Genomic DNA, 44,731 nt, shown 5'->3' on the forward strand with positions numbered 1-44,731 from the left:
GTAAGACTTTTAGACTTTTTGTCAATCAAAAAGTACCAGTTGTGGGAGAGATAGGGGGAAAATTCAGGGACTTTTTCTCTGAAAATTAGGTAATTGACCAGATGAGAATCGGTAAAACCCTACACCCCACACCCCACACCCTACACCCTGTCCCCACGAAAAACTTTTTGCCGCAGACCCTAACTAAGTCAGCAGATTAGGTATCGGCTGCCCCTTCATTTTCCGAAGATTGTCTTTGATCGCTGGAATAACCGCCTCTACCTCCTCTAGTGGTGGTACGATTAGAGGCAGCCCGGAATTGACGCGCGTAGGCGCGGTTGCGTTCAGCTTTTTCTTTTTTCAAATTACGACGTTTAGCCACAAGAATCTCCTTGGGATATTAGATAGACAAGCGGGGAAACGAGCGCTCGCTCCCCCTATTGACATTGACACTCTCCGCCCTAAAAGTGCGGAGATTCTTGGGCTGAATCCTGCCTCCACTAGCAACGCTAATTTTGGTCTTACGGTTTCATGTCTAGTCCGACTACACCGATAAGGCAAGCACTCTTATGGACTACTCCCCAAGCGTAAATTTCTGTGTGTCCCACAGTATTTAATTGTTTTGCGTTCTTACAGTTTGGACTTAATTGAACACCATGGACTGTTAGAAATTTTGAGATCACGGAGTAGGACGTTTAACCTGTTTCCTCACGTTCTCACGCTCGGAACCACCGACAAACATTCTCGCACAAAGCCGTCCTAAAAGGACGGGGTTTTCAACCCAAATTTCCGATCACCTAGAATGGTTACGGTCGGGGATTAGTAGCGACGCTCCCGATTGCGATCGCCGCCAGCACCGAAGGAAGATCTGGGTTCTTTTTCGCGAGCTTGATTGACTTTTAATTCTCGTCCCATCCATTGAGCGCCGTCAAGAGCGGCAATAGCGGCCGATTCTTGCTCTGGGGTTTCCATTTCCACGAAAGCGAACCCGCGTTTTCTTTTCGTTTCCCGATCCATGGGGAGGTGAACGCGCTTAATTGCACCATATTCCTTAAAAACCTCAACTACGTCGTCTTGGTCAACCTCGAAGGGGAGATTACCAACATAAATTGACATAAAACCTATCCTTGCACAGATAAAAACAACAGATTTGTAGAGAACCAAGATTTCGGGAACTAGCTGAACCAATACTAAACAGAAACGCTTTGACCATTAATACTGACAACGAGCCGCAGTGCCGACTTTTATTCTCGACTTCCATCCTAGCACATAGCTATTAGCTTTGCTCGATTCTGCCTGTCTCGCCACGGGAGCAGATAAACTAGACTAGAATGCTGCCCTATAAAATGCCCTAATTATGAGTTTATCCCCCCATCCGATCGAAACTGCCCTAAAAACCCTGGCAGCGAAAGCGGAAAATTCCATCGAACAAACAACAACCCTAGAAGACTTAGAACAGCTAAGGGTGAATTATCTGGGTAAGAAAGGAGAATTATCGCAGATTTTACGGGAAATGGGCAAATTCACCCCCGAAGAGAGACCGCGCCTCGGTGCGATCGCTAATGAGGTCAAAGAATTAGTACAATCGCTGCTGGAATCCCAGCGAGAAAGTCTCCAGAATGCCCAAATTAAGGCGAAATTAGCGGCGGAAACCCTCGATGTCACCCTACCTGCTCTTAGCCGTCCTTTAGGGCGAATTCACCCCTTAAATAGCACAGTTGATCGCATGATCGATATTTTCGTCGGTCTGGGTTACAGCATCGCCACCGGGCCGCAGGTAGAAACCGATTATTATAATTTTGAGGCTTTAAATATTCCTGCTGACCATCCGGCCCGGGATATGCAGGATACTTTTTTCTTGAGTGATGGTCGTTTATTGCGGACCCATACCTCCCCGGTGCAGATTCGCTACATGGAAAGTCACGAACCCCCGATTCGGATTGTGGCCCCGGGCCGCGTTTATCGTCGCGATACCGTGGATGCAACCCATTCCGCGGTTTTCCATCAAGTGGAATTATTAGCGGTGGACCGGGGATTAACCTTTACGGATTTGAAAGGAACAATTAAAGAATTTCTTAAGCAAATGTTTGGGGCCGATTTACCGGTTAAATTCCGCGCTTCCTACTTCCCTTTTACTGAACCCTCGGCCGAGGTAGATGTGCAGTGGAAAGGCAAATGGTTGGAGGTGATGGGCTGTGGTATGGTGGATCCCAATGTCTTAAAAGCAGTCGGTTATGACCCCCAAATCTATACGGGTTTTGCTGCTGGTTTTGGCGTGGAAAGATTTGCTATGGTATTACATGAGATAGACGATATTCGCCGTTGTTATAATAGCGATATCCGCTTTCTCCGCCAATTTTAGGGGGATAAACCCGATGGTCATGAGTGAAGATTTAACCAAAAAAAGACTCCTATCCGTGGCTTGTCATGCTTCGATCTTTTTGAGTGCTACGCTGGTATCGGTGGGGATTCCCTTAGCTATTTATTTCATTTCTGATGATGGAACGGTGAAGGAAAACGCCAAAGAAGCTTTAAACTTTCACCTGAATATGTGGTTATACTACCTAATTGCCGGGATTCTAATTTGGGTTTTAATCGGTTATTTGCTCCTAGCAATTCTGGGTGTGGTGAACATTGTTCTCCCCATTCTTGCTATCCTGCAAGTCTGGAAAGATGCCTATAAGGTTTTCCGTTATCCTTTTATTTTCCGGGTTCTGTAATTAATTATCGGGGTTGAAACCGGTTCAACCCTTTTTTAGTCCTATTCCCACTAGAAAAATAGCCTCTGGAGTTTATGACTAAAATTGTCATCATCGGTGCGGGGATAGTGGGGGCCACCATTGCCTACGAATTAAGTGCCATCGAAGGATTAGAAATTACCCTCATCGATGAAAAAAAACCAGGACAAGGAGCAACCGGGGCAGCCCTAGGGATTTTAATGGGGATTATCAGCCATAAAACTAAAGGTAGAGCCTGGAAACTGCGGCAAGAAAGTTTAAAACGTTACGAAACTCTCCTTCCTGAGCTAGAATCCCTCACCGGACTGACTATTCCCTGTAACCGTGATGGCATTGTCCTCCTGCGATCGAGTGCCGAAGACGAAGAAAATTGGCGCAAGTTAGCCCAAATCCGCCAAGAACAGGGATATTGTCTAGAAATCTGGGATAAAGAGACTTTAAACCAAAAATGTCCCCAAGTGGCCAGCGATCATCTCCAGGGTGCTATCTATTCTCCCAGGGATCATCAAATTAATCCGGCCCTGCTCACGGAGTCTCTCGTCGCTGCTGCGGCAAGAAGGGGGGTAAAATGTCAATTTGGGGTAAAAGTTGAAAATTTTGGGAAGACAGAGCTTCATGGCTCTAATTTGAGGCAATGCACCCAGGTTTATAGTTCTAATGGTATAGAGGAAACCGACTCTTTGATTCTTTGTGCGGGAATTGGTTCCACTGCTTTAACCGAAACTCTTACCCATCCAGTGGAAATCCGACCGGTTTTAGGGCAAGCTTTACAGATAAAATTGACGCAACCCTTAGAAAGTTCCGATTTTAAGCCGATTTTAACAGGAAATGACCTGCATATTCTGCCTTTGGCTGGATCGGAATACTGGATTGGGGCAACGGTGGAATTTATGGACGAAAAGGGCGAAATTATCGCCGATACTGCCCTATTAGAGCAAGTGTATCAACAGGCGATCGCTTTTTGTCCCTCTTTGGCCGCGGGTGCGATCGTGCGTACTTGGTCCGGTAAGCGACCGCGACCGGAGAAAAAATCCGCTCCCATCATCGAATATTTGCCCGGATACGATAACGTTATTCTGGCCACGGGACACTACCGCAACGGGGTTTTATTGGCCCCCGCTACCGCTAAAATCGTCAGGGAAATGTTAAGTGATAAGTTAGCTATCGATCGCTAAATTAGTGGCTTGCCGATGTAGTCCCCTTAATCTCTCGGATTTGAGGAGCGGGTGTTTACTCATCTTGCGCTGATAGGAAATGCGATCGAGATACTGTTCGATAAGCTTGTTGAGGATGGTTCCTTAGTTGGGGGTGTTTAAGCTCCAGCAATCCCTCATCTATCATCGGGTTGACATAGTGATTACGAATAGTATCAGGTTCTCTTCCGAGCAGTTGAGCTAATGTTCCGAGGGGTAGATATTGTTGGGAGCATAGTTCAAGAATCACTTTTCGTACCGAGTCTTTACTAATGCGGCCTTTTCTGCGTATGGGTTCAGCAATTGCCTCTAACTGTTGGTAATGTTCGGAGCTTGGTGGGTAATGTTCGGAGCTTGGTAATAGAGAAAGTTGCGCTGAAAAATTCTGGTTCGGTAGGGTGTAGCGTGTTCCCCGACACTTACCTGACTGGTGTAACCAGCCATTTTGAACTAAATTACGAAGGCGTTCGCTAATATCTCTGGGATGTTCTGATCGATAACGCTGAATGTCAGTATTACTAATTTCCTCAAACTGATGCGCTAATACTAATATTATCCTATCAAGATCACCTAACTGACGGTAAGCATCCCCGATAATCCTTTTTAATTCCACTTCAACTGCTTCGGGAATAAAACTTGTCATCGGTAAATTAACAGATGTAACTTCTAGGTCAAGTTTTTCCGAAACTAGGGGACTCAACCATTGTTGTTCTTTCCAAGCACGAAGAATTTTCCCAAATCCAGAGCCAGCTTTTTCACCTAATCCGAGCATTTGAAACATTTTTTGTAGATGAGGATTACGAGGATCGCTAGTGCCGCCTTCATAGAGACGCTGTAGGGGAATTCTCAGACGACCGGGATTAGAAAACAGATAGCCATCGATAGATTTTACCACCTTTATAGGCCGTGACGACTGGTGATCGGCGTGGATTAAAGTATTAACTAAAGCCTCTCTTAAAGCTTCATGAACATGGGTTTCATCTTTACGAACGGCATCTTTGTCTAATTGAAAAGGAACATCTAAATTATTAATTAATCTGCCATAAACACGATAATAAGAGTTAAGTAAATTAGCTTCCCATTTACCATCAAGAGTTAAGCGATATGTCCATCTTTTTTCAGGATCATCAGATAATTTTTCCTGATAGTCGAGACTATAATGGGGGAAAGCATCTAAAATACTGCGTTCTCGTCCAAACATGAGTAAACCCGCTACAGTTAATCCTTCTTTGCTAGAATTTCTATCTCGTCGCCATCCTCCTAACTGATGGAGTAATTGTTGATCATTGTATGCTAACCAAGGATGATCGGGTTCGCGATTGCTGAACCGTTGGCGAAATACTTTCAGAGTATCAGGATCAATATCGTTGAGATTAAAATTATCTAAAACTTGAAAATCTTGAGGTTCATTGCTGGCATCGCGAAACATTTGCTCTATTTCCTCCTTATGACAGCGATAATCTCCCTCATAATTTCGCTTATATGTACCAGTCATTGGGTTATTGTTAATATATACAGGACGCTGAGTTCGGGTAGCTCTAGGAATATGAATAATGAGAAGCTGATATTCATTAATCTTTTTTACTTCTACGTCTGAATTAGAACAGATAGATATATTCAGTTTTTGTCGGTTGTTGTGGTTATCCCAAAACTCTTGTTGAAGATTTTTAGGGTTACGCACTCCTGTAATTTCTAATCTAGGTTTTTTTTCGCTAACACCCAAAATAATGTAACCGCCATCGGTATTAGCGAAAGCTGAAAGAGTTTCCCAAATGTCTTTTGGCAAGCCTCCCTCGGCTGATTTAAACTCATATTCTTGGTCTTCTCCAATATCAATTTGCTGCAGTAGTGTGTCAATTTCCATGCTAAAATTCGGCGATAAATTTATGGATGCAGTTTTTGCTGTGAAAATGAGCAACTAGGCTGAGTTCGAGGTCGGCTAAAACTCTGAGACTATCGTCGGCTGAAAGTTCGATGTAGAAGTCATGGTAAAAGATACTTAAACAAAACTGATCTTAAATCGCCAACTCAAAAATGAAACGCACGACTCCTTAAGAGTTGACAGAGAAAGGCTCATGAGGTATTGTCCGCTCAATGCAACAACAAATCCCAAAAACTAAGCCCCCAACATCTTAACATAGAACAAAGAAACTTGCTCTACCAACCTAGTCAAGAGGGAAATTTATCTCAACGGCAAATGGCCGTCTTGCTCGGATGTCATCAAAGCACGACCAAAGCGATAATTAAGAAGTAATCAAAGTTGCCTCGGATGCTATCTAACCGATGACCCTATCTGACCAAGAAAGACAACAACTCTGTGACACTGCTCGGGAAGTGGCGAAACTTTCCTATTCTCCCTATTCCCGTTTTCGGGTGGGGGCAGCGGTCTTGACAGATAAAAAGATTTATGCTGGTACTAATGTAGAGAACGCTAGTTATGGCTTGAGTTTGTGCGCGGAAAGGGCAACTTTAGCGCAAATAATCGCGGCGGGCGATCGAGAAGTACGGGCGATTGCTATAGCCTGTATCGATGGGGTGGACAAGGATGATATTAGTCAGTTAACTCCCTGCGGAGCCTGTCGTCAATGGATAGCCGAATTAGCGCCGCAAGCGGAGATTATTATCTGTGGAACTCAGCAAAATTATCGTTTTAATCTCTCGGATTTACTGCCTTTTTCCTTTCGTTTTTAACTGTGGGTAAAGTATAGGGTTCAAGGTACTACAACAACGGCTAAGATAACTGGTATAAGAGCCATGATCTGACAAAACATTAGTATCTAGTAAATACTTGAGAGTCATAAATGAACATCTCTCCCCGTTGAGTTGTCCCGTAAATTATCAAAAGTATCATCATCAAGACTTGCCAAATCTACCCTTTGCCTAAAATCTTGCAAGGCTGACCAAAAATCATTAACCTCTCTAATTTCTACTAATATCTCTTCATTATCGGGAAAATCAACTTCCTCTAATAACTCAATAATTTTGCCTTTTTTAATTCCTTTAACTAACATAATATCAACTCCTTCTAAATGATCTGTATCGTAGAATTCAACATAGAGAGAATCATCAAAAATAGTTTTTGCTTCCTCAATTGAGACTTCGTGCTTTGATAGATTGCGTTCTGCCTTATTTTTATCCCAGTCAAACTGCATAAAGCCATTATACTGCTACTCACTGAAACTGATGGCACATTTTTGATATGTTTTGTCTATTACTTGAACGGGATATATTCAACTGTATTGAACCATAGATCTGGTTGAGAAGCCCAAGTAAATTTCCAGTGGAGCTAAAGCTGACGAATGTTACTAAAATCTCGCTAACTTGAAGATATGCTACTTGTCTTAGGCTGCTTTATCTCCAACAATTAAGGGGCTAATAACTACATTTTATCTCCCCCCGTGGCGACATTTTTAAATCTTTCTTGGGCAGCAGAAAAAGCCTCTTTCATCACTCTTTGAATCCTCTTAGGATCGGGTTTTTTACCCCCCATTAAATCGCCAAAATAGACACAAGCGCCCTCTCCTAGGGCCCAGGTATAGGCAGCGGACCAAGAAGCGGCGATGACACTGCCAAAACCGGGGATAAATTTCACCAATTCCCGACCGATGGCCTGGGCCAAAAAGCCGCCAGCGATCGCACTGACGACTCCGCCGGCTTGGGATGGGGTTAAGACTTGACCGTATAATTTGCCTAAAACCCCCACCATTGACACTTGTAGGGCAGTTAACACGGGCATAGTCGCTAAGGGTAAGGGAATCGCCGCCAAGGTCGCCGCTATGACGGAAAAGGCTAACATATAGCGTCGGGCCACGTCCCGATAGAGATTGCCTAATTGATTGCTGGTTTCCCGATCTAAAAGTTGGTGGATGGTGTTAGCCTCGGCTTTTGGCAATAAATCGGCTAAATTGTCTCTAAATGCCTCTAAACCGTAAAAAACGGGGTTATAACCGTCTTCCTCTAGGGTGAAATCGATTAGCACAGAATTGTCGTATAAATCCTTAAAAGTTTCTTTGATTTCTTGATAGGCGCGATTGATATCCTCGCAATCGGGAGGATAAGGGGGATGATCGGCGGTATTAGGAGTATAAAGCTGATGAAGGCAGGTGACAGCCAGTAAACAGGGGATTTTAGGGTATTTTTGCCGCAGTTGTTTGGTAATTTCCAGGAGGCTATCGGTGGCAAAATCATTAATTTTTACCGTCACGATAAAAACCTGGGCGCGTCCCGTATTTTCGGCTAAATCTGCTAATAATTCCGCGATTACCCTGTCTGTGTGTTGATAGGCATCCCCTAACCCCACCGTATCGGTAAAAATCAACAGGGGTAAGTCTTCCGCGGGGTAGGTGTAGCGCTGGGTGTTTTGGGTGTGGGGACGGAAACCTTGCCCGACGATTTCCGCCGAAACTCCCGTTATTCCCCGAATAATCGAACTTTTTCCCGTTTGCGGTTTGCCGATTAACAGCGCCTCGGTGGTGGGTAATTCTTGACGGACTTTTTCTAAAATTTCCGCCACTTGACTGTCACTAACACTAAACCACTGGAGGACAGTATTAGTCAACTGGTCGATGGGGAGTCTTTTCATCACTTCCCCCGTGAGACTATTCCAAGTATTGACCAAAGAATCAATGGGCAGTTTATCAGTCATGGGGATTAGAAAGGTTTATGATAACTAAAATAGAGATTTTCAGCCATAGAATCAGACGATGACAAAAGCCGCAATAACTCCGCAAGATTTATCATGGCCTTTTTGGCCAATTGTACCACTTTATCCCTACGGTCAAAGACGGACAATTCGCCAAGAAGTGGTGAAAGATACGCTCTGGACATTTGAGCAATTGCAGGGTATTTTTTATGTGGTCGTGCCGATTCGCATGACGGTAATTAGGTTAGCATCTGGGGGTTTATTTGTTTATGCACCAGTGGCCCCGACTCCTGAATGTATTCGCTTAATGCGTGAGTTGGAAAGTGAACACGGGGAAGTTAAATATATTATTTTGCCGACGATTTCTGGGATTGAACATAAGGTTTTTGTCGGTCCTTTTGCCCGTTATTTTCCTAAGGCTATAGTTTATGTTGCTCCTAATCAATGGAGTTTTCCTCTTAATTTACCTTTGAGTTGGTTGGGTTTACCGGCAAAACGAACAGAAATTTTACCTGCTGACTCGGCAACCACTCCTTTAGGAAAAGATTTTAGTTATGAAATTTTACCCGCAATTGATCTGAATGTGGGATACTTCTCGGAAGTGGCTTTTTTTCATCACTACTCTCAAACTCTGCTGCTGACTGATGGCATTATTTCTATCCCAGAAAATCCTCCCGCTATTTTAGAATTAGACCCCTATCCGCTGCTGTTTCACGCTAAAAATAGTGCTAAGGATCTGGTGGAGGATACTCCAGAAAATCGCCGTCGGGGTTGGCAGAGAATTTGTCTTTTTGCTCTTTATTTTCAACCTCCTGTTTTAGCTGTTCCCAATTGGATTAAGGTCTTTCGAGATGCTTTTACTGCTCAGGAAAGGAGTAAAAAAGCCTATTTTGGTTTATTCCCTTTTCAATGGGGTGATGATTGGCAAAAGACTTTTTTAAATTTGCGTCGAGAGGGGAGGTTAATAGTAGCACCCATTTTGCAAACTTTGATTCTTAATCGCACTACTGACGAGGTTAGTCAATGGGTTGAGCGAATTTGCCAATGGCCGATTAAACAGGTTATTCCTTGTCATTTTGCTAGTCCGATTCAAGCTGATAGTCAAGAGTTTCAGCAGGCTTTTTCTTTCTTGTCAAAAGATTCTTATTTACCTAAAGATGACTTGGAATGTTTAGAAAGTATTGATAGTTTTTTAGTGCGCTGGCGATTGACTCCTCCTCCTGATAAAAAATTGTAATTTATGGCTAAGAACTGCTATAATATAGGCGGTTGTTAGTTGATTGCTAATCAAGGTCATGCAAATTCCCGAAAATCCCAGTAATGATGACATCAGAGCGGCATTGATTCAATTAAGTGATGAAGTTAGTGATTTGCAAGAAAAATTCAGCCAATCACAAGACGCATTCAGTAAGTGGCGAGATGAAATAGGACAAAAAATTGATCGCATAGACTATAAATTTGATGCCTATCAAAAAGGTACAGATGGTATGGTGAGAATGGCTACTACTATCATCATTGCCACCGCTTCTGTGGTGGTTTTATCTAGTCTTAGTCCTGCGGTGACAGCAATTATCACCGCTTTATATTCTGCTAATGCTCATTAATTAATTTATCACTAAATTCTGGTGCGTTACACTACCTTTTGGTGCGATTCGGTGCGTTACGCACTCGCTAACACACCCTATCTTTCCTGAATTTTTACCCGTTTGTTTAATTGATTCATAGTCAAGGAAATCACCAGATTAAAGAATAAATAGGTGGCCATAACTACTATTAACATCTCTAGAGCTTTTCCTGTCTGATTAGCGATGGTACTAGAGATAGCATAAATATCATTATAACCAATAGCGATCGCTAAACTAGAGTTTTTAACCAGGTTTAAACATTCATTAGTTAAAGGAGGAATAATCACTGGCAAAGCTTGGGGAAAAATTACTAATCTCATCACTAATAAAGGTTTTAATCCCAAGGCTTTAGCTGCTTCCCATTGTCCCCGATTAACCGATTGAATCCCTCCCCGTACCGTTTCCGCAATAAAGGCAGCTGTATAAACAGTTAAACCGATTAAGAGGGTGGCAAACTCGGAAGAAAGATGTAAACCGAAGTCAATATTTTGATTAATAAGATTAACTTGGGGACTTTGCCATTCTAAACCCCAGATTAGAGGAATTATAACTAGGATTAGTAGGCTAGTTAGGCATAAACTAAGTTTATTTTTTAGGTATAAAAATACTGAGATAATTATTCCTAAAGCAATGATAGCTAAGGCTAACCATGTCCTGAAACTATTAGCGGGTAAAGGTAAATATACTCCTGAGTTATTTAAAAATACCCTGCCAAAAAACTCTAGAGAGTCCTCAATCTTCGGCAGTTTCAGAAACACAGCAAAATACCAGAAAAATAATTGTAATAATAGAGGAGTATTGCGAATAGTTTCCACATAAATTGTTGCCAACTGACGAATTAACCAATTATCCGACAAGCGACCTAACCCGATGACTATTCCCAGACTAATCGCCAAAAATATGCCAGTAATCATAATGCGGAGGGAATTAACTAATCCCACCAAAAGAGCGCGAAAATAGGTATCGGTGGGACTGTAGGCAATAGGAGAGTCACCAATAGCAAAAGAGGCTGGTCGGTCGGGATCAAAGAGAAAGCCAAAGCCAAAACTTAAGCGTAAGCGTTGGAAATTAATCACTAAATTGCGTCCAAAAAACCAGAAAATTAGGCAGACAATTAGCAGGATAATTACCTGTAGAAAAATCTTCTGAAATCGCTCATCGTACCAAAAAGAATTTTTTTGAGGTAAAGTCATATTTATTATAAGTAAGTGGTTCTAATTAAATCCCCCCTATATCCCCCCTTGATCCCCCTTGATAAGGTAGGGTTGATTCATGAATCAACCCTACCCTTGATAACGGGGGTGTCTGATAATTTTTAACACCTACCTACTTATATAGTCCAGAATTTTTAACAAAAGAAATCGGTGACTTTTGGCCACCGATTGAGAAAATCAAAACATATTTAGATAACTCCGAGACGGGAGAGACCGAGGATGACACCGGCACCGAGGACATGACCAAAACTGGTAGTACCTAGTAAAGCGCCTAATCCCATACCACCGAATAAAGCGGGGGAAGGTAAAGCAGGACCGACATTTTGTTGTTGAATAGTCGCTTTACCGAAAGCAATAGCGAGAATATTGCAGATAATCATGACAATCGCCACTTTGGGACTCCATTCGCTGGAACCTTGTACGGCGGTGGCGGCCATTAATAGGGTTGAATACATTGAAATTCTCCTGAACAGGTCGTTTTAAGTTTTTAATCTTAAAGGTAGTTTTCACCCCACATCACGCCCTGTTGCAATACTTAATAATCAAAAGCACAGGAGTCAACGATACGGCCGATTCGTCTCCACTTTTGAACTACTCGCTTAGTACAAATTCAAGTTTAAGCCTACTTCTTTAGCGAAGACGGCTAATCCTTTCTTTTCAATGGTTTTGATAGCTTTGGTGGAGATGCGTAGTTTTACCCAACGGTTGCCTTCCGACCACCAGACTCTTTTCCATTGTAGGTTAGCTTCTTGTAATTTTTTGGTGCGACGGTGGGAGTGGGACACCGCATAGGCGTTATTGGCCTTTTTCCCCGTCATAGTACAGACTCTAGACATAATTTACTCCTGTGCGATCGATGTTTGTCAATAGTCAACCTTTCTAGTTTAACTCAAATCTCGCCAGAAGTCCCCTTAAACGGGTATAACTTGAGCAGCAATTGAGAACATTGGGTGCAAATGAGGTTATATTTTATCTATAGAAGAACGTTTGTATGTCGCAACGATAATGAGTAACTCACTGCCAAAATATCTAGAGGAAATCACAGGCATTTATCAACAGGGTAACGCCACAGAACACAGTTATCGTCCTGCTTTAAAAAAATTAATTGAATCCCTAAATAATAACCTACAAGCTCTCAATGAACCCAAAAGGATTGCTTGTGGCGCTCCAGATTTTGTGATTAATCAGGGTATAGTAGAAATTGGCCATCTGGAAGCAAAAGATATCGGAACTTCTCTCAAAAAGGTTGAAAATACTCCCCAAATAAAACGTTATTTACAGGCTTTGGGTAATTTAATTATCACCGATCATTTAGAATTTCGTTGGTATGTATCGGGAGAATTGCGTCTATCAGCGTCCGTGGCAACTCTTAATCAAAAAAAGCAAATTAAACCTGATTCCCAGGGTATTTTACAAGTAGAACAATTGTTCTGTCAATTTTTCCTCTCAAAAGTTATTCAGATAACAACACCGCGAGAATTAGCGAAAAAAATGGCCGCTTTAGCGCAGTTAATTCGAGATGCAATCGGCCAAGCTTTAAAAGATCAAGATTGCGGGGGAATGTTGCGGCAACAATTGCAATCTTTTCAACGAGTTTTAATTAGTGATCTCAATGAAGCGCAGTTCGCCGATATGTATGCACAAACAATCTGTTATGGTTTATTCGCAGCACGCTGTAATACGGATCAAATAAGTTCTTTTTCCAGGGAAACGGCGGGATTTCGACTACCGAAAACTAACCCTTTTTTGCGGGGAATTTTTCATCAAATTGCTGGTACAGAATTAGATGAGCGGATTACTTGGGCCGTGGATACTCTAGCCACTATTTTACAACAAACGGACATGGAGGGGATTCTTAGCAGCTTTGGAAAACGCACGCGCAAGCAGGATCCTGTAGTTCACTTTTATGAGACTTTTTTAGCCGAATACGATAGTAAAATGCGTGAGTCTAGGGGGGTTTATTATACCCCTGAACCCGTGGTTTCTTACATGGTTCGCAGTGTGGACTATATTCTAAAAAATAAGTTTCAGATTCCTAAAGGTTTGGCCGATGCTAAAAAAATTACGATTAAAAATCCTAATAATAGCCAAGAAACTCAGGAAGTTCACCAAGTTTTAATCCTCGATCCTGCTGTGGGAACTGGCACTTTTTTACACTCGGTTATCGACCATATCTATGATAGTTTTCGTCAACAGAAAGGGATGTGGTCTAGTTATGTCAGTAAACATTTATTACCCCGTCTTTTTGGGTTTGAATTACTGATGGCTCCCTACACCGTAGCACACATGAAATTAGGTTTACAACTTCAGGAATTAGGCTATGATTTTAGTGCCGATGAACGCTTGGGAATCTATCTCACCAACACCCTACAGGAAGCTTTTCAAATTCCCCCTGCTGATGGTTTTTTAAATCGTATTCGCGATGAAGCAGAGTCAGCGCAAGGTGTTAAGCAAGAACATCCTGTTATGGTGATTATTGGTAATCCTCCCTACTCTGGACATTCCGTAAATACAGGAGAATGGATTAAGGAATTATTGAAGGGAAAAGATATTATTTCTGGAGAAAAAACTGCTAGTTATTTTGAAGTAGATGAGCAACCTTTAGGCGAAAAAAATCCCAAATGGTTAAATGATGATTATGTCAAATTTATTCGCTTTAGTCAATGGCGCATCGAGAAAACTGGTTACGGAATTTTAGCTTTTGTTACTAATCATGGTTATTTGGATAACCCAACTTTTCGGGGAATGCGTCAAAGTTTATTAAAAACTTTTGATGATATTTATATTCTCGATTTACACGGCAACAGTAAGAAAAAAGAAATCTGTCCCGACGGTTCACCCGATCAAAATGTGTTTGATATTCAGCAAGGTGTAGCTATTGGTATTTTTATTAAATATCACAATAGTTCTTCAAATTTAGCTAAAGTTTATCATGCTGATTTATGGGGCAAAAGAGAGATGATTGAGAATCAAGTTATTGTCGGTGGTAAGTATCATTGGTTAGATGAAAATGATCTTTGTTCTACTTCTTGGCAAGAATTACAACCTGATTCTCCTTTTTATCTATTTAAACCTCAGAATATTAATCTGCGATCGGAATACGATCAATTTTGGAAGATTACTGAAATTATGCCAATTAATAGTGTTGGTATCGTCACAGCTAGAGATAGTTTAACAATTCAATGGAGTGAAAAAGAAATTTGGGATATAATCAATGATTTTGTCAATCTCAGTCCAGAAGAAGCTAGAATTAAGTATAATTTAGGTAAAGATTCTCAAGATTGGAAGATAGATTTAGCACAGAAAGATGTTAAGCAATCAAATTTATCTAAAGATAACCTCTTACCCATTTCATATAGACCTTTTGATCAAAGATATACCTATTATACAGGTAATTCAGGTGGGTTTCACTGTAGAGCAAGAATTGATACTATGCGTCACCTAAAAGAAAATAATTTAGGATTTCATATATGCAGACAAATAGTCAGTGAAACTTGGCAACATATTTTAATTACTAATCAGCTTACAGACGATTCCTATGTTTCAAACAAAAGTAGAGAAAGAGGATACACTATGCCATTATATTGTTATCCTGAAACTCAGGCAGAGAAAGACATGGGAATGTCTCGCCGTCCCAATCTAGCGCCAGAATTTATTAAGGAACTTTCGGCAAAACTTGAATTAGAATTTATCAATGATGGCAAAGGAGACGAAAAGAAAACCTTTGGACCAGAAGACATTTTTAACTATATCTATACCGTCTTTCACTCTCCCCAATATCGCCAACGTTACGCCGAATTTTTAAAAATAGACTTTCCTCGTGTTCCTCTCACCAGTAATCAAGAATTATTCTGGGAATTAGTCAAAAAAGGTGACAGATTAGTGCAGTTACACCTAATGAAAGCAACGGGAAAAGAAATTAGTAGCTATCCCGTGGCGGGTTCTAATCTAGTCGAACAGGTGAAATATGACGAAAATAAACAACAAATTTCGATTAATTCTGACCAGTATTTTGCGGGGATTCCGCCCCAAATTTGGAACTTTTATATCGGCGGTTATCAAGTGTGTCAGAAGTGGCTAAAAGACCGCAAAGGTCGCCACCTTAGCTACGATGACCTAGAACATTATCAACAAATTATCTCCATTTTGGGAGAATCGATCGCAATTATGGAAACTATAGATATAATTATCAATAAATATGGTGGTTTCCCCTTTAGTTAAGCCACCGGTGAGAGAAGATTAATACTAAATCCGTTGACTATAGGCTACATATCAGGACAGGTAAAAGGGAGAATAAATAATCAGTACAGGTGCAAGATTTTGAGAGAATCGTGCTTCAAAACCTTGGGTTTTCATCGGCCCGCGTCCTGTAGGGGCGAAGCATTCGGGCAATAACCTATCGGTGAAACCGGAGATTTTCTATCCGAATGCTTCGCCCGTACTTTTTGCCGCAAACCCTAGATTGATATTTTATCGCAGGTTTCAACCACAGATAAAGCGTATTCTAGGTTATATTTATTAGGGTTTATCTTCCTTTTTTGTTGCGGTTGCCTTTTAAATTTATATTGAAATGTCTCAAAAATTTTGGCGTTGTCAAATTGAAAGATGCTCCGAATCAGCACCGGAACTGAAATTACTTTGATAGGAAAGATTACATGGCATCTTGACAATTAGTGTTTAATGAACGAATAGTGCCGATAGTTGGGCTTAAGTGGGGAACAAGACTTGCCCTGAGCCAAGTCGAAGGGGTCGCTCGATTTAGCAGTGGAATTAGCCCTACAATCGGCGTAGGGCTAATTCATGAATTAGCCCTACAATCGGCGTTGTCAAATTGAAAGATGCTCCGAATCAGTTGGGAGCATTGCATCTTTCCTCTTCTGAATCTGACAACGCCGTCCCTTTTCACCGATAAATGATTCTCCACTCCCAACCAGAGTGATACAATTGTTAACACCACAGACCAAGAGCCAATCGAAGCAAGAGAATAAAAACTGCTATGTTAAAAGCCCTACTCGGAGACCCCAACGCCCGCAAAATTAAAAAATTTCAGCCCCTCGTCACCGAAATCAACCTGCTGGAAGAGGATATTAAAAACCTGTCCGATGAGGAATTAAGGAGCAAAACCAGCGAATTTAAGGAAAGATTAGACAAAGCAAGAAATTATGACGAAAGAGAGGAGATTCTCGAGGAAATCCTCCCCGAAGCTTTCGCCATTGTCCGGGAAGCGGGAATCCGAGTCTTAGGGATGCGTCACTTTGACGTGCAGTTATTGGGGGGAATGGTACTGCACAAAGGACAAATCGCCGAGATGAAAACCGGGGAAGGAAAAACCCTAGTTGCCACACTCCCCGCTTATTTGAATGGATTGACCGGAAAAGGGGTTCACGTCGTCACCGTTAACGATTATCTCGCCCGTCGTGACGCGGAATGGATGGGGCAGGTACACCGCTTTTTAGGGTTAAGTGTGGGACTAATTCAATCCGGCATGAGTCCGGAAGAAAGAAAGAAAAATTATGCCTGTGACATCACCTACACCACTAACAGCGAACTCGGCTTCGATTATCTGCGCGATAACATGGCCACAGTGATGGGGGAAGTTGTCCAAAGACCCTTTAACTACTGCGTTATCGACGAAGTGGACTCCATTCTTATTGATGAAGCGAGAACCCCATTAATTATATCAGGAGCGATTGATCGACCCACAGAAAAATATATTCTCGCCGCCGAAATCGCCAAACAATTAGTGCGCCAAGAAGTAGAAGACGGACCGGGAGACTACGAAGTTAACGAAAAAGACCGTAACGTTTTAATGACCGATGAAGGCTTTAAAAGAGCGGAAGAACTATTAGAAGTTACTGATTTATACGACCAAGAAAATCCCTGGGCGCACTATATTTCTAACGCTATTCGTGCCAAAGAACTCCAGAAAAAAGACGTTAACTATATCGTCCGCAGTGGTGAAATTGTTATCGTTGATGAGTTCACGGGACGGGTATTACCGGGGCGACGTTGGGGCGATGGTTTACATCAGGCAGTGGAGGCTAAGGAAGGGGTGGAAATTCAACAGGAAACCCAAACCTTAGCCACGATTACCTATCAAAACTTTTTCCTACTCTATCCGAAATTATCTGGCATGACCGGGACGGCTAAAACCGAAGAAACGGAACTAGAAAAAGTCTATAACCTGCAAGTAACAATTATTCCCACTAATCGCGTTTCTCGTCGGCAAGATTTAGCCGATGTCGTCTATAAAAATGAACAGGCAAAATGGAACGCCGTCGCTGAAGAATGTCAACAAATGCACGAACAGGGTCGCCCGGTTTTAGTCGGTACCACCAGTGTGGAAAAATCGGAAGTGCTTTCGCTTTTATTACAGGGAAGGAATATTCCCCATAACTTACTTAATGCCCGTCCGGAAAACGTGGAAAGGGAATCAGAAATCGTCGCCCAAGCAGGCCGGGCCGGAGCCGTAACTATTGCTACGAATATGGCGGGACGGGGAACCGATATCATCCTCGGTGGTAACTCCGATTATATGGCACGATTGAAAATTCGCGAGTATTTAATGCCCAAATTAGTTATGCCCGAGGATGACAATTTGGCCTTTAGTTTACCCAGTTTAGGAGAACGCAATCGCCCGCAAGGATTCGCCCCGGGTAAGAAGAAAAAAAACTGGCGCGCCTCGGCGGAAATTTTTCCCACCGAGTTACCGAAAGAGGTAGAAAATGCCCTGAAAGAAGCGGTTAAATTTGCCGTTGATACCCACGGAACTCAAAGTTTACCCGAATTAGAAGTAGAAGAAAAAATCGCTATCGCAGCCGAAAAAGCCCCCACGGATGACCCGGTTATTCAAAAGTTACGGGAAGTCTATAAATTAATTCGCAAAAGTTATGAAGATTACACAGGCAAAGAACACGATGAGGTAGTAGAAAGGGGCGGACTGCACGTTATCGGGACGGAACGCCACGAATCCCGCCGTATTGACAACCAATTGCGAGGCAGGGCGGGCAGACAGGGCGACCCCGGTTCCACACGCTTCTTTTTAAGCCTAGAAGATAATTTATTGCGGATTTTTGGGGGCGACCGCGTGGCTGGTTTAATGGATGCCTTCCGGGTGGAAGAAGATATGCCCATTGAGTCGGGAATGTTAACTCGTTCCCTGGAAGGCGCGCAAAGAAAAGTGGAAACCTTCTATTATGATGCCCGGAAACAGGTGTTTGAATACGACGAGGTGATGAATAATCAACGGCGCGCTATTTATGCCGAACGTCGTCGGGTTTTGGAGGGGATGGACTTAAAAGAACAGGTGCTGCAATACGCCGAAAAAACCATGGATGAAATCGTCATGGCTTATATTAATCCCGAACTGCCGGCGGAAGAATGGGATTTAGAAAAACTGATTAGTAAATCTCAGGAATTCGTCTATCTCTTGGCAGATATTACCGCTAAAGATATCGAGGAGATGAGTGTTAATGATATCAAGATGTTCCTACACGAAGAAGTTCGCAAAGCCTACGAAATTAAAGAACGTCAAGTGGATAGTATTCGTCCCGGTTTAATGCGCGATGCCGAACGTTATTTTATCCTGCAACAAATCGATATGTTATGGCGCGAACACCTGCAAGCTATGGAAGCTTTACGCGAGTCGATTGGTTTACGCGGTTACGGTCAAAAAGACCCCCTAATTGAGTATAAACAGGAAGGCTACGAGATGTTTTTAGAAATGATGATTGATATCCGTCGTAACGTGGTTTATTCCCTGTTCCAATTCCAACCGCAAGGACAACCCCAAGCAGTGGCTAGTGAACAGTAAAAACTAAAAGTTGGCTGAAATTGGGGAGAATTGGCTAAGGCTGATTCTCTCATTTTTTTCTACCGAGAAATCAGTCCCCCACAATCCACACTAGGACAAAAATTATCAGTCCGATTACTCCATAGGACAACAACGACCCCAAAAAATTGATGATTTGTATGGGAAAATGAATCAAAACTTGGTAAGTAAAATCCGTAACTGCCAGCAAGGCAGTGAAAAATATAATCACAAGTGTTATCATACTTAATATCTTCTCAATTTGATAGAATAAATGGCTATCCTTTGCGGTAATCGGCAGTGGATAGTCAGAAGTTAGGAGATTATCCCCAAGAAAAAACTCGGAGTGCGGTAGAATCGGGAGAGCGTTGGGTTTCATGCTTCAACCGTTCGGCAAAAGCTCACGGCCGAAGCCCAACCTACGTTCTTGTTAAATAAGATTTAGTATAACTCGATCGCTGTTAAAATTGCGGTAGAATCAGGAGAGCTAATTTGCTATAACCAGTCCAGAAGAGCGAGATTACTAAAAATTGACCAGTTTTTTGCGGGAACTGGGAAAATTAACAGCTAATCTGGGACAAGACGAGCTAAAAGCAGCAGAGAGCAACAATCAATGTCTAAAAACTCTATACCTCGAATCGAAAATCTGCGCGTACAAAATTACCGAGCTTTACAGGACTTAGAATTAAAAAGCATTGCTCCTTTAACCGTTTTTCTCGGTCCTAATGGGAGCGGAAAATCTACCATATTTGATGTCTTTGCTTTCCTCTCTGAATGTTTTACTGTTGGTTTAAAAAAAGCTTGGGACAGACGGGGAAGATTTAAAGAATTAAGAACCAGAGGACAAGAAGGTTACATCATTATCGAATTAAAATATCGAGAAAAATTGGCATCACCTTTAATTACCTATCATTTGGCTATTAATGAAGCTAACAATCGCCCTTATGTTGCCGAAGAATGGTTACAGTGGAGACAAGGAGCGAGGGGCAAACCTTATCGCTTTTTAAACTTTAAAGAAGGGGAAGGAATAGTGATTAGTGGAGAAAATCCCCAAGAAGAAGATGAACGAATTTATGAACGATTAGACTCCCCAGAATTTTTAGCTGTTAGTACCCTCGGACAATTGGCCAAACATCCCCGGGTTAGTGCTTTGCGTCGTTTTATCACAAGTTGGTATCTTTCCTACTTAACCGCAGATAATACTCGCACTCAACCAGAAGCAGGAGCGCAAGAAAGATTATCGCCAACTGGTGACAATTTACCTAATGTTATTCAATATTTAAAAGAAGATCATCCTCAACGATTAGAATCTATTTTACAAACCCTTTCTCGTCGAATTCCTAGATTAGAAAAAGTCGAAGCATCTATTATGCCGAATGGACAGCTTTTACTTCAAATTAAAGACGCACCTTTTCAAGAGCCAATTCTTTCCAAATTTGCCTCCGATGGCACTTTAAAAATGTTGGCTTATTTAACTATATTATACGATCCAAGCCCTCCGCAAGTACTGGGAATAGAAGAACCAGAAAATCATCTTCATCCCCGTTTATTACCTGAATTAGCAGAAGAATGTCGGGCAGCGACCGCAAGTACACAATTAATGGTAACAACTCATTCTCCCTTTTTTGTAGATGGTTTGAAACCAGATGAGGTTTGGGTACTTTATCGAGATGAAAATGGTTTTACTCAAGCTAAACGTACTTCAGCAATGCAAGGAGTTAAGGAATTTATTCAAAATGGTGCTTTGTTGGGTCAATTATGGATGGAGGACTATTTTGATGTGGGTAATCCTAGCATTTAAGTTTAATAGCAAAGGAGGGAAAAAGTGCATATTGAATTTTTAGTTGAAGAATTTTCTACCCAAGAATGTTTAAATCGAATTTTACCTAAAATATTATTTGAGAATGTCACCTATAAAATTCATGCCTTTCGAGGTAAATCCGATTTAATCAAAAAACTACCGGAGCGATTAAAAGGCTATCAATGCTGGATACCCGATGATTATCGAATCATTATTCTTGTAGATAGAGACAATGAAGATTGTCAAATGCTCAAAGAAAAGTTAGAAAATATTGCCCAACAAACAGGACTGATCACCAAAACGATTAGTGAAGATAAAAAAACATTTCAGGTGTTAAATAGAATTGCTATAGAAGAACTAGAAGCTTGGTTTTTTGGTGATATTCAGGCTATAGTCTCAGCCTATCCCAAAGTTTCTACTAATGTGGGACAGCAAGCAAAATACAGAAAACCCGATGAAATTACGGGCGGAACTTGGGAAAACTTAGAAAAGATACTTCAAAAGGCTGGGTATCATCGAGGAGGTTTAGAAAAAGTGAAAGCAGCCCGAGAAATTTCTCAATTTATGACTCCTGCTCATAATTGTTCTCCTAGTTTTCAGATTTTTTATCAAGGTTTATTGGCGATGATTAGCTAAGGATATTTAGGAAAGTAAATGATGAAACTGCTAGATCACTGTCAAGGATAAATCGATTTTTAACTGTTGAATAAATTGTTGCATAATTGTTCAAAATTCGGTGTTTAACTATAGCGTTTCCTAAGCTAGTAAGGTACACCTATTTTTCTTCCCTTTTGCATGAGTGCCTAAAACCCATAACTTTTGTACCTCAGCAGACTGAAAAACGCTATAAATCTTATTGAAAAAGAACGTAGGTTGGTTTGAAGCATGAAACCCAACCCTCTCCTGATTCTACCGCAATTTTAACAGCGATCGAGTTATACTATAGCGTTTCCTAAGCTAGTGAGGTACACCTATTTTTCTTCCCTTTTGCCTTCTGCCTCTTGCCTTTTGCCTAAAACCCATAACTTTTGTACCTCAGCAGACTGAAAAACGCTATAAATCTTATTTAACAAGTATAGAGTGGCAAGTGGGAAGTGGGTTTTTAAAGTTGGATTGGCAGTTAATGATACTATCAAAAATCAATTTAGTATAAGCTTTCATTGTATTGGGAAAAACTTCAGCAGAATAGTTCATCCTTCCTAGCTAATTAACTAATAAGGACAAGTTAGGGAAATCTTTTCCCTAACTTGTTCCCTTTTGCGATAAGATAATTAATATAACTTCAAGGAGACTGCTCTATGAATATTCGTATTGGTAACGGCTACGATATCCACCGATTGGTAACAGGAAGACCTTTAATTTTAGGAGGAGTAGAAATTGCCCATACTGTGGGTTTATTGGGTCATAGTGATGCCGATGTCTTAACCCACGCTATTATGGATGCCATGCTGGGGGCGCTTAGTTTAGGCGATATCGGTCATTATTTTCCCCCCACAGACCCGCAATGGCAAGGGGCGAATAGTTTAAAATTATTAGAGCAAGTTAATCAATTAATTATCGATAAAGGTTGGCATATTAATAATATTGATTCGGTAATTGTCGCCGAAAAACCGAAAATGAAATCCCACCTTATTGCGATGCGAACCAAGTTAGCAGAAACTCTCAATATTAATCCGGAACAGGTGGGAATTAAAGCCACTACTAACGAACAATTGGGACCGGTAGGACGAGAAGAAGGTATCGCAGTTTATGCCGTGGTTTTATTGGTTAAGGAATAAGTAATTAGTAAGAATTCGCTTAGATTAAGTATCCCAAACCTATGAATATAGACACAAAAATCTTAGAAACTGTCGAAGCAATGCCAGAGTTCTTAAAAATAGAGCTGCTTCACTATGCTGAATATTTGATGGCCAATTATCAATCAGATGTTATTATAGAGAAACCTTCTCTTAGGAAACGTCGTTCAGGAATTTTACAAGGTACATTTAGCTTACCTTTGTCCGATGACTTTGATCAGTCTTTGGAAGATTTTCAGGAATATATGTGATGACATCTTTTCTTCTGGACACCCATACTTTCATCTGGTTAACTGAAAACGATTCTAACTTGCCTAATAATCTTCGGGAGGAAATAGATTTTGCTCCTGAAGTTTATGTCAGTATTGTTAGTCTCTGGGAAATTGCGATTAAGTTAAATTTAGGTAAGTTGGCCCTACAAAAAAGTTATGAAACCATTGAAACTAAACTAGAAGCATCAGATATAACCTTACTATCTATATCATTTTCTGATACTCTAAAAATTTGTACTTTACCCTTGCATCACCGGGATCCATTTGATAGAATGCTAATTGCTCAATCTCTAAACAGATCGCTAATTCTAATTAGTAAAGATACTAAATTTGATGCTTATAATGTACCAAGAAAATGGAGATAATACCCCGTCTGGCTCAATTCTATTCAAGATGAGAGCAAGATAAATTTACTCATGACCCATAGATTTCTAACATTCATTCCTAAATTCTCTCTATGACTGCCATTATCCAACAAATAAAAGAGCGTTTTTCCCAATCCCTAGTTAAATCCTTTGGGGAAAACTTCGCCGCTACCGATCCTCTAATTGTGGCCGCTAGTAACCCCCGTTTTGGCGATTATCAATGTAATATTTCCCTCTCTTTAGCCAAAGAATTAAAACAAAAACCGCGGGAAGTGGCGGCGACTTTACTAAAAAATCTAGAGATAGATGATCTCTGTCAAACCCCCGAAATTGCCGGACCCGGTTTTATTAATCTTACCCTTAAACCCAGTTATCTAGAAACCCAATTAAAAGACCTAATTACTGACAACCGTTTAGGAGTTGCCGCTGCTAACCCCAGTCAAAAAATTATTGTCGATTTTTCCAGTCCCAATATTGCCAAAGAAATGCACGTCGGTCACTTGCGATCGACTATAATCGGTGATTGTATTGCTCGGATTTTGGAATTTCGTCATCATCAAGTAATTCGTCTTAATCACGTCGGGGATTGGGGGACTCAATTCGGGATGTTAATCACCTATTTGCAAGAAGCTTATCCTAGTGCTTTAACCCAAGCAGATGCCCTAGATTTAGGGGATTTAGTTAGCTTTTATAAAAAGGCCAAAATTCGTTTTGATGAAGACGAAAACTTTAAAGAAACTGCCCGTCAAGCTGTAGTAAAATTACAGTCGGGTGATCCTCAAAGTCGTCAAGCATGGCAGTTACTTTGTCAACAATCACGACGGGAATTTCAGAAAATCTATGATATTCTCGATATAAAACTGACCGAAAGGGGGGAATCTTTTTATAATCCCTACCTGGAAGCAGTAATCAGAGAATTAGATCAACAGGAATTGCTAACAGAAGACAACGGTGCTTTATGCGTCTTTCTCGATGGTTTTACCAACAAAGAGGGGTATCCTCTGCCCCTAATTGTCAAGAAATCCGACGGCGGTTATAATTACGCTACCACCGATTTAGCGGCAATTTGTTATCGAGTGCGTGAAGATAAGGCCGAAAGAATAATTTATGTTACTGATGCTGGACAAGCTAACCATTTTGCCCAAGTATTTCAGGTGGCTAAAAAAGCGGGATTTTTACCCGATAATGTGGCAGTGGTTCACGTCGCTTTTGGATTAGTTTTAGGGGAAGATGGTAAAAAATTAAAAACTCGTTCCGGGGAGACGGTAAAATTACAAGAATTACTCGATCAAGCGATCGCCTGTTCCCTGGCTGACTTAGAAAAAAGACTGGCAAGCGAGGAAAGAGAAGAAACCGGCGATTTTATCGCTAAGACTGCCGAAACTGTCGGATTAAGTGCCGTTAAATACGCCGATCTCAGCCAAAATCGCCATAGTAACTACGTTTTCAGTTACGACAAAATGCTCAATCTGCAAGGCAACACCGCCCCCTATATGCTGTACGCTTACGCTAGAGTCCAGAGTATCAGTCGCGAAGGTGGTATTAATTTTCAGGATTTAAGTGCCAATTCATCGCTAATTCTCAAGGATGAAAGCGAATTAATTCTGGCTAAACAATTACTGCAACTTCCGGAAGTAATTAGTGCCGTGGAAGAGGATTTATTACCCAATCGTTTATGTGATTATCTTTACGAACTCAGTAAAAAGTATAATCGTTTCTATGAGAATTGTCCCGTTCTGAAAGCGGCAGAACCGATTAAAACCTCTCGTTTAGTTTTGTGTGATTTGACGGCAAGAACCCTCAAATTAGGCTTATATCTCTTGGGTATCCCCGTTTTGGAAAGAATGTAAATCAGTTATCCGTTATCAGTAATCAGTAATCAGTAATCAGTTATCCGTTATCAGTAATCAGTAATCAGTTATCCGTTATCAGTTCACCGTTTACTATTCACAGCAAAAAACTCCCCAATTTCCAATTCATAATTCATAATTCCCACACCCTACACCCCACACCCTACACCCCACACCCCACACCCCACACCCCACCCCTTGGATTGCGTATCTTTGACAAAAGCGGGTGCTATTTTATACCCAGAAAAAGTGTACTATGCTGACGTGAAAAAACCTGAGTTTTTGCTAACCTAGAAATAGCTCTAATCAGAGCCAATATCTTTGGGTGAAGCTTAGAGATTAATCTAGTTAAACTCACTCGTGACGTTATCTTATTGTCGTCTGTTGCCTATTCGCTTTCAGGTGATAACTCGAAGATGGGAAGTTAGTACAAATGCTCAAACTTCCTCTCCCTGCTCCCTGCTCGCTCATAGACAGTCTTAACGAGTAGTTTAGATAGTTAATAGCTTACTCCCGCATCCGGGCCGCTGACGCGGTAGGCCACACCTATTATCCCAGGGATGTTATCGTTAAAGCGGTCAAATGTCCGAACGTCCCAGAGGATTTTCGGGAAAGATTGTTCGCCCTGTCGTAATCTCAGATAGAACCTTATGAGTCAATCAATAGAAGGTAAGACTATGGCCGATGCTGATGTATCAGATTATACCACAAATAAAATAATTTTGTCTAATTGGATTGCCCCTTGGTCGAAAGGCAATCGGAAAAACCCGTCACCGCAACCAAAATGGGATTTATGGCAACCCCTGCGGCAACGAATTGATCGCCTAGAGATTAATACACCTGCACTGGCTCATCGGATTTGTCGTCTAATTCCGGCTCAATGTCCCTTTGCGCGGAAAATTACCCTATTTAGCCGGACAATTCTAGAGATTCCGCCCCTTTGCAAGCTAAATCCCCTCTACGAAAACCTAATGATGTTAAGATTTCGCGCTCTTTCTTACCTAGCCGATGAATGTGGAGAGGATATCGGTGCTTACTGCTAGAATGGGTGAGTGTCTTTAATCGCCACACCTATGGCCATCATTGCCCTGAAAGCTTGGTATCTGGACAAATACGAACCTATCCGCGAGGTTGTCAAACGTCCCCACGACTTGCGCTTAAGTCGCAATAGTCTCTTAAAATCGGGTTTAAGAGCCGATTTTCTCGATGATAGTCTGACGATACAGGGTTCTGTCTGGTTCCAACGCTATCTAGAAGGGGAAAGGGTGGAATTTTACCTCGAAGGTAGTGGCGGTTACGTCATCTCGAATATTGACCTGATTTCCCAAGAAATTTACTTTACTAAACAGGACCTCAGCGCTTGGTTGGATCCCGTCATTTATTTTAGCTCCCAAAGCCAATTTAAGGACTCTAGCACCGCTTTAAAAACAATTTTGACCGAAACCGTCGAAAATCTCAATAAACGCTCCCGTTTGCCCTTAACCATCGAAGAAACGCCCCGAACTGAGGGCAATGTCACCAGATTGAGTGATAGTCAATTACGCAAAATTCGCAAAAGTTTATTATTTATTGCCGATGCTACGGCGATTAGCCAAAAGGAAACGGAATTACTGCCCAGTCCCCTAGTGGGTGTAGAATTAGGTTATGCGATCGCTTGTAAACAGGGCGGACAAATTCTGTTAACCTATCAAAATCGAGCGGAATTAAAGGGTAAACTAGCTTTTGACCTGCCAAGCTACCAAAAATTAATTTTCTCGGATCTGAGCGAATTGCGTCTCACTTTTCCGCCTTTAATGGCAACTTTATTACAAAAATTCAATCTGATTAGTTAAAAAAAATGAGTAGAAAAGCTGACGAGTACGCCGTACATTTGTTCTTAAGCAGTGGACATCGCGAGGAAGTCCGTTTTTTGACTATCCAAGAATTTCAAAAGTGGTACAGTAACGAATTAGTTCCGAAAGCCGATTCCCAGGATTTTATCAATGTTCCGATCAGAAATATCCAAGGGGAATATATGGTTTTACGTCCGGCTAGTGTCATTGCTATTCGCGTGGAACCCGTCTTTTTTGGCAGTGTGGAAAGAATGTAATTTGACGTTATTGCTAAAAAAGATAGTTAGATAGGGAGAATTTTAGAGATTATTGATAATTCTCTCAATATCAGCTTGGATTTGATTGCTGACTTTGCCTTGCCAGCGTTCTTTTAATTCCCTTAATCCCACTTCTGCGTATTGACAGATCTTATCTAAAACTTCTTTGCCATCGCTGGGTTGAGGATAGGAATTCTTTTTACAGATAATATAAATTCCTGCGGTTAAAGCTAAAATAACTTCTGGATCGATTTGGCTAATAGTAATTAAATCTTGTCGATTGCTCAGAGTGGTTCCGTAGATACTGAAGTCTTGTTTAATGGCAAAAGCAGCGGCGAATAAATAGGCATCTACCATGCGCTCAAAGGTTTTATTATCTTTTAGTACCTGTAGATAATTTCTGGAAGTTTCCGAGGCATAAATCTTCAAACTGGGATCGATTCTCTGCATTAGTAACTCTCCATCACTTCAATCACGGAAGCATCTTCATCGGCAGCCAAACGGTGTATTTTTAAAATATCGGTACTGTGGGGAAGCAAGAGATTTAAAAGTGGATCGGGAAGATCGCGATCCGTGGCTAAAATAATTACTTGGGAGTTTAAATTAGGGAGAGAGTTAATAATATTTTTTTGATGTTCTTCGTCTAAATGGCCAAAAGGTGTATCCATAATTAGGGGAACACAAGTATCAGTTATTTGATTTAAACCGGTGATAAAAGCAAAAGCTAAAGCTTCCTTTTCTCCCGCACTTAAGACATCGGGATTTAATAATTTTCCTGTGATGGTACGGATTCCTAAAGTGTATTCGGGAGTGATTTCTACTCCTCTATATTCCTCTGGTTTGTTGGTTACTTGTAAATAGCGATCGCTGGTTACTTGATTAATCATTTTTTGGGAATTATCGATATGCCATTCGATTAATTCGTTAGTGGCATTTTTTAAACCTCTGGCCATTTTAACCTGATTAGATAACATCAACGTGGTTTGATTTTCACTAGCTAAAATTTGCACTTGTTTGCGTAAATCTTCTAATTGCTTTTCTTTGATTTCAATTTCCTTTTGCAAGCGTTCGATCCTTTCTGGGATCATCTCAACATTTTTACCAGATTCGCCAACTTTTCGCCAAATCTCCCTCACCGAGTCTTGATCTATTCCCGTGTTTTCCTGTTTTAGCTGTCTAATATGTTGATTAATTTCTTCGATTTCTTCTTCTAAACGATCTCTTTGCAAAAGTAATTGACTATAATTGCTAAATTTAGCATTATCTCGCATAATTCCCTGTAAATCAATTCTAATTTGGTCTTTTTCTATTCTGGTGGCGTTGTCCACTTCTAAGGACTCTAGTTCGGCAATTTGTTGCAGGATAAAGTCCCGAGAATTTTTATCTAAACAACGACCACATAGACAGCTTTTATCGTCAAGTATTGCTTGTAAAATTGCTGTAGAATTAGTTTTATAAGTGCTTTTTAAGCTAGTAACTTGCAAATCATCAACCATTTCCTGTACAAAGTTAATCAGCAAAGGTATCGAAGCTTTTTTTAACCAAGAATCGATAGACTTTTGCAGGTTATCTAACTGAGTTTGTAAACCGATACGCTTTTTCTCTAAGTTATGAATTTCCTCTAATTTTTCTCGTAAACTTTCAATCTGAGCGGCTTTTTCTTGAGCGTCTTGGTAGATAATTATAGCATCTTTTTCGCTATCTTTGGCATTTTTAAGCTGACCTTTTTTAAGATCAATGTCTTCTTCTAATTCTCGCAGCTGTTGCATTTTATTCCTAAAAACTTGACTGGTTCCCTTTGCTTTATTTAAACGTTTTTCTAATTCTTGTAAGGCTTTTTCTGTATCATCGCGCAGATTTCTTAATTCCGGGATACCCAAAACTTTTTCAATTGCTTCTTTTGCTTCTTTACTTTGAGTTATCTGGGTATATTGTTCGATTTTTAAGCCATCAAAACAGAAAAAATCTCGAATAGATTTAGGAAGCAATGCTTCGATATATTCCCTAGAGTTACTTCTCATGGTTCCATCTTCATAAAATAATGCTTCCTCTACGCTGGGATAAGAAGTGCTACCATTAACTTTTAATTTTGCTGTGCGACTGATAAAGTAATTTTTCTCGTTTCTAGTAAAATTTAATTCTACCCGCATTTCTATTGCCTGTGAAGAATCATCCTTACCTCGATAAAAATAGGTTTTCAAAGTCTCTTTAGATACAATATCTCCCCCATAGAGACACCATAAAATCGCCGTCATCAGAGAAGTTTTACCGTGACCATTATTACCGAAGATAATCTGAATTTTTCTGTCGGGATGCAGGTTAAAAGTAATATTTTGACTAGGGTAACATTTCCAATTAGTTAAGCGAATTTGTTTCAGTCTCAAAGTCATAAGAACTCTTGTAAAAATCAAAAATTTTGTGGTTGGTTAGGAGTCAGTAGCCAGTGGTCAGTAATCAGGAGAATTAAGAATGAATAATAATCAATTAAATGGTTTATTTATAGATTTTATGCAACTTAATATTTATTTTTGTCGTTTTTAAACTAAGTGGGTGGGTGGAATTAAATATAAGATGAACGTAGAACGTAGGTTGGGTTGAAGTATGAAACCCAACGTCCGCTCATGTTACGCTACCGCTAACCCATCCTACAAATAATTGTGCCTCCCTACTTACAAAAAATAAATTATGCAAGAGATCTATAAAATTTATGATTGTGAGGAGTCGGTATATTTTTCGATAAGTTTGACAATTTTAGGTGATAGCTGCCGATTTTTTAGAGTAATTTTTTCTACTTCTAAAGCCATGGCTTCCTTGAGCAGTTGGGGAGGTATCTCATATTTTTGTGCCAGTTCTTTAATTTTAGCAGTTATGTCCATGGATTTTCTGGGGGTTAGGGGTTAGGGAGTGGAGATTGTCAAGTCTTAATTCTTATTTGCCAAGAGATACCTTGATGAGGATAAATTTTATAACAGATCTGAGTAGGTAAGGCCATAGTAAGTTAGGCTCTTCGTTACTTGGTATGATTCGATCAGGGGGCATAAATCGACTAAATCCTTATCCGGCAAGAGACTTAATTGATTAGCTCGTTCTAGATCGAAAACAATTGGGAACAATCGAAGCAATGTCTTTCTATATAAGGGTTTCATCCCTTATAACCCCCCTCCATTGCATAACACAAACCGAAGAACCGTAAGTTATAGCCTTTGTCATAAACATGAAGTATAACCTAATTTGGTATTGACGACTGACTACCCAAAAGGAAAACTTCGTACTTCACCATTAAGATAACTGCTATAAGCTGATCTACTCTCAACCTTATACAAAAACACCATAAAAGCTAAAATAGATAGCTGACAGTGATTCTGAACACAATAGTAATATAGACTAAACCGCCTTGTATTATCGTCTTCTTCTTGATTTTAATACCCTAGAAAACGGGTTAATTGCCTTAACACCCGAACAAAGTCATTATCTTAAAAAAGTTGTTCGTTTAAAATCCCATGACCGTTTTATTGCCCTAAATGGACAAGGACAAGCGTGGTTAGCGGAAATAATTGATAATTCGGCCTATCTTTTAGAAGCGATAAACGAAACTAGCGAACTACCAGTACAAGTGAATTTAATGGTAGCAATTCCCAAAAATGGCTTTGATGATATCGTTCGCGCTGCCACCGAATTAGGAGTTTATCGAATTATCCCGCTGCTGACAGAACGGGGTTTAGTTAATCCTAGTCCTCAAAAAATTGACCGTTGGCGAAAAATTGCCCGGGAAGCTGTAGAACAATCAGAAAGACAGATTATTCCCATAATCGAAGAACCACAACCATTTTTAGCCATCCTTAACCGGGGAGCTAACCCAGGGACAACTTGTTATATTGGTGTTACCCGTAGAACAGTGGCCCCGCTACTTTCTCAATTGCAAACATCAACCGAGATAACCATTGCCATCGGACCGGAAGGGGGATGGACGGAGGCAGAAATAGAACAAGCGATCGCTGCTGATTTTCTACCTGTATCACTGGGAAAACGGATTTTGAGAACAATTACCGCTCCCTTAGTGGCTCTCGCTATCATTAACGCCTATTTAGACAGCTAATCGACCGGAGTTTCTATGTTCAAAGAAATTGCTGAAGCGCTCGCTCGTCAAGACTATCAAACTGCCACCCGTCTTGTCAACGACTTCCAGACCCGAGAAAACGATAACCCCTGGCTGAAATTCTACCAAGCGCGTTTAAACGAAATCACGGGAGAAATCGCCCTAGCAGGGCAAGAATACCGAAAAATGTTGCGATTAACCGCTAATCCTCAACTTATCGCCCAAATTCGTCAAGGAATCGCCCGCTTAGAAGCGATTGAACAGGTGGAAGTTGAACAGCAACAACAACAGCGACAGGCTGCCCTCGAAAAAGCCAAAACCAACCCTAGTAATCGAGAAATGGGGCTTTTAATTCTTGAACCGGTGGCTAACGCAGAAAAACAGCCCTTAGCTCTAAAATTTGCCCAAATATTTAAAATAGATGCCTATAGCGCCCGCTTACACATCCCTAGTCGTTCGTGGCGCTTGTATCGAGTCGGGGCGATGGCAGAATTAGCAGTATATGTTCACGACTTGCGAAAAGAAGGAATTCCCTGTTTTTGCCAGCCAATTAAAGCGATTAACCGGCCTAGGGTCTATTTAGCTCGATATTTCCGGGCTATCCAACCAGAAGCCACCCTAGTCTATCAATCTTCCCACGGCCTAACCGCAAGTATAACTTTTGATTGGTCAGAAGTTACCGCCGTGGTAGAGGGAATCTTGCCGATTTTTGGGGAATGTGTCGATATGGATGCGCGCCGCCATCAAGTGAGAAAAATTAGTATTCTTGATTATGCCCAGATTATTGATCTACATTTGAAAAAACAGGATTTAATTATCCGTATTTGCGATCGCCATTACCACTTTCAAGCGGGGATTACTTTTTCCGACCACCAACAAAGTCGGGAAAGACAGACCAGCAATCGAGATAACTGGAATCATTTCGCTTCTTACCTAAAACAACAACTAGCAGCAGTTCCCCTGTGGTCAGATTTTCCAGCTTTTGCCGAAACCACCGCCGATTTTTACGAATTACTGCCTATGGTCAATCCCCATTTGGACTTATTACGCATTGAAGACACCTACTGGGACACCGCCTTGCCACTCTATAGCACCCTCATATTCCTCGAAAAAACTCCCCCTACCGCAACTTTATGACCCCTAGTAGCCCTTCTAACCCCTCTTTTGACTGGTTTAACCCCTCGCCCCAGCAAGACAGCGATTTACTGGCACAAATCGGCTTTATCCCCGGTTTCAAAGAATTTCTGACCCTGCGACAGGTTCACGCCTTGGAACACGCCACCGTCTGGGTATTAAGCGAAATGGCTGCCCGTCGTCAATCGCCTTTTGACCATTCCCAAGCGGATAACGAGGCCCTGGGAGGACTCTCCACCGATAGGGGTTTTTATCTCTACGGGCAGGTTAATACAAATGAACTGCGAATTGCGGCCAAACAGGCACTCCATCGTCTCAAAAATGGCGAGGGGCAATTGGCATTACATCCGCGTTGTGGCACCAATTTATCGGTAACTTTAGCCTTAACCGCCGGCTTAGTCTTAGGAACTCATCTTCTCTTACCCAGAGGTCCGATTTCTCAGTTATTAGGCTTAGGTTTAGCCACCGCCGCCGCTTTTCAAATCGGGCCAGATGTGGGAATGTCGGCCCAAAAATACCTGACTACGGCCATTCCTTTTAACTTAACAATCGTTAACATTGCACCAAAGGCAGACCTATGGGGACGTTCGGGGCATTTTGTCCAAACAGAGTGGCAAGATTTGCAATAAAACTTAAAGTAAAAACCCTTTCGGCAAACTCGCTCTGATTGTAACCTGTTAACTAAACCCTAAAAAAAAAACAACAGCTATGCCTGGAATCGAACGCGGAGCCGAAGTTAGAATCAAACGTAAAGAGTCTTACTGGTACAACGATGTGGGAACCGTAGCCAGTGTTGATAAAAGTGGTATCCTCTATCCCGTTATCGTCCGTTTTGATACTGTTAACTACCACGGTTTTAGTGGTAGCGCCAGTGGACTGAATACCAATAACTTCGCTGAAAGTGAATTGGAACTCGTTAAGGCTGCCCCCGCTAAGAAATAAAGCTGAGTAAAATTCGGCCTATCATCACCGACTGACTGACGGGAATTCTCTCTTGTCGGTCGTTTTTTTTATAGCTATCAGCCTTGTATCAGTTATCAGTTATCAGTTATCAGTTATCAGTGATCAGTTATCAGTTATCAGTTATCAGTTCACTGTTTACTGATATTACATTTTGGGCGCACGCGATGCGCCTCTACCATATAAAAACTGACTAATAAATTATCTAAAAGTCGCTTTAACCTTTAGCCCACAAGAGCTAATTAGTTTAATTATCCTAGATAAGTTCTTAAATACTTGACAAAATATATTGAATAATTTATAATATTAAATAACCAAAAAATAATGATAATGTGCTATGGACATAATCGGTTTTGAGGTGTTTAAAAAATAGTTTTTCAGTAATCAAATCTGGAATTTATGAGCATTTTAGAACTGATAGAAAAAAGACTAGAAGAAAACTTTGCCCTCCACGAACAATACCTAAACCCCCAGATGGTCAGGGTACTAAAAACGATCGGCTACGATCGCCACTACGTTAAAGCCCAAGGTGCATACCTATTCGACAATCACGGGGAAAAGTATCTGGACTTACTGAGTGGTTTTGGTGTTTTTGCCCTCGGACGCAATCACCCCAAGATCGTGCAAGCTTTACAAGAGGTATTGACGGCAGCATTGCCCAATTTAGTCCAATTGGATGCTTCCATCCTAGCGGGATTGCTGGCGGAACGGTTAGCAGCGATCGCACCAACTGGATTAGAACGAGTTTTCTTTGCTAATTCCGGCACAGAAACCGTCGAGGCCGCCATTAAATTCAGCCGCTACGCCACCGGACGCAGCCAAATTGTTTACTGTCAGGGGGGCTACCACGGGTTAACCATGGGTTCCCTTTCCGCCACCGGCGATCCCCATTATCGCCAGGGATTTGGGCCGTTTGTGGCCGACTTTAAGGAAATACCCTTCGGCGATCTGGCTGCACTCGAAAAAGCTCTAATTAATCAAGAAGTAGCGGCTTTTATTACCGAACCGATCCAAGGTCACGGGGTGAGAATTCCCGAACCGAACTATCTCCCCGCGGCGGCTGCCCTTTGTCGTCGTTACGGCACTCTTTTTGTGGCCGATGAAGTGCAGACCGGTTTGGGCCGGACCGGCAAAATTTGGGCAGTGGAACATTGGGGGGTAGAACCGGACATTTTATGTGTTGCCAAGGCTCTTTCGGGCGGTTTTGTGCCAGTGGGAGCGGTTCTCTGTCGTCGCTGGATCTTCGATCGAGTATTCGATCGCATGGATCGTTCTGTGGTGCACGGTAGCACTTTTGGTAAAAATAATCTGGCCATGGCCGCCGGTATTGCCACTTTACAGGTGATTGAGGAGGAAAAATTAGTCGAGCGATCGGCCGTAATCGGTCAACAAATTATCGCAGAACTACGGCCCCTCGTAGATCAGTACGAATGTTTGCAGGAAGTGCGGGGATTGGGTATGATGATCGCCTTGGAATTTGCCGAGCCGAGCAGTTGGTCACTAAAAGCCGCCTGGAAAATGCTAGAAACCGCCAATAAAGGGCTATTTTCCCAGTTAATCGTCGTTCCCCTCTTTACCCGCCATCAAATTCTCTCGCAGGTTTCCGGCCACGGCATGAATATCATCAAGTTTATCCCCCCCCTCACCCTCTCCGATGAGGATTGCCGTTGGCTTGTCACCGCCGTTAAAGATGTGGTGGCCGATGCTCACCGCTTCCCCGGAGCCGCTTGGGAATTCGGCAAAACCTTGGCCAGCCAAGCTATCCGCCAAAAAACCGCCCAAAAATAGTTAATATGTCCAGTTTGTTTCATCCCCTCTGCGGTAGTAACCTTAGCACTCTCCTTCGTTTATTTTTGACCAATGGCGGCATCGATCGCCCCAATTTGGCCCCGGCAACCCTGGCGCTGGCAGTTACCCTGGCGCGACTGCCTTTTTCTACCCTAGAACGAATTTTAATCACAGGGTTTTATGAGCGCGGCGTACAGGTAAAAGCACCCATTTTTATTGTCGGCTATTGGCGCAGCGGCACGACCCATCTGCACAATTTACTCGGTCAATCGGAGCATTTTGGCTATATTTCGCCCCTAGCGGTGGGATTACCCTGGGATATCCTCGGTATCGTCCGCTTATTTCAACCGCTGCTAGAATTAGCCCTACCGAGCGATCGCCATGTGGATAACGTCGCCGTTACTCCCGATTCACCCCAGGAAGATTCGATCGCCCTGGCCAGCATGATCCCCCTTTCCTACTACCATGGTTTATACTTTCCCCAACGTTTTCAGTATCATTTCCAGCGAGGGGTTTTTTTTCAGGGCTGCAGCGAGAAAGAAATCGCCACTTGGCAGCGTTGGCATACTCATCTATTAAAAAAAGTTTCCATCCATCAAAGAGGCAAACAATTACTCATCAAAAACCCCGTTTATACGGCACACATTGCCAAATTGCGAGCTATCTGGCCCGATGCTAAATTTATTCATATCTACCGCAATCCCTATCTCGTTTTTCCCTCAACCCGTCACTTTTTTACCCGCATCCTACCGGAACTAGCACTACAATCCTACGATAATTTATCCCCGGATGAAATCGAGCAGACAATTCTGAAAAGTTATCCCCCAATGCTCAATTCTCTCCTGCGAGATAGTGCCGATTTACCCGCCGATAGTTTTGTAGAAATTCGTTTTGAAGATTTAGAAAAAGACCCCCTAGCACAAATCGAGAAAATTTACGATCAACTGCAACTTCCCGACTTAAAAATAGCTAGGCCTCGCTTTGAGAAATATATCAGCAGTCTGCAAGGATATAAAAAAAATAATTATCCCCCAGATGCAAAAGCGATCGAGTTAGTCGAATCCCATTGGCTACCATTTATTCAACGTTGGAACTATTTTTAGTTATCAGTTATCAGTTATCAGTTATCAGTTATCAGTCATAAGTAGGTAGGCGTTAAAAATTATCAGACACCCTCCTTATCAAGGGTAGGGTTGATTCATGAATCAACCCTACCTTATCAAGAGGGGCAGGGGGGATCGAACCTAAAATCCATTTTTAATTTAATTATAACCAGCTACTTAAGTCATAATTCCCGCTCTTTTATATCTTTTAAACAGGATTTAGTATAACTACTTCTTGCCTTTTGCCTATATCCTAACCAAGAAATTAATTTGGCACGACTACTTATGAAATATCTTAAATTTATCTTTCTGGGTTTAGGTTTTGTTTTACTAGGGATAATTTTACGTCAAACAAATCTGCAAGAAGTGTGGCAACAAATCACCCTAGTCGGTTGGTGGGGAATGACATTAGTAATTATTTTTTATTTCCTAGAATTTCTCACCGATGTTTTTACTTGGCAACTAACTTTTAAAAGCATTCCTATCCAACCTCGATGGACAATTCGCCTATTATTAATTTACATGGTAGGGGCAGCCTTTAATCGCGTGACTCCCTTCGCTTCTTTGGGAGGAGAAGGTTTTAAAGCAGTGATGTTGAAAACTCACTATCAGATTAGCTATAAAGAAACCAGTGCCTCGATTATTCTGACCAAGACATTAAATACTGCTTCCCTTGTCTTCTTTGCAATTATCGGTTTTTTTCTGCTCCTAGCTTCCCCAAAATTCTCCAATTCTTTTAAAACTTTTACCGGATTAAGTCTTGCTATATTCTCCAGTTGTATCCTGATATTTTTCTTGATTCAGCGATTCCGTTTATCCTCCAGAATAGTTAATCGATTAGGTCATTCTTTTTTAGGTGATCGCCTAGTTAAACCTTTAGAAAATCTTCGCAGTGTCGATGATCGTTTAGGGGAATTTTATCGTAATCTGCCCCTATTTAGAAATGGCTTGATCGTCGGTTTTCTCAATTGGCCTCTCGGAGTTTTAGAAATCTATGTTTTAATGCAGTTTCTCCAACATCCGATTAGTTTTGCCGATGCTTGGTTATTTGATTCTGTTGCCCAATTAGTGCGCGCTGGAACCTTTTTTATTCCTGCTAATATCGGTACTTTAGAAGGTTCTTTAGTGCTGCTGGGTGCTTCCTTAACCGGCAGTCTAGAATTAGGTTTAGCGATTTCCGTAATTCGCCGGGTTAAAGATGTTCTCTGGATTATATTAGGTTTATTGATCTGGTGGTTATTTTCCCTAAGACCGACTTTACCCGATCGCTCTTCAAAATAATCTCAATCATACTAAATCCGTTGAGTATAGGTAACATATCAGGATAGGCACTCATGTACTCATGCGCTCATGCAAAAAGGGGAATAAATAATCAGTCTTTAATAACCAGATTTAGTATTATCAGTAACTTTTAAATTAGTACAAATATATGAACAACTGCGTGTAAGCATCCCACCGAAAAACTAATGCGCTCCGGGGTTTGGGGGGTTCTACCCCCCAAAAGTCTGGATTGAGGACAAAAAATCTAGAAAGCACAGTTTTTAAAAATTCGCCTGGTTAAAGATATTCTCTGGATTTTATTAGGTTTGTTGATCTGGTGGTTATTTTCCCTAAGACCAACTTTACCCGATCGCCCTTCAAAATAATCTCCATCAGTCAACCCCCGATTATTCATCCTGTAATTTTTCGCGCACATTGCGAACAATCCGCGATAATTCACTCTTTTCATCGACGCTAATTTTAGTTGGAGAACCACTAATAATCCGCTCGTAATTGCGGAAAGAATCCTTGATATCCGCCCCATCCTGACTGATAGTATATTCACGAATCCCTTTATCGTGCCAAGAACCGCGCATCTTAAAGACGTTAATCGCTCGCGACATTTCGCCGCGAATTTCCACATACTGCAACATTAAAATCGTGTCGGTAATCGTAGAAATATGGGATTCGGTGATCGAGTGCGCTCCCATGAATTGGTCGGTGGTATTGGTGAAAAATCCCGTAATTTCCTCCTGTTTGGCGTATCCTGTCACCCCGATCACAAATTGCCGAAAAGCATTATTTGTCACCCCGCGCGCGAGCGCCGATAGAGAATCGATGGCAATACGGGAGGGTTTAAATTCCGAGATTTCCGACTTAATCATCTGTAAATGGTCTTCTAATCCCGCCGATTCGGGGTAAGAACACAATAATTTTAATAATCCCTTGCGTTCCATCTCCTCAAAATCGATCCCCCAAGAAGAAGCATTTCGGGACAATTGGGCGCGAGATTCTTCATAAGCGAACAAAATCGCCCGCTCACCGCGCCTACAGCCTTCTTCCAGAAATTTACTAACTAAGAGAGTTTTACCCGTACCGGTTGCTCCTGTAGCCAAAATAATCGAATCCTTGAAAAAACCGCCCCCACACATATCATCGAGGGTTTTTACTCCCGAAGAAATGCGGACATTAGAGGAGCGCTGAGTTAAACGCATGGCACCGAGGGGGAAGATATTAATGCCATCATTGGTGATAGTAAAGGGATATTCCCCCTTCATGTGGGTTGTTCCCCGTAATTTGAGGATTTCTGCGGTTCTGCGTCGTCTTTCTCCCTCTAGCACGTTCCGCATAATTACCACATTATCAGAGACAAATTCCTCTACACCAAAACGGGCCACCGCTCCGTATTCTTCGATACGTTCCGTGGTCATAATTGAAGTCACTCCTAATAATTTTAGCCGGGCCACGAGCCGAAAAATTTCTCGCCGCACCACTGACACCGCTTCGTACTGCTGAAAAACAGCAGTTACAGAGTCAATTGATACCAGTTTTGCTTTATATTTGGTAATTGCGTATTGAATGCGCTCGATCAGGGCCGAAAGATCAAAACTACCCACCACCTCTTGACCTTCCGGATCCGGAGAAGCATCGAGAATAAATAACTTACCCTGGTCAATTAATTCTTCTAAATCCCAACCAAAACTATAGGCATTTTGGATAATATCGGTGGGAGATTCTTCAAAAGTAACAAACAGTCCCGGATAGTCAAAATACTTGATCCCGTGGTAGAGAAATTGCACAGCAAGCAGGGTTTTTCCCGTGCCAGAAGTGCCACTCACTAAGGTGGTTCGCCCCATGGGTAAACCACCGTGAGTGATCTCATCAAAACCTTCAATCAGGGTTCTAATTTTGCGAACACCTTTCGGTTTAATCGGTGGATTCAATTGGCTATTAGAGTTAGATTGAGTCATTATTTATCCAGCGAATATTTAAAGAGTAGGATTTTTATCTAATTTTTCCACAGAAACATATCAGGCCTGACTAGATACTTTATACCATCTTGATGTCCCTTGACTCTTGACTTTCCCATAAACGTACTAGATTACGCCCCGATCATTTCTCCTTCAATAAATATAACCCGTCTAATCACCTATTGCCGAAGGCCTAGCTATCATTTTCTCGTTCACGAATTTCCTCGTACAGTAAGTCTAAACCGATCAGAACCTTCTCTCGATCGGACAAATCACCGATAATTTTCCGCACCGGGGGAGGGAGGACTTTCGCGAGGGTAGGAGTAGCGAGAATCTTGTCTTCCTCCGCTAGTTGCGGGTTTTTCAGCACGTCAATCACCTTGAGCGCATACACTCCCTGAAATTCCTCTTCTAGGATATTTTTCAGGGTTTTCAAGGCACGCACGGAGTTGGGGGTATTGCCGGCGACGTACAGTTTTAAAACATAGGTTTTTTTAAAGACGCTCATAGGTTAAGATAAAAGGGGCTGGGGATACGAGTTTATTGTTATTTATTGGGGAGATTTTAGTCTATTCCCAATAATAAATCATAAGGGATATCCTCGCGAGGTATGGAACGACGATACATTTCCCCCAAGTGAGCAAGGATATCAATGAGAGCGAGACGATAATCTAGGAGAATTTCCTCACTTCTGCCTTCTAATTTTAACTGTTGGGAAAATTCATCCATTAACTCCATGTGAATTTCCAGAATTTGCGACACTGAGAGATCGGTAAAAAAGACATTATTAACCAACTCATCGATCGCTTGATTAATCGGATAATCCTGTTGGAAGTAATTTAAAATAATCTCCCGATAATCTCTTCTTAATTCCCGCAGTAATTCGTTTTTTTCCTCTGGGGCAAGATTGCGATAGAATAGCTGCGGGTTGCGTTTGTAGTAAACACCTAAATAGCCGAGTCTTTCTTTTAATTTTTCCGCTAAACGGCGCTGTTGTAGGAGGAGAAAACTGTGATTATTTTCCACGGGATTTGGTTGGTTAACAATCGTGGTAGGTTCGGAAAAAGAGCAATTAGGAGCTAAATGGAGAAATCGAGCGATCGCTTGGTCGATGACCGAGGTGATGCTGTCTAATTCCTTGACGGTAATTTGTAATTCGGCACTATGATAGAGACAGGTGGGAGAGTCATTCGTCTCGGCAGTGATGTTCTTGTCAGCGACAATGATCACTACTGGCAGTAAAATCCCCCCTTCGTAGAGTTGATTAAAAGTCGGCTGTAGGGAAGGATGAAAGACCACCAGCAAACAATCGATTTTTTCCTTCTGTGCCTCGATATTAGCCAGTAATTCGCTAGAAGACGACCCTAGGGTCAGATGATAGCGTTCATTAGCCAATAAAGCCGTCAAAGAATTAACCAGCCCCGGAGGTGAACTCACTCCCGTCAAGGGTGGGTCCGTTGGGACAAAAGCATAAATAGTCAGTCTCGGAGGCAACGTTTTCTCACCCGCAAGGTAGATAGAAAATAACAAACTATAGGTTAGGCTTTCTCTGTTGAGAAGACAACCCCCTCGCCATCAGATCGGGGAAGTTAAAGTTAACTTTGCTTTTTGGCAGTGGGTATTGTAGTTAATTGTAATCAATGGAGCGGTCCTCTAGATGAGCAAGCGTCATAATCAAGGTAGATTCAAGTTCTAGGACTACTAATAGTTTGGCCATCAGTTTGTTAATTATGCCCTAAAGTTACCGCCACCGCCCACCCAATTATCCCCATGCCTAGCGTTACCCTCAGCCTCCATCACTTTCATCAATCCGTCACTGCCTGTGAATTAATTATTGACCGGGCAAGTCTTTGCGATTTAATTAATACGGGCAATCCAGAAGCGATCGTGGTGGTGGATGAGCGGTATTGTCCCCTAGGACTGATTGAGAGTCAAACCCTGATTGCTTACCTCCTCTATCAACAACAGCACCCCGACACCAGAAACCCCTCCTCCAACTGTCTGGATCTGAGCGGTTGGCTGCGTCCGATTATCCCTCTTAACGCTCGCATGGCCGTAAGTGAGTTTCTGGCAACCCTGACGGGAGAAGCGCTCGCCTTCGTCCCCATTTTAGTGGATGCTCAGGGCAAACTGTTAGGACGCTTAGACACGGGCAAACTTCTCCAATTTTGTCTCGGGTACTCGATTCTCGATGATCCTCCCCCGCAGCCCCGCATCAGCGATCGCAATTCCCTCCCCCGCAGCGATCGTCCTCTGGAATTTCTGGAACAATTACCGCTGCCGCTGCTGCTCTACAGTCCAGAAGCGGGAATTTTATACCAAAATCAGGCTTGGTGTCAACAAATCGGGGCGGCTTTCCCCGCTAATATCGATAACTTTCCCTTTGCTTTGGTTAATGACCCCTTAACCCTCCCATCCCCCACCCCCCCCCTGTTTCCCCAGCGTCTAGAAACGGTGACATCGGGTTTAGCCAAGACTTGGCGACTGTTGTCCGTGCCGTTAAATTGGGCGGATAATTATCCCTTGCTCGAGAAAACTTCGGGACTGTGGTTACTGTTGGCCACCGATATCACGGAACAACAGCAATATTGTCAGGAATTAGCGGTTAAAAATGCCGATTTAGTCCATTTAAATCGTCTTAAGGATGAATTTCTCGCCTGTGTCAGCCATGAGTTTAAATCGCCCCTCACCGCCGTGATCGGTCTCTCCAATCTGCTGCGGGAAGAAAAAATCGGTGAACTTAACCCCCGACAGTCGAAATATGCCGATTTAATCTATCGCAGCGGTCGCCAGTTGATGGCTTTGGTCAATGATCTCCTCGATTTAACCCGCCTGGAGACAGGACAACTAAAATTAACTTTCACTAGAGTCAAAATCGATCGCCTCTGTCAACGGGTGTACGATATCATCGTCGATAAGTATCCCCAACGTCTCGATCTCCCCGGCAGCTATCGTCTTGACATTGAATCAGGGTTAGATTATGCCCTGGCCGATGAAGCCCGTTTACAACAGATGTTAGTGAATTTGTTAGATAATGCGGTTAAATTCACCATTGATGGCGGTAATTTCGGCATTAAAGTCAATCGTTGGGAAAATTGGCTGGCTTTTACCGTCTGGGATACGGGGATCGGTATTCCAGAAGAATCCCAGCATCTGATTTTTCAGAAATTCCAACAGCTAGAAAGTCCTTTCACCCGTCAATTTGAGGGTGCAGGTTTAGGTTTAGTCCTCAGCCAAAAATTAGCGCGCTGTCACGGTGGCGATCTATCCTTTGTCTCCAAGGACCGGGAAGGCAGTCAATTCACTTTACTGCTGCCGGTTGATCCCCAAGCTGCCGAGCAGGAGTCCGCCACTCCCCAGCGTCTGGTGTTAGTGGTGGAAGCTAATCCCCAAGTGATCGAACAGTTTGTCGATCGCTTGAGTGAATTGGGATTAAAAGCGATTATCGCTCGTAGCGGCACTGAGGCGATCGAAAAAGCCCGTCACTTAAAACCCCGTTGTGTTTTTCTCAATCCCAATCTACCCCTCTTGTCCGGTTGGGATGTGTTAACGCTGCTGAAATCCCATCCCCAAACCAAAGACATGAAAGTTATTGTCACCGCTGCCGATTCTGAGCGCAACCGCAGTCAACAGCAAGGGGCCGATAGTTTTCTGGTTCCGCCGATCACCTCGGCAGATCTGCAAGCTTGCCTGAATCTGACCGTTTCCCCCATTCCTAGCCGCAAACGGCGCACTGCTCCGACTCTGCTGCGTTTACACGGCCATTATGCCCCCAATTTCTCCGATTTATCTTCCTTTAGCTGGATTTGGAATAATCAATTAGTTCGGGAGAATTATCGTTTTATTGAGGCCGATAGTTGCGAACAGGCGGAACTTTTAGCTGGTGTCTGGGAGGTGGACGCTATCTTAATCGATAGTTCGATCGCAGAAGATTTATACTCTTATCTGCAAACCTTGAGCGAGTCGCAAACCCTAGCTAATTTACCCCTAGTCACCCTTGATGTGGCTGTCACCGAGGTGGCCAATCAAATCCCCGGTTTAGCCGTTTTTCCCTGTTTGGCCCCCCCGACGGAAAACCGCATCGAACAGCTATTAAAGGTAATCGAGACTGCTGATCTGGCTTTTTCTGGCCACTTGAGCGGCGATCGCGTCCTGTAGGGGCGAAGCATTCGGGCATAACCTATCGGTGAAACCGGAGATTTTCTATCCGAATGCTTCGCCCCTACTTTTTGCCGCAAACCCTATCTATCAAGGGATTTACTATACCTGAACTTCCCCCGTATAAATATACTAGCTATGGCTAAAAGTCTTACAGAGCCTGAGTTAAAGCAATGTACTACTAAGAAACTACTGGCTACAAAATCCTGAAATCCTTACGCAGACAGGGTTTGAGGCAAAATTTTTCAAATTTGACCCTTCGACCATTATATAGCAATCCTAAATCATTTTTTAAAAACAACTGTATTGATGAATTTTAGGAAAATCAAATTTATGATCATCAATACAAAATTCAAATAAAAATTTGACAATCTTAAAAGACTTGCATAAATACCAGTATTTTCTTAAAAAGTTTTTCCCTTGCAACCAAACATCTTCCACTGGATTCTGTTGTGGAGCATTCGGTGCAAATAAAATACAAGTAATTGGCCATTCATTAGCTTTCTTTCCATTATTTATTTCTTCTAAGAACTCTTTGAACTCTCCAAATTTATGATAGCTTGCTCCATCCCAAATAAAAATCATTCTTTTATCTTTATATTCGTTTTGTAAATGTTTTGCAAATTTAACGGTTGATTCGACCTCTCCCGAACAGTAACCTTCAATATGAAACTTCTTAGTGGGACTTAAACAAATTTCAAGCCCAAACAAAGCCTAAACTGGCTTTGTAAGCGGCAAACACATCCAGATTCTCGGTCAGCCACTCAAAGAAACGGAAAGACATCGCTGTCCGAAAAGCTGCCAAGGCTTCCACAAAAGTGTTTAAAGGTCGATTCGCCCACTGCCTTTGCAATCCCCCAGTTAACTTATGCCACAGGATAAATGTAT

The 44,731-nt window shown here is 41.9% G+C and carries 40 protein-coding genes and 3 pseudogenes; 26 read left to right on the forward strand and 17 right to left on the reverse strand.

Annotated features, from left to right (window positions below):
- Positions 1-196: 196 nt before the first annotated feature.
- Positions 197-361, reverse strand: a complete 165-nt coding sequence (locus O9295_RS08705; RefSeq protein WP_002733784.1) for an Asl3888 family RNA-binding protein — start codon at positions 359-361, stop codon at positions 197-199.
- 437 nt (positions 362-798) lie between these two features.
- Positions 799-1,095: an RNA-binding regulator gene (gene rbp, locus O9295_RS08710; protein ID WP_190719018.1), complete on the reverse strand. Its 297-nt coding sequence runs from the start codon at positions 1,093-1,095 to the stop codon at positions 799-801.
- A 241-nt stretch (positions 1,096-1,336) separates the two neighbouring features.
- Here rbp and pheS point away from each other — a divergent pair, with 241 nt between their 5' ends.
- The 3 genes from pheS to O9295_RS08725 all read left to right on the forward strand — a co-directional run bounded on the left by pheS (position 1,337) and on the right by O9295_RS08725 (position 3,892).
- Positions 1,337-2,341 carry a phenylalanine--tRNA ligase subunit alpha gene (gene pheS / locus O9295_RS08715; RefSeq protein WP_288032686.1) on the forward strand — a complete coding sequence of 335 codons (1,005 nt, stop codon included), beginning with the start codon at positions 1,337-1,339 and terminating at the stop codon, positions 2,339-2,341.
- A 13-nt stretch (positions 2,342-2,354) separates the two neighbouring features.
- Positions 2,355-2,699, forward strand: coding sequence for a DUF4870 domain-containing protein (locus O9295_RS08720; RefSeq protein ID WP_004160866.1), 345 nt, complete (start codon positions 2,355-2,357; stop codon positions 2,697-2,699).
- A 74-nt stretch (positions 2,700-2,773) separates the two neighbouring features.
- Positions 2,774-3,892 (forward strand): NAD(P)/FAD-dependent oxidoreductase, encoded by a 1,119-nt coding sequence (locus O9295_RS08725; RefSeq protein ID WP_288032687.1) that lies wholly within the window; start codon positions 2,774-2,776, stop codon positions 3,890-3,892.
- A gap of 55 nt (positions 3,893-3,947) precedes the next feature.
- Here O9295_RS08725 and O9295_RS08730 read toward each other — a convergent pair whose 3' ends face one another.
- Positions 3,948-5,774, reverse strand: coding sequence for an RNA/DNA-binding domain-containing protein (locus O9295_RS08730; protein WP_288032688.1), 1,827 nt, complete (start codon positions 5,772-5,774; stop codon positions 3,948-3,950).
- 219 nt (positions 5,775-5,993) lie between these two features.
- Here O9295_RS08730 and O9295_RS08735 point away from each other — a divergent pair.
- Together O9295_RS08735 and cdd are read left to right on the forward strand one after the other, a co-directional pair.
- Positions 5,994-6,195 (forward strand): annotated as a pseudogene (locus tag O9295_RS08735) (helix-turn-helix domain-containing protein); the annotation flags it as partial.
- The gene (cdd, locus tag O9295_RS08740) at positions 6,194-6,601 is read left to right on the forward strand and encodes a cytidine deaminase (protein ID WP_147074371.1); all 408 of its coding nucleotides are present in this window, start codon (positions 6,194-6,196) and stop codon (positions 6,599-6,601) included. The pseudogene O9295_RS08735 and the gene cdd, both read left to right, overlap by 2 nt.
- 104 nt (positions 6,602-6,705) lie before the next feature.
- On the opposite strand, the gene O9295_RS27335 is transcribed toward cdd, so the two are convergent.
- The 3 genes and pseudogenes from O9295_RS27335 to O9295_RS08750 all read right to left on the reverse strand — a co-directional run bounded on the left by O9295_RS27335 (position 6,706) and on the right by O9295_RS08750 (position 8,555).
- Positions 6,706-6,921, reverse strand: a complete 216-nt coding sequence (locus tag O9295_RS27335) for a hypothetical protein (protein ID WP_353851853.1) — start codon at positions 6,919-6,921, stop codon at positions 6,706-6,708.
- Between the two features lie 57 nt (positions 6,922-6,978).
- A pseudogene (locus tag O9295_RS27785) lies at positions 6,979-7,062 on the reverse strand (BrnT family toxin); the annotation flags it as partial.
- 227 nt (positions 7,063-7,289) lie between these two features.
- Positions 7,290-8,555 (reverse strand): YcjF family protein, encoded by a 1,266-nt coding sequence (locus O9295_RS08750; protein ID WP_288032690.1) that lies wholly within the window; start codon positions 8,553-8,555, stop codon positions 7,290-7,292.
- 58 nt (positions 8,556-8,613) lie between these two features.
- Between O9295_RS08750 and O9295_RS08755 the strand changes: the two genes are divergently transcribed.
- Both O9295_RS08755 and O9295_RS08760 read left to right on the forward strand, forming a co-directional pair.
- Entirely contained in the window at positions 8,614-9,789 is a 1,176-nt protein-coding gene (locus O9295_RS08755) for a DUF4336 domain-containing protein (RefSeq protein ID WP_288032691.1), read from the forward strand.
- A 58-nt stretch (positions 9,790-9,847) separates the two neighbouring features.
- Positions 9,848-10,156 (forward strand): ssr2422 family thylakoid membrane protein, encoded by a 309-nt coding sequence (locus O9295_RS08760; RefSeq protein WP_002798015.1) that lies wholly within the window; start codon positions 9,848-9,850, stop codon positions 10,154-10,156.
- A 77-nt stretch (positions 10,157-10,233) separates the two neighbouring features.
- On the opposite strand, the gene O9295_RS08765 is transcribed toward O9295_RS08760, so the two are convergent.
- The 3 genes from O9295_RS08765 to rpmB form a co-directional block, all read right to left on the reverse strand.
- On the reverse strand, positions 10,234-11,370 hold the full coding sequence (locus O9295_RS08765; protein ID WP_288032692.1) for an amino acid ABC transporter permease: 1,137 nt from the start codon (positions 11,368-11,370) through the stop codon (positions 10,234-10,236).
- A gap of 209 nt (positions 11,371-11,579) precedes the next feature.
- Positions 11,580-11,846, reverse strand: a complete 267-nt coding sequence (gene psaK / locus O9295_RS08770) for a photosystem I reaction center subunit PsaK (protein ID WP_002760753.1) — start codon at positions 11,844-11,846, stop codon at positions 11,580-11,582.
- Positions 11,847-11,990: 144 nt separating this feature from the next.
- Positions 11,991-12,227: a 50S ribosomal protein L28 gene (gene rpmB / locus O9295_RS08775; RefSeq protein WP_002775299.1), complete on the reverse strand. Its 237-nt coding sequence runs from the start codon at positions 12,225-12,227 to the stop codon at positions 11,991-11,993.
- Between the two features lie 169 nt (positions 12,228-12,396).
- Here rpmB and O9295_RS08780 point away from each other — a divergent pair, with 169 nt between their 5' ends.
- The 11 genes from O9295_RS08780 (at position 12,397) to O9295_RS08830 (ending at position 27,374) form a co-directional block, all read left to right on the forward strand.
- The gene (locus O9295_RS08780; RefSeq protein WP_288032693.1) at positions 12,397-15,612 is read left to right on the forward strand and encodes a type ISP restriction/modification enzyme; all 3,216 of its coding nucleotides are present in this window, start codon (positions 12,397-12,399) and stop codon (positions 15,610-15,612) included.
- Positions 15,613-16,387: 775 nt separating this feature from the next.
- Positions 16,388-19,204, forward strand: coding sequence for a preprotein translocase subunit SecA (gene secA / locus O9295_RS08785; protein WP_288032694.1), 2,817 nt, complete (start codon positions 16,388-16,390; stop codon positions 19,202-19,204).
- A 610-nt stretch (positions 19,205-19,814) separates the two neighbouring features.
- Positions 19,815-21,002, forward strand: a complete 1,188-nt coding sequence (locus O9295_RS08790) for an AAA family ATPase (RefSeq protein ID WP_288032695.1) — start codon at positions 19,815-19,817, stop codon at positions 21,000-21,002.
- A gap of 24 nt (positions 21,003-21,026) precedes the next feature.
- Positions 21,027-21,638: a DUF4276 family protein gene (locus tag O9295_RS08795; protein ID WP_052276065.1), complete on the forward strand. Its 612-nt coding sequence runs from the start codon at positions 21,027-21,029 to the stop codon at positions 21,636-21,638.
- Between the two features lie 662 nt (positions 21,639-22,300).
- Positions 22,301-22,780 carry a 2-C-methyl-D-erythritol 2,4-cyclodiphosphate synthase gene (gene ispF, locus O9295_RS08800; RefSeq protein WP_288032696.1) on the forward strand — a complete coding sequence of 160 codons (480 nt, stop codon included), beginning with the start codon at positions 22,301-22,303 and terminating at the stop codon, positions 22,778-22,780.
- 41 nt (positions 22,781-22,821) lie between these two features.
- Positions 22,822-23,049 carry a type II toxin-antitoxin system VapB family antitoxin gene (vapB, locus tag O9295_RS08805; protein ID WP_147068831.1) on the forward strand — a complete coding sequence of 76 codons (228 nt, stop codon included), beginning with the start codon at positions 22,822-22,824 and terminating at the stop codon, positions 23,047-23,049.
- Positions 23,049-23,435 (forward strand): type II toxin-antitoxin system VapC family toxin, encoded by a 387-nt coding sequence (locus O9295_RS08810; protein ID WP_149987260.1) that lies wholly within the window; start codon positions 23,049-23,051, stop codon positions 23,433-23,435. The genes vapB and O9295_RS08810 overlap by 1 nt, the downstream gene beginning before the upstream one ends.
- Positions 23,436-23,527: 92 nt before the next feature.
- On the forward strand, positions 23,528-25,285 hold the full coding sequence (argS, locus tag O9295_RS08815; RefSeq protein ID WP_288032697.1) for an arginine--tRNA ligase: 1,758 nt from the start codon (positions 23,528-23,530) through the stop codon (positions 25,283-25,285).
- Between the two features lie 650 nt (positions 25,286-25,935).
- Positions 25,936-26,328 carry a Mo-dependent nitrogenase C-terminal domain-containing protein gene (locus O9295_RS08820; RefSeq protein ID WP_147068834.1) on the forward strand — a complete coding sequence of 131 codons (393 nt, stop codon included), beginning with the start codon at positions 25,936-25,938 and terminating at the stop codon, positions 26,326-26,328.
- 30 nt (positions 26,329-26,358) lie between these two features.
- Entirely contained in the window at positions 26,359-27,117 is a 759-nt protein-coding gene (locus O9295_RS08825) for a hypothetical protein (protein WP_147068835.1), read from the forward strand.
- 5 nt (positions 27,118-27,122) lie between these two features.
- Positions 27,123-27,374 carry a hypothetical protein gene (locus O9295_RS08830; RefSeq protein ID WP_002767457.1) on the forward strand — a complete coding sequence of 84 codons (252 nt, stop codon included), beginning with the start codon at positions 27,123-27,125 and terminating at the stop codon, positions 27,372-27,374.
- Positions 27,375-27,416: 42 nt separating this feature from the next.
- On the opposite strand, the gene O9295_RS08835 is transcribed toward O9295_RS08830, so the two are convergent.
- From O9295_RS08835 to O9295_RS08845, 3 genes are all read right to left on the reverse strand, one after another.
- Positions 27,417-27,824 (reverse strand): hypothetical protein, encoded by a 408-nt coding sequence (locus O9295_RS08835; RefSeq protein WP_002760723.1) that lies wholly within the window; start codon positions 27,822-27,824, stop codon positions 27,417-27,419.
- On the reverse strand, positions 27,824-29,764 hold the full coding sequence (locus O9295_RS08840; protein ID WP_288032698.1) for an AAA family ATPase: 1,941 nt from the start codon (positions 29,762-29,764) through the stop codon (positions 27,824-27,826). Before O9295_RS08840 ends, O9295_RS08835 begins: the two co-directional genes overlap by 1 nt.
- Positions 29,765-30,079: 315 nt before the next feature.
- Positions 30,080-30,250: a hypothetical protein gene (locus O9295_RS08845; protein ID WP_287168908.1), complete on the reverse strand. Its 171-nt coding sequence runs from the start codon at positions 30,248-30,250 to the stop codon at positions 30,080-30,082.
- A gap of 518 nt (positions 30,251-30,768) precedes the next feature.
- On the opposite strand from O9295_RS08845, the gene O9295_RS08850 reads away from it, so the two are divergent.
- The 7 genes from O9295_RS08850 to O9295_RS08880 all read left to right on the forward strand — a co-directional run bounded on the left by O9295_RS08850 (position 30,769) and on the right by O9295_RS08880 (position 37,736).
- Complete coding sequence (locus O9295_RS08850; RefSeq protein ID WP_288032699.1) at positions 30,769-31,470, forward strand: 16S rRNA (uracil(1498)-N(3))-methyltransferase; 702 nt, start codon at positions 30,769-30,771, stop codon at positions 31,468-31,470.
- 15 nt (positions 31,471-31,485) lie between these two features.
- A complete protein-coding gene (locus tag O9295_RS08855) occupies positions 31,486-32,607 on the forward strand; it encodes a tetratricopeptide repeat protein (RefSeq protein WP_288032700.1) in 1,122 nt (373 codons plus the stop codon).
- Positions 32,604-33,233: a DUF6391 domain-containing protein gene (locus O9295_RS08860; protein WP_125730372.1), complete on the forward strand. Its 630-nt coding sequence runs from the start codon at positions 32,604-32,606 to the stop codon at positions 33,231-33,233. Before O9295_RS08855 ends, O9295_RS08860 begins: the two co-directional genes overlap by 4 nt.
- 79 nt (positions 33,234-33,312) lie before the next feature.
- A complete protein-coding gene (locus O9295_RS08865; RefSeq protein WP_147068840.1) occupies positions 33,313-33,546 on the forward strand; it encodes a photosystem I reaction center subunit IV in 234 nt (77 codons plus the stop codon).
- A gap of 417 nt (positions 33,547-33,963) precedes the next feature.
- Positions 33,964-35,352: an aspartate aminotransferase family protein gene (locus O9295_RS08870; protein WP_147068841.1), complete on the forward strand. Its 1,389-nt coding sequence runs from the start codon at positions 33,964-33,966 to the stop codon at positions 35,350-35,352.
- Between the two features lie 5 nt (positions 35,353-35,357).
- The gene (locus O9295_RS08875; RefSeq protein ID WP_288032701.1) at positions 35,358-36,455 is read left to right on the forward strand and encodes a sulfotransferase family protein; all 1,098 of its coding nucleotides are present in this window, start codon (positions 35,358-35,360) and stop codon (positions 36,453-36,455) included.
- Positions 36,456-36,740: 285 nt separating this feature from the next.
- Entirely contained in the window at positions 36,741-37,736 is a 996-nt protein-coding gene (locus O9295_RS08880; RefSeq protein ID WP_288032702.1) for a lysylphosphatidylglycerol synthase transmembrane domain-containing protein, read from the forward strand.
- A gap of 386 nt (positions 37,737-38,122) precedes the next feature.
- On the opposite strand, the gene kaiC is transcribed toward O9295_RS08880, so the two are convergent.
- The 3 genes from kaiC to O9295_RS08895 form a co-directional block, all read right to left on the reverse strand.
- Positions 38,123-39,685: a circadian clock protein KaiC gene (gene kaiC, locus O9295_RS08885; RefSeq protein WP_002760201.1), complete on the reverse strand. Its 1,563-nt coding sequence runs from the start codon at positions 39,683-39,685 to the stop codon at positions 38,123-38,125.
- Positions 39,686-39,878: 193 nt separating this feature from the next.
- The gene (kaiB, locus tag O9295_RS08890; RefSeq protein ID WP_002733742.1) at positions 39,879-40,193 is read right to left on the reverse strand and encodes a circadian clock protein KaiB; all 315 of its coding nucleotides are present in this window, start codon (positions 40,191-40,193) and stop codon (positions 39,879-39,881) included.
- Between the two features lie 56 nt (positions 40,194-40,249).
- Positions 40,250-41,179 carry a circadian clock protein KaiA gene (locus tag O9295_RS08895; RefSeq protein WP_288032703.1) on the reverse strand — a complete coding sequence of 310 codons (930 nt, stop codon included), beginning with the start codon at positions 41,177-41,179 and terminating at the stop codon, positions 40,250-40,252.
- A 276-nt stretch (positions 41,180-41,455) separates the two neighbouring features.
- Between O9295_RS08895 and O9295_RS08900 the strand changes: the two genes are divergently transcribed.
- Positions 41,456-43,843 (forward strand): ATP-binding response regulator, encoded by a 2,388-nt coding sequence (locus tag O9295_RS08900; protein WP_288032704.1) that lies wholly within the window; start codon positions 41,456-41,458, stop codon positions 43,841-43,843.
- 291 nt (positions 43,844-44,134) lie between these two features.
- On the opposite strand, the gene O9295_RS08905 is transcribed toward O9295_RS08900, so the two are convergent.
- Positions 44,135-44,554: a transposase gene (locus O9295_RS08905; protein WP_288032705.1), complete on the reverse strand. Its 420-nt coding sequence runs from the start codon at positions 44,552-44,554 to the stop codon at positions 44,135-44,137.
- A pseudogene (locus O9295_RS08910) lies at positions 44,541-44,731 on the reverse strand (IS701 family transposase); the annotation flags it as partial. The pseudogene O9295_RS08910 and the gene O9295_RS08905, both read right to left, overlap by 14 nt.

It is taken from the genome of Microcystis sp. LE18-22.4A, from assembly GCF_027531105.1.
Classification (GTDB): Bacteria; Cyanobacteriota; Cyanobacteriia; order Cyanobacteriales; family Microcystaceae; genus Microcystis; species Microcystis aeruginosa.

What these genes read in the sequence shown, in the direction of transcription:
- rbp (WP_190719018.1), bottom strand. Translation starts at nt 1,095, where the DNA reads ATGTCAATTTATGTTGGTAATCTCCCCTTCGAGGTTGACCAAGACGAC.
- pheS (WP_288032686.1), top strand. Translation starts at nt 1,337, where the DNA reads ATGAGTTTATCCCCCCATCCGATCGAAACTGCCCTAAAAACCCTGGCA.
- O9295_RS08720 (WP_004160866.1), top strand. Translation starts at nt 2,355, where the DNA reads ATGGTCATGAGTGAAGATTTAACCAAAAAAAGACTCCTATCCGTGGCT.
- O9295_RS08725 (WP_288032687.1), top strand. Translation starts at nt 2,774, where the DNA reads ATGACTAAAATTGTCATCATCGGTGCGGGGATAGTGGGGGCCACCATT.
- O9295_RS08730 (WP_288032688.1), bottom strand. Translation starts at nt 5,774, where the DNA reads ATGGAAATTGACACACTACTGCAGCAAATTGATATTGGAGAAGACCAA.
- cdd (WP_147074371.1), top strand. Translation starts at nt 6,194, where the DNA reads ATGACCCTATCTGACCAAGAAAGACAACAACTCTGTGACACTGCTCGG.
- O9295_RS27335 (WP_353851853.1), bottom strand. Translation starts at nt 6,921, where the DNA reads ATGTTAGTTAAAGGAATTAAAAAAGGCAAAATTATTGAGTTATTAGAG.
- O9295_RS08750 (WP_288032690.1), bottom strand. Translation starts at nt 8,555, where the DNA reads ATGACTGATAAACTGCCCATTGATTCTTTGGTCAATACTTGGAATAGT.
- O9295_RS08755 (WP_288032691.1), top strand. Translation starts at nt 8,614, where the DNA reads ATGACAAAAGCCGCAATAACTCCGCAAGATTTATCATGGCCTTTTTGG.
- O9295_RS08760 (WP_002798015.1), top strand. Translation starts at nt 9,848, where the DNA reads ATGCAAATTCCCGAAAATCCCAGTAATGATGACATCAGAGCGGCATTG.
- O9295_RS08765 (WP_288032692.1), bottom strand. Translation starts at nt 11,370, where the DNA reads ATGACTTTACCTCAAAAAAATTCTTTTTGGTACGATGAGCGATTTCAG.
- psaK (WP_002760753.1), bottom strand. Translation starts at nt 11,846, where the DNA reads ATGTATTCAACCCTATTAATGGCCGCCACCGCCGTACAAGGTTCCAGC.
- rpmB (WP_002775299.1), bottom strand. Translation starts at nt 12,227, where the DNA reads ATGTCTAGAGTCTGTACTATGACGGGGAAAAAGGCCAATAACGCCTAT.
- O9295_RS08780 (WP_288032693.1), top strand. Translation starts at nt 12,397, where the DNA reads ATGAGTAACTCACTGCCAAAATATCTAGAGGAAATCACAGGCATTTAT.
- secA (WP_288032694.1), top strand. Translation starts at nt 16,388, where the DNA reads ATGTTAAAAGCCCTACTCGGAGACCCCAACGCCCGCAAAATTAAAAAA.
- O9295_RS08790 (WP_288032695.1), top strand. Translation starts at nt 19,815, where the DNA reads ATGTCTAAAAACTCTATACCTCGAATCGAAAATCTGCGCGTACAAAAT.
- ispF (WP_288032696.1), top strand. Translation starts at nt 22,301, where the DNA reads ATGAATATTCGTATTGGTAACGGCTACGATATCCACCGATTGGTAACA.
- vapB (WP_147068831.1), top strand. Translation starts at nt 22,822, where the DNA reads ATGAATATAGACACAAAAATCTTAGAAACTGTCGAAGCAATGCCAGAG.
- O9295_RS08810 (WP_149987260.1), top strand. Translation starts at nt 23,049, where the DNA reads ATGACATCTTTTCTTCTGGACACCCATACTTTCATCTGGTTAACTGAA.
- argS (WP_288032697.1), top strand. Translation starts at nt 23,528, where the DNA reads ATGACTGCCATTATCCAACAAATAAAAGAGCGTTTTTCCCAATCCCTA.
- O9295_RS08820 (WP_147068834.1), top strand. Translation starts at nt 25,936, where the DNA reads ATGAGTCAATCAATAGAAGGTAAGACTATGGCCGATGCTGATGTATCA.
- O9295_RS08825 (WP_147068835.1), top strand. Translation starts at nt 26,359, where the DNA reads ATGGCCATCATTGCCCTGAAAGCTTGGTATCTGGACAAATACGAACCT.
- O9295_RS08830 (WP_002767457.1), top strand. Translation starts at nt 27,123, where the DNA reads ATGAGTAGAAAAGCTGACGAGTACGCCGTACATTTGTTCTTAAGCAGT.
- O9295_RS08835 (WP_002760723.1), bottom strand. Translation starts at nt 27,824, where the DNA reads ATGCAGAGAATCGATCCCAGTTTGAAGATTTATGCCTCGGAAACTTCC.
- O9295_RS08840 (WP_288032698.1), bottom strand. Translation starts at nt 29,764, where the DNA reads ATGACTTTGAGACTGAAACAAATTCGCTTAACTAATTGGAAATGTTAC.
- O9295_RS08845 (WP_287168908.1), bottom strand. Translation starts at nt 30,250, where the DNA reads ATGGACATAACTGCTAAAATTAAAGAACTGGCACAAAAATATGAGATA.
- O9295_RS08855 (WP_288032700.1), top strand. Translation starts at nt 31,486, where the DNA reads ATGTTCAAAGAAATTGCTGAAGCGCTCGCTCGTCAAGACTATCAAACT.
- O9295_RS08860 (WP_125730372.1), top strand. Translation starts at nt 32,604, where the DNA reads ATGACCCCTAGTAGCCCTTCTAACCCCTCTTTTGACTGGTTTAACCCC.
- O9295_RS08865 (WP_147068840.1), top strand. Translation starts at nt 33,313, where the DNA reads ATGCCTGGAATCGAACGCGGAGCCGAAGTTAGAATCAAACGTAAAGAG.
- O9295_RS08870 (WP_147068841.1), top strand. Translation starts at nt 33,964, where the DNA reads ATGAGCATTTTAGAACTGATAGAAAAAAGACTAGAAGAAAACTTTGCC.
- O9295_RS08875 (WP_288032701.1), top strand. Translation starts at nt 35,358, where the DNA reads ATGTCCAGTTTGTTTCATCCCCTCTGCGGTAGTAACCTTAGCACTCTC.
- O9295_RS08880 (WP_288032702.1), top strand. Translation starts at nt 36,741, where the DNA reads ATGAAATATCTTAAATTTATCTTTCTGGGTTTAGGTTTTGTTTTACTA.
- kaiC (WP_002760201.1), bottom strand. Translation starts at nt 39,685, where the DNA reads ATGACTCAATCTAACTCTAATAGCCAATTGAATCCACCGATTAAACCG.
- kaiB (WP_002733742.1), bottom strand. Translation starts at nt 40,193, where the DNA reads ATGAGCGTCTTTAAAAAAACCTATGTTTTAAAACTGTACGTCGCCGGC.
- O9295_RS08900 (WP_288032704.1), top strand. Translation starts at nt 41,456, where the DNA reads ATGCCTAGCGTTACCCTCAGCCTCCATCACTTTCATCAATCCGTCACT.